The sequence below is a fragment of the Enterococcus italicus DSM 15952 genome, from assembly GCF_000185365.1.
GTDB lineage: Bacteria > Bacillota > Bacilli > Lactobacillales > Enterococcaceae > Enterococcus_G > Enterococcus_G italicus.
Map to the genome: position 1 here is coordinate 1871754 of NZ_GL622241.1, position 57671 is coordinate 1929424.

Consider the following 57671-nt stretch of genomic DNA (forward strand, 5'->3'; position numbering starts at 1 on the left):
ATCTTGTGCTGTGACAACTTTTACATCATACCATCGTTTCAACGTGATGTCAACAACTAATTTTTATTTTTTAAATCTCAGTTGTTATCCTTTGTTAGCGACTTGATCATCTTATCAAATGCAATGTTATTTGTCAACATGTTTTTTTAATTTAAAAACTGTTTTATCAGTATTTAACTATCTTGTAACAAGTCAACTTCGTTATATTACCATCGATATCGGCAGTCGTCAACACTTTTTCATTCTTTTTTAAAAATAAGGCATTCCTTCAATTTCAAACTTTTGGATGACCTTTTGCATTTGTCCGAATGACTGCCACAGATAGCCTTCCGGCAGTTGATTTGGCACGTCTACTTGCTCATCAAGTTCGAAAACAAACAGTGGGACATTTGTTCCTGCAATCACACCATTGGTTAACTCTAATAGTTTTAAGCGTGAAATTTCTATGTTTGCTTCTTCTTTTAATACTTCTAAAATACTGGCTAATCCAGTTTTTTCTGCACTGCCCGGTGTTGATACTAAATGCATTTTGCCCTGTTCTTGCTTAATTAAAAATAATTTTGTGCCATCGAGTTGTGTCAACATAACTATTCCAGCTATCCATTTTTTCTTAATCATTTGCCCACCCCGCTACAATTCTATGATATTGCTACGCTTCTTCCAAAAAAACTAAAGCCTCTTCAATCCATACCGGCAATGCTTCTTCTATTGATTGAAAACCAATCTTTTTATTTTTGTTTGTGAAGTATTTTTTTCGTCGATTAGATATTGGAGTATATGTGTGTGTCAACGTTCGTCGTGATAGACTAATTTTTTTTGAAAATGCATCAATATCAATGACTTGAACTGTTACTTTTTGCCCTACTTTAAGTAGCTCATGAATATTTTTAGTATAACCTGATTGAATTTCGGAAACATGGATCAGTCCTTGTGTATTTGCATCTAATGAAACAAAGGCACCGTATGGCTGTATACCGGTAATTGTGCCCTCAATTACTTGTCCTATCTTATATGTCATATTTCCCCCTTCTTTCATTGGTTTATATTATACTGTATCTAAGCAAAAAAATCTAAGCAAAAAAATAGCGAGGGCATTCCTCATGAGGGTGGTTGGATAAATGGTGAACTTCAATGAAGCAATACAACGGCGTGGAACAAACAGTATCAAATGGGACAGTATCGAAAAAACATATCAGAAAAAAGACTTATTGCCTTTATGGATTGCTGATATGGACTTCAAGGCACCTCTCGCTGTCCAAGAAGCACTGGCAGAATTTGTCTCTCAAGGAATCTATGGGTATTCTTTCGCTCCGGATAGTCTGTATGAATCAATTATTAATTGGCAAAAGAATCGTCATAACTATGAATTAACAAAAGAAGAGACTCTATTTAATAGTGGCGTTGTTCCAAGTATCGCTGCAGCCATCCATGCCTATTCTTCCGTCGGTGATGCAATATTGGTGAACGATCCTGTCTATCCACCTTTTTCTGCCACTGTAAAAGATGCAAAGCGGACACTTGTCCGCAGTCCTTTACTAAAAATGAATGGTCAATTCGAATTTGATTTTGATGATTTAGAAAAGAAGATGCAAACACACACAATAAAGCTGTTCATACTATGTAATCCGCATAATCCCGGGGGAAGAGTCTGGACAAGAGCAGAATTACAAAAAATCGGCCTCTTGTGTAAACAATATGGTGTTCTGATTGTTAGCGATGAAATCCACCAAGACTTAATTTTGCCATCGTACACTTTCCATTCCTTCCAAACGGTGGATCCTTCGTTTGCCGACTTTTCAATTGTCCTTGCAGCGCCGACTAAAACATTCAATCTAGCAAGTATTAAAAATTCGATGATCTTCATAAAAAACAAAGAGCTACGAAAAACGATGCTCGCACTTCAACATGAATGGCGCTTCGATGAAATTAATACATTCGGGTATATCGCGACGGAAGCAGCCTATCGCGAGGGTGCAGAGTGGTTGGATGACTTATTGCCATTTTTAGCGCATCAAGTACAAATCGTGCGCGACCATTTTAAAGAACACCTCCCACAAGTAGAGGTGATGATTCCGCAAGGCACCTATTTAATGTGGCTGGACTTTTCAGCTTTTGAGCTATCGGATTCACAATTGCAAGACATATTAATCGAAAAGGCAGGTGTCGTCTTGAACTACGGCTATACTTTCGGCCCCCATGGTCGTCAGCACATCCGGCTGAACATTGCCTGTCAAGAAGAGATTTTAAAAGAAGGTCTCACTCGTTTGACCAACGCATTTAAAGAGTAGTTTATACGAAGCGACAAATATCATTTTGTCTTATTACAAAGCAAGAAAGCTACGACAATAAAAAGAACCCAAAATCCAAAAGTTTGAGAAACAATTCCGGATTTCGGGCTCTTTTTACTTATGACTGAATAACTCTTTCTCAGCCTCTTTGGCTTACTCGTTTATTTCGATGGCTTCGATTACTACGTCGTGGACTGGACGATCTTGTGGTCCCCTTTGTACTTGGGCGATGGTATCTACAATATCCATACCATTAACAACATGTCCGAAAACAGTATGACGGAAATCAAGCCAAGGTGTTCCGCCTTCGCGATACGCTTCTACTACTTCTTTAGGATAGCCTGCTTCTTCCATTTGCGTCATCATGTTCGCTGGGACATTTTTGTTATTGACGATAAAGAACTGGCTACCATTTGTATTTGGTCCAGCATTGGCCATTGATAATGCGCCACGAACGTTAAATAATTCTGGAGAAAATTCATCTTCGAATTTTTCGCCGTAGATGCTTTCGCCGCCCATACCAGTACCGGTTGGGTCGCCCCCTTGGATCATAAAATCCGGAATAACACGGTGGAAAATCACATTATCATAGTAGCCTTTTTTTGCTAGTTCGATAAAGTTTTTTACGGTTTTTGGTGCGAACTCTGGGAATAATTTTACGGTAATGTCTCCCATGTTTGTCTTGATTGTTGCTGTTGGTGTTGTTTGTTCATTTGCAGTTAATTGTGGAAATTGTGCCAATTGCTTCTCCTCCTTGATTCATCTGTTACTATCATATCAGAAAACATCAAAAATGCCACGCACCAATTTCTCTGCTATAATCGTCTTATTGTCAAACGAGAGGAGTATGTCAAATGGAAGTCTTTGACTTGACTATCATTGGTGCTGGTCCAGTGGGAATGTTTGCTGCATTCTATGCCGGTATGCGCAATGCCAAAACAAAAATGATTGATACCTTACCGCAACTAGGTGGTCAATTAGCTACGTTATATCCTGAAAAATATATTTACGATATCCCTGGTTTTCCAAAAATAAAAGCAGGTGAACTCGTTCAAAACTTAGAAAATCAATTGCGAACATTCCATCAAACGTATTGTTTACAAGAGCAAGTAATCTCCCTCAATAAAGAAGAGGACATCATTGAAATTACGACCAATAAAACAACACATTACTCGAAAGCAGTTATTTTAGCTCTAGGTAATGGCTCGTTTCAGCCTAGAAAACTAGCTGTTGAGAATGCTGAGTCTTATGAAAATGCTGGTATTGATTATTATGTGCCCGACTTAATGAAATATGCTGGCAAAAAAGTTGCAATAGCAGGTGGTGGCGATTCGGCGATTGATTGGGCTTTAATGATTGAACCTATTGCTGAAGAAGTTTATTTGATACACCGTCGACCGGAATTTCGCGCCCATGAACATAGTGTTACTAAACTGCACAATTCATCAATTTCTGTATTGACCCCTTATGTCATTCATCGCTTGCAAGGCGAGGGACAATTAGATACGATTGTCTTGCAAGAAGCTGTGGGAGAAGAACAAGTCGAGTTAGCAGTGGATTCATTGATTGTAAACTATGGCTTTCGTTCTTCGCTCGATTTGAAAAAATGGGGCGTCAATAGTACACGCCAAGGGATCATGGTCCAGTCTGACATGCAAACATCTCTTCCGGGCGTTTATGCATGTGGCGATATCGCACATTATGAGGGCAAAGTAAAACTCATTGCGACTGGCTTTGGTGAAGCTCCTACTGCAGTAAACAATGCCTTGCATTTCATCGATCCCAAAAATCGAACCCAGCCGATGCATAGCACGAGTCTCTTTCAGTAAGAGCAAATGCTTCAAACCAACTTATTTTTTGACGGAAAGGATTGACTTAGTTGACTGTTGAACAAAGCACTTTAGAAAAAAAAGCCCGTGCACTACTTGAAGAACGTGGTGTACCAGTAATTGAAATAGCGAAATTGGTTTATTTTTTACAAGAAAAATACATTCCAGAGCTTACTCTAGAAGAATGTATGGAAAGCGTCGAGGCTGTCTTAAAAAAACGAGAAGTCCAAAATACCATCCTAACTGGTATTCAACTAGACGTTTTAGCAGAACAAAATAAATTGCTTACGCCGTTACAAGATATTGTTGCCAAAGATGAAGGTCTTTATGGCATCGATGAAATTATGGCCTTATCAATTGTGAATGTCTACGGATCGATTGGCTTCACTAACTATGGCTACATCGATAAAGTAAAACCGGGTATTCTAGCGATGCTTAATTCACATGAAGGTCCGCAAGTTCATACATTTTTAGATGATATCGTCGGTGCCATGGCGGCTGCAGCAGCTAGTCGCATCGCCCATCAACATCCAAATGCCGCAATTTAAAAAAGGCCATCTAATCCAGAAGTTTGAAAACGAACTTTTGGATTGGATGGTCTTTTGTTTTTAGCTAATTTTGTCCCAGTCTCTCACTTTACTTAACCCGATGCTTAAACATTCGTTTTGCATAGAAAAGACTGCCAAGAAAGAACATTTCCAATAAAACGAAGAAGAGCACAAAACAATACAAGAAAAACTGCTCTGGCAAGATATTAATAATCGGATCGGTCACTGGATCGAATTGCCAATCAGCATTACTAAAAAATAATTCATGAAATGTCACAAAAAAACGATCAAAGCCCATCGCCATCATAAGCGCGAAAACGATTGGAATGATACTTGCAGTCTGGAACGGACGAATGAGTCGCCACTCTTGCTGACGTTTATGGTTTTGATACAAAAATACCGCAGCTGGAATCACCGTTATAAGCCCCACTGCATAATTTAGTAAAAATAATTTTTTTACATCTACAAAATGGCTGAGTCCCGATGCCGACATTGGGAAGTCAGCTAATTGCAAGGTCTTCACCCAAGGGAAATTCAAATATGCCAAAAGTTGATGATACGAAGTCATCAACTCTGCTTTTGATAAAGTAGTCCAATCTAAAATTGCCAACTGATCGATTGAAAAACGATACAGCCACATGCTATTGATGGTCAATGTAATAGCCAGCGTCAGTAGAAAAAGCATCAAACAAGCTAGTCCGCTCCAAAACCACCAAGTAGATTTATTCATCGGCGACTACCCAATCATCTAATGAGTCAATAACATAAGTCGGTGCAATTGGTAAGGTAGGGACGGCTTCTTTCGGGGTAAACCCTGATAGGACCAATAGCGAATCAATGCCATTTTTTATCCCCGCAGTAATATCTGTCTCATAGTTGTCACCAACCATTACCGCTTCTTCTTTGGAACAGCCGAGATGCGCTAATGCTTTTTCCATAATAATGGCTTCTGGCTTGCCAATGCAGACAGGGTCCACTTGCGTTGCTGTTGCTAAGAATGATAGTAATGCACCGGCGCCTGGTAATAGCCCTCGTTCAGTCGGAATATTTTTATCTGGATTGGTACCAATGAAATGGGCACCTCTTTTTATCGCCAGTGTCGCTAATGCAAATTGTTCATACGTCACATTGGAATCTAAGCCCACGACGACATAAGCTGGATTCACTTCATCCCATATATAGCCTGCTTCTAGAATTGGTTCAATCAGTCCGGCTTCGCCAATGACATAGACCGTTTTGGCTAATTGCTTGTCATTCATGTAATCAATCGTCGCCAACGTCGCCGTGTAGACCGTCTCTGGTGCAACATGAATATCAAACTCCGTGGCTAAACGATTGGCTACAACAGCTGGACGCTTGGTCGTATTATTGGTCACAAATAAAAAAGGAATTTGCGCATGTTGCAAGCGTTCAATGAAGCGTTTGCCAGCTGGAATCGGCTCTTTTCCTAAATAAATGGTGCCATCTAAATCAATCAAATACCCCTTATAATTCATCTATTCGCCTTCATTTCTTTTCCGAATCGTAAATTCTTTTTTCGTCGTACGGGTTGTTTTTTTTTCGTCGGTGTCTCTTTCTTTTGCTCGTTTGTTTGCCGAATTTTCATTTTTTTCTTATCAGGTCGCGTGTTAACTGGCGCTTTTTTCTCTGCTATATGCGCTTGGTCTTTGACCTTTTTGGTAGTCGATGTGCGTCGCTTGTTCTTTTTCATCTGTGTTTTTTCTTTTTTGCCACCAATGCGTTCAATCACAAAGTAGGAACAGCCAAAATTGCAAAACTCATATAAATAATCTTCTAAGGCATCGATCCGTTGGTCAGGCAATACTTTTTTATTATCTGTCCCAAAAAATCCTTTTAATCGTAGCTGCTCATAGCCCCAATCACCTACAATGTAATCATAGCGGGCAAGTACTTCGCTATAGCGGTCGACCAGCCTTTGTGCATCAAAGCCCTCGCGATAATCTCTTACCAACCGATACTGTCTACCATCAATTAAAAATTCAGACTCTGATAATTGCTCGAAAGCCAGTCCTTTATTTTTATTACCTATACTGGTTTCTTCCACGATTTCTTCTAATACCGCTGTCAGTTCAGCTGTTAAATTTTCTTCATTGGCCATTTTTTCACCACCTTGTTCTATTATACCGATTTTCTTTCATTTCGGCAGTATCTTCTTTCGTTCTTTTTACGTTAATGGGAATTTCTTTTGCAAATCATTACCGACGACTGTACGAATAAACTCAGGAAATAAAAACGTCACGTCACCTGCGATTTCAATCGTTGGGAAGAAAGGGATAAACATAAAGTGATCCACTGTTGTAAATGAATAGTTTTGCTGTTCATCGACTGGCTTCCCTTGCCAATACACTTGGTGATTGGTCGCATCATAGCTAATACCCAGATAACGAATTTGGCCAAAAATTTTTCCTCTAAAGCCCATACCCACCATTTGATAATGTGACAAAAACAAGCGATTTTTTTCCATTTCAAGTATCATGCGAATCAGGTCTTTGCCTTGCAACCGTACGCGAATCAAATGCATCGGATGTGGCAAGATACTATGCACCTGATCTTGACTGATTCGCCCAACTGGTAATGATTCTAAAAATAAGCCTGAGTTCAAGATAGCACTATCAGTCGCTCCTCGCTTACGCACGGCATCCAAGGCCTCCTCAATCAAGGAGTGTTCATATAGTTGTGGGTCATTGGTCAATGGATAAGGCAAATAGCCGACCGTCAATTTCGCTAATTGCTCATGTCCTTTTAGTGCCCATTTTGTAATTTGTTGCTCATCTTCTGGATAAGCCAACATCTCTTCGATAGAAAAAGTCCGAGCAGCGCTAGTAATGTGGGTATCGTTACAATGAAGCTCGACTTCACCGACATAGCGGCCAAACTTCCCTGCTGCTGCTAGTTGCACGCTATTTCGTTTTTCGCCATTTGGAAACAGATGGTGCGTGTGCGAACCGATAATCACGTCAAATTGAGGAAACTCATCCGCAATTGTATAGTCAGCTTGAATCCCTAAGTGACTAAGCAAGATCAGGACATCCACTTGCGGCCGTAATTCATTTACAAACTCTGGCAATAATTCCAACGGATCGCGAACGTCCCAGCCATTTGGAGCATAAGTTAGCGGAAATGGTGCGGTCATTCCGATCATCGCTATCGTCAGTCCATTATTCAAAGTCATTATCTTGTAAGGTTGCGCCCACTTTGGTCGCAATAAAGTTGTTTTATCAAATAAATTCGCAAGTACAACATCAAAATTGGCATAATCAAACAAATGATTCAAACACTCTTTCCCATTGCCAATGCCTTCATTGTTGCCGATCGTGATGGCGTCATAGTGCAAGGTATTCAGCTCTTCAATGTTGGCTTGGCCGTTGGTAGCTTCGGTCAAAGGATGCCAACGATCCATGAAATCTCCTAAATCAACTGTCAATACACATTCTTCACCATCTGCTACTTGCCTTTGCTTGACGAATCGCTTGACGCGTGGCCAATTTTCAAAATGAGAGTGCAAGTCATTGGTGTGAATAATCCGTAATTTTTTGCCCACTTGGTCAGATCACCTTCTACTAGTATTAGTCAAAGTTTGGCATAGCTCAGCTTTTTTGTCAAAAAAAAGTCAAAGTAAATGAACACTCATCTACTTTGACTTCCGTTATGTATCAGACACATGAAGACGCCTGCTTAGTGCTGCTTCCTTCCAGACCTGACACCATTCACAAGGTCCTCATTGTCCTAGCCTTTCGGCACTCATTAGTATACCTTATTTTATTCAGGTAAGCTAGTCTTTTTTGAGGCGAACTTTTTCTTTTGTCGCAATTCTTTAAAGAAGGTCCGCAACAAGTCGCTACATTCCGCCTGTAAAATCCCTGCTTCTACGTAACTCCAATGATTAAAGCGTTCATCTGTCGCTAAATTTAGCAAGCTGCCCGTTGCACCACCTTTGGGATCATAAGCACCAAAGTATATTTCTTCTACTCGCGAAAGCATCGCAGCACCTCCACACATTGGGCATGGCTCAAGTGTAACAAATAACTGACTGTCCTCTAAGCGCCAGCTTCCTACCTTCGCGCAGGCTTCTCTAATCGCGATCATCTCAGCATGCATCGTCGCATCTTGCGTTGTTTCCCGTAAATTATGACCGCGGCCGATGATTTCCCCTTCAAGTACGACCACTGCCCCGATTGGTACCTCAGCGATTGCTTGGGCTTTTTTTGCCTCACCAATGGCCGCGCACATAAAATATGCTTTCTCTTCCTTTGTTAATGTACTCGTTTTCTCCACATTTTTCCCCTTTGATTCGTTTCCTTCACAAAAAAAGACTGTCACATTGCTTGCAACAGTCTTTTACTTTTTAAAATACACTCGTTACTAAATCTTGTAATTTTTCTTTGACAGTCTCTGTCGTTTCTTTGACGTTGTTTCCATAAACTGACACTTGTTTTTTGCCTTTTTTAACTTTTTTGACTACATTCATAACGTTGTTAATATCTTTGTCGCTCAAATTATCAACAACCCCTAATAGTGTTTCATTTCCATCAAACTTATCAGAAACGAATTTTTTAATTTTCCAACGATTACTTGCATAGCGTACTTTCGTTAGTACTTTGTCCGAAACGACGGCTGCTGTTACAATTCCTGTTACTGCTATCACACCTACACCAATTGATAATTTTGTTGAAGTTTTCATAGTTATCCACTCCTTCTTCTAACTTTATGATACCACGGGGCAGTAATTTTGTTTACTGAAATGATTGTTTACACGGGTGCCTAATTACGACGATTGTTTGCTATCACGATTAGTCGTAATAGCTGCAACAAGGTCGTAATCGCAGCGGCAACATATGTTAATGCTGCTGCAGTTAGGACTTTTCGCGCCATGGGTAATTCTTCTTCAGTCAATAAGCCGCCTTCTCCTAAAATTGCTAACGCGCGTCGTGACGCATTAAATTCGACTGGTAACGTCACCACTTGGAAAACAAACGCCATTGAAAAAGCAAGAATTCCGAGATTGACTAAAAACGATCCTCTTAAGAATAAACCAATCAAGATTAACGGCATTGATATCGCCGATCCTAGGTTGGCAACGGGGACAATCGCTGCTCGGATTCTAAGCGGTGCATAGCCCACAGCATCTTGCACGGCATGACCACATTCATGCGCTGCGACGCCGATAGCAGCGACGGATGTCGACTGAGCTGTCGATTGTGACAGACTTAAAATTTTCGTCCCTGAATTATAATTGTCTGTCAAATCACCAGCAATCTCTTGTACTCCGACATTATGAATGTCTTGATTTTTCAAAATATACTGTGCCGCTTGGGTACCGGTGACTCGCTTTTTACTTTGAATTTTGTCGTATTTGCTATAGGTACTTTTGACAAACGCTGAGGCAGCAAGAGAAAGTGCCATACCAACGACGACTAATAAAAGGGTGAAACCATTATCTAAGCCAAATATCATTTTTTCGTCCTCCTATCATTTCTTTTATTTTACCATGCTTAACGATAAAGGAACACTTCTGTTTGCTTGTTCAAAAAAATTTAAATAGTTACATCTTCATCGACGATCGATCCTTCAACGACAATATTGGTATCGCCAATCAAGAACAATTGATCTTTTTGAACTTGAACTTGCAATACACCACCAAGAGTCTGAAGTGAGACGGTCGTGGACGGCACAATGCCTTTTTTCACTAACGAGTACGCCGTTGCCCCAGCGCCAGTCCCACAGGCGTAGGTAAAGCCCTCGACGCCTCGCTCAAATGTCCGTAAAACAATCTGTCCTTGATCGTCAACCGCATAGAGATTCACATTGGCGCCTTTTGGTAGATAGTCCCAATAACGCAATTCTCTAGCAAATGACTCAAAGGATGCCAATGGCTCTGTCGCTAACGCATCACACCGGACAACGAGATGAGGCAACCCAGGATTACCTAATTCAATATAATCTACTGAAATATTCTCATAAGGTAAATCAAATTGTTCCACGGTGGGTTCATTTAATTGGACTTTATACGTCCGCTCATCTAGCCGCCATGCCGGCACATCACCTGCCACTGTCTCAATCAACATCTTGTCGCTAGCTAGGTCATTTTCGTATGCATAGCGTGCTAGACAGCGTGCGCCATTGCCACACATTTCGGCTTCTGTTCCGTCAGCATTAAAGAAAATCATGCGTACATCGCCCGTATTTTGTGGTACATCGACGACCATCAATGCATCTGAGCCGACAGACAGACGTCTTTGGCAGATTTTTTTCGTCAATGCCACCAATTGCTCATTAGATAAGTGTAATTTTTGGTTATCAATCACGATAAAATCATTACCGGCACCTTGCATTTTATAAAACGGAATTTTCATAATCGTCGCTCCTAACGTAAATGAGTTGGTATCACTTCATTTTGGATCATTTGTTGGTATGATTGGCGTTTAACGACTTCTTCCGCTCGACCTTCTTTGACAAAAATAACTGCAGGAATGGCAATTTTATTATAGTTACTCGCCATTGAGTAGCCATATGCGCCAGTCGTATAGGTAGCGAGAATATCCCCTGTCGCAACTTTTGGCAAGAGCGCATCTTTGACTAAGATATCCGTGCTTTCACAGATTTTGCCAGAGATTGTAACCGGCTCAAGGTCTTGGTCGGTTTGCTTATTTGCGATGGCCACTTCGTATTGTGCCTGATACAGTCCTGGTCGGATGTTGTCAGTCATACCGCCATCGATTGAAGCATAGGTCCGGATACCTGGCAGTTGCTTGATACTACCAATTGTATGAAGCGTAATGCCTGCTTCAGCGACAATGCTTCGACCTGGCTCAATCACAATGGTCGGCCGATAGAGTTGATGCTCTTCACAAAAAGTAATCGTCGCCTCCATCAATGGGTCTAAGAAATATGCATAGGGTTGACGAACATCTGCTTTTGTATAGCGTACGCCAAAGCCTCCACCATAGTTCAACTCCTTCACCTCATAGTCAAAGCGCTCTTTGATTTGTTTGACTAGGTTTAGTGCCACATTCGCCGCTGCTAGGTGGGTCTGGTTATCTGCTAGTTGACTCCCAATATGAAAATGAATGCCGTAAAAATCAATTTCCGGCGCATCGATTGCTTGCTTGATTAATGGAAACAACACCTTCTCGTCCAAAGGTATCCCAAACTTTGAATCTTTTTGGCCCGTGGAAATGTAACGATGCGTTTGGACCGTAATTTCAGGTGTAATTCGAAAGAGCACCTTTGCCGTTTGTTTTTTTTCACGACAGATGTGTTGAATTAAGTCCAACTCTTGCATGCTATCAATGATAAAGCGACCGACTCCATAATCCAATGCTTCTTCTAGCTCCGCAACTGATTTATTATTGCCATTAAATTCAATTTTTTCAGGTTCAAAGTCAGCGGCAATCGCCGTGTATAATTCGCCACCGCTGACCACATCCAAGCACAGGCCTTCTTTTTCAACTAACTTTAGCATCGCTAGAACATTAAATGCTTTAGAGGCATAGGCGACTCGTACGCGTTCATATTTTTGGATAAAGTCTCTTTGTAATTCTCGGCAAGCTTGCTCAATCATCGACTCTGAAAAAACATAGAGTGGCGTGCCATATGTTTTCGCTAATTCGACTGTGTCGCAGCCATCCCACAAAAGATGATTTTTTACTTCGCTCATACTGATTCCCCTTTATTTAATTCTGCAATTAATTGACGGTAGCATTCAATACCGCCTAATAGATACGTTTCGTCAAAATTCATCTTGCCACTATGCAACGGTGCTACGTATCCTTTGCTCTCATTGCGGATTCCTACAAAGAAAAACAACCCGGGAATTTCCTTTTGGTACATCGAAAAATCCTCTGCCAACATATAAGGCGGCGTTTGGACATAGGATGTCTTAGCAATTTTCTTTAAGGCGTCGACCATACTTGGGTCGTTGTCAACGACGCGATACATATGATTAAATTCAACCACACATTCACAGCCATATCCTTTGGCAATTTCGGTCGCCACACATTGGACACGCTCTGTCATGGTATCGTATACATCATCAGAAAACGCCCGCATGGTGCCCTCAATTTTTACCATACCAGGAATGATATTCATCGCTTCGCCACCCGTTATTTTGCCAAATGTTAAAACTGCAGACTCCATGGGGCTGATGTTTCGTGAGACGATCGCATGCAAGCCTTGAATAATAGCTGAGGCTGCTAGGATCGCATCAGCTCCTTGCTGTGGCTGCGCGCCATGTGAGCTAATACCTTTAACGGTTAGGTAGATTTCGCCATTTCTAGCCATCATGGCATGCGACTTACAGGCAATGATTCCTTCATCAAATTCAGGAAATACATGAAGTCCGATGATTTGATCGATTTGAAATTTTGTCAAAAAGCCATCGTCAATCAATAATTGTGCGCCACCTGGTCCTTCTTCAGCCGGCTGAAAGAGTAAGACGATAGTGCCGATAATTTCTTCAGGATGCAAGGATAGATATTGAGCGAAGCCTAGCATAGTCGCCATGTGCCCATCGTGACCACATGCATGCATCTTGCCAGGGTGTTTAGACGCAAACTCAACACCCGTCTCTTCCATTACAGGTAATGCATCGATGTCAGTGCGAAAAGCAAGTGTCTTGCCCTCTTTTTCTCCGCGGTAGACTGCTACGACTGCTGTATCTAATAAATCATAGACCTCCGTTACCCCGAAGTCTGCTAGTCTTTTTTTTATGTAGGCACTTGTCTCTTTTTCTTGTAGCCCTAATTCAGGTATCTGGTGTAACGCCCGTCGATCTGCGACAACCTCTGTTAACAAATCATTTACGGCTGAACTTATTTCCATCAAATCATTCCTTTTTTTCTTTTTCCTCATGATATTCTCGCCATTTTCTCGGATAATCATTGATATTTTCTAATATTATAGTATATAATTCCAATAATCTATAGTGAATTGGATTTTTTATTTAATTCAGAAAAAAATAGATGTGTACGAGAGGATGTGTAAAAAATGGCAATTTTTGAAGGCGCTGCAGTTGCATTAATTACCCCAATGAAACAAGACGGAACGGTGGACTATGAAAAGCTGGATGAATTAGTAGAATGGCAAATTCAGTCAGGCATCGATGCAATTGTCGCATGTGGGACAACTGGTGAAGCCTCAACCTTAGTTGATGAAGAACATATCGCTGTTATTGAAGCAGTCGTAAAAAAATCGGCAGGTCGCGTGCCTGTCATCGGTGGGACTGGTTCAAACAATACCGAACATGGGATTCATTTATCAAAAGAAGCCCAACGCGTAGGAGCCGATGCCTTATTAGTCGTTACTCCTTATTATAATAAAGCAACGAAGACTAGTTTGATTGCACATTATCGTGCAATTTGCGAAAGTGTCGATTTACCTGTCCTACTGTATTCTGTTTCTTCAAGAACGGGCATGAATTTAACAGCGGAAACTGTTGCCGAATTGAAAAAAATACCAAATATTAAAGGCATCAAAGAAGCTAGCGGTGACATCTCACAAATCGTTGAAATCGCCCGCTTAGTTGATGAAGACTTCGCTCTTTATTCTGGTAATGACGATCAAGTCCTTCCTTTATTATCAGTCGGTGGTCTTGGAGTTATCTCAACAATCGGCAATATTGCTCCTAAGCAAACCTCACAAATGGTGCACGATTATCTTCAAGGTGACTTGAAAAAAGCAAAAGACATGCAACTAACACAAAAACCATTGATTGATGCGATCTTCGCCGAGGTAAATCCTGTGCCAATCAAAGCTGCTGTCTCTTTATTAGGCAAATGCGAGTTGCATTACCGCTTGCCACTAGGAGTACCAGAAGACGCCACAGTCGACCGTCTGAAAAAAGAGATGACCGCATTTGGTTTGTTATAGGAGGAAAACTTTATGACAAAAATCATTTTAAGTGGTGCTCAAGGACGAATGGGTAAAGTCATCACGCAACTGGCAACAGAAAATTCTGCTTATGAGATTGTCGCTGGTATCGATCGCCAAGTAGATACCTCTGCAACTTTTCCAATTTGTCACACATTAGCAGATGTGAAGGAATCAGCAGACGTAGTGATTGATTTTTCTTATTTTGAAAACGTTCCTGCTTTGCTAGATGATGCACAGGCTTCCGCCCTACCGATTGTCGTCGCTACGACCGGCTTACCTGAAGAAACGCTAAAAAAAATGGAGAGCGTCTCGCAGACGATTCCTGTCTTTTTTTCGGCAAATATGTCTTTAGGTATCAATGTATTAATTCAAGCCCTTCAAAAGATTACCCCAAGTCTTGAAGCGGACTTTGATATCGAAATGATTGAAAAGCATCACAATCAAAAGAAAGACGCTCCAAGTGGGACGGCACTTTTATTGGCAGATAGTATCAATGATGTTTGCCAAACAAAAAAAGAATATGTCTTCGGTCGCCAAGGCAATCACAATGAAAACTTACGTAGCCAAATGGGAATCCACGCCGTCCGCGGTGGTACCATTCCCGGTGAGCATACCGTATTGTTTGCCGGCCAAGATGAACTCATTGAATTAAAGCATACCGCACTGTCACGCGATATTTTTGCCAATGGTGCCTTAAAGGCCGCGGCATTTTTGGTTAAGCAAAAACCTGGGCTTTACTCAATGAATGACCTATTAGCCCACTAATTTAAACGAAGAGGTGACTCCATGTCTGACTTACAATTTACAGATCCATATGAACTAGCAAAATTTATTAAAAACGCAACGAAGCAAACCCCAGTCAAAGCTTATATTTCTGGCGACTTGGCTGACGTTAAAGCTACCGACATCCACTTATTTGGAAGCAACTCTTTTTACTTTGCTGTTGGAGATGCTGAACCAATCCAAGCTTTCCTTGAAAAAAACAAAGCTGCAATCAAAGATATCTATGTCGAAAATGACCGTCGTAACTCAGCAGTCCCTTTACTAGATTTAACGACAGTTGATGCCCGAATCGAACCAGGCTCATTTATTCGTGACCAAGCAGTCATCGGCAAGAATGCTGTCGTTATGATGGGTGCTGTGATTAACATTGGTGCTGTGGTCGGCGAAGAAAGCATGATTGATATGGGCGCGATTCTAGGCGCTCGTGCGACAGTCGGTAAAAAGGCTCACATCGGCGCAGGCGCCGTGTTAGCTGGCGTTCTCGAACCACCTTCAGCGACACCAGTGATTATTGAAGATCACGTCTTAATTGGTGCCAACGCTGTGGTATTAGAAGGTGTACGGGTAGGTGAAGGCGCAGTCGTCGCAGCTGGATCTGTGGTGACTCAAGATGTTCCTGCCGGTGCGGTCGTAGCGGGCTCTCCAGCCAAAGTCATTAAAATGAAGGACGAAAAAACCATCTCTAAAACAGAATTTCTAGATGATTTACGCAAGTAGCATACACAGCTGAGCCAAAAATTAGCAAAAGACCAAAAAACCAAAAGTTTGAGAAATAACTTCTGGTTTTTTGGTCTTTTTTAGCTAGTTTGGCTCAGCATCTTGCTATATGACTTTACTTTCCAAATGGTAAGACATTAACAATACCAACTAACCATTGCTTTCTTTGTAGGCGGGCCAATAGCTTTTTGCCCGCCTGTGTTAACTCACTTTCAAGCGAGAACCTCCGTAAAGACTGAATGAGCACGACTAATTCTTGATCTTCAGACTGACTAGTCGCTAATTTTTCAACTGTCTGATTGATTAATAGCTTCTCTGATTTGGATAAATCAGGATAATTTTGGACATACTTCGTTAAATAATTGGCTAACCTATTCATACGCTCGCCTCCATTTTTTGACTATAGCATCTTCCCATTTTCTGCCATATACTGTTGACACAATGCTTGAATTTCTTGATAAATCTCTTGGACCTCAGCTAAATCAGTCGCATTGGCTCCACTTGCTAGTGGATGACCACCACCATAATGTTTTTTTGCCAATTCGTTAATAACTGGTCCTTTTGAACGCAGACGCACGCGATAGGACCCGTCAGGTTGTTGCACAAAGATCGCCCACGCCAAAATTTCTTCGATATTGCCAGGTAAGGAAACCACACTAGCCGTTTCTGAATCACTCACACCATATTGCGCCATCAATTCTTTGCTGAAAATAACTTTGGCTGCTCCGTTTTCATCAGCATCAATTTGTTCATAAACATACCCGGATAGCCGTGCAACTTTTAGTGGCATTTGTGAAATTTGCCGATTTAATTTGGATGCATCAAACTCAAATGTTCTTAATTTAGCTGCTAAGGACAACGTTTCGGTTGAAGTAGATGGGTACAAGAAGCGTCCAGTATCGCCAACGATACCCGCATAGAGTAGCCGAGCTGACTGTTCATTCATCACTAATTGTTCTGGAAATAGTTGCCAGAATGAGGCAATCATTTCACTACAACTACTTGCATTGGTGTTCACCCAGACGATATCGCCATATGGCTCATCATTGGGATGGTGGTCAATTTTGATTAGCTTATCCCCTAACGAAAAGCGCTTGTCACTCACTCGAGGAGCATTGGCCGTATCCGTAACAATGACTAGAGCACCTTGATACAAATCATCGCTCACCTCTTGCATCTCTGCTAGAAAAGCCAATCCTTCGACTGGACCACCCACTTGATAAATTTCTTTCTCTGGATAAGATGATCGCAGTAATTCTGCTAAGCCTACTTGTGACCCTAGCGCATCTGGATCAGGACGCATATGGCGATGGATGATGATTCGTGAATAGGCTTCGATTGCTTGTAATATTTCTGCTTGCTTTTGCATAATTTTTCCTCTTTCTAAGGTCGTTCCATCAATTGACAAACCACCATCGCCTTAGCAACTAATGAATTCTCAATATAGACTTCCATATCGATTTTTGCTGACCGTCTACCTAGCTCTAAAATGCGTGTCTTTAATGTAAATTCACTTTCCAATTGAATTAAGCGGAAATAGTGCAAACTCACTTGTTCAATCCACACATTTTTTCTTTGATTGACTTTCATTGTTTGTTTTGCCGCATGAGCGACCACTTCATTTAGCACACCAAACGAGATGGTCCCCATCTCATTCACCATCTGCGGCGCAACTAAAAAGCGAAATTCTGGCTCACTAAGTTTCCCATCGACAGCTTGTGGAGTGGTCATCTGAATTTGACCCGTAATTTGATCAGAAATGGTATCAGAGACTTGTGGTTGTCTTTGAATCAACTGCATAGCCTTCATAATATCTTGTCTCGTCACAATCCCAATCAGCGTCAAATCATCTGCCACAACCGGCATCACTTCTAACCCATCCCAAATCATTTGGTGACTGACAGAGGCAACGCTCATTTCTTTTTTGACTATTCTTGGCTCTTTTGTCATCAGTCGCTCAATTGATTGTGTCTCGTTTTTACCCAAAATATCTTTGGCGGTAATAATTCCAACGACGCGCATATTCTTATTGACGACTGGGAAACGTGAATGCTTGGTTTCTTCGGCGATGCGATTGTATGCAGCCACCGTATCACTTATCGTCAAATAATGAGTTTTTTCTAACGGCATATAAATATCACTAACGAGCAAGATATCCTTTTTGATTAATTGGTCACTTAGGGCCCGGTTAATCATCGTCGCTACGGTAAAAGTATCATACGTCGTTCTCAAGACTGGTAATGATAATTCATCGGCTAAGGCAGCAATCTCAGGGATCGTATCGAAGCCACCAGTAATTAAGACCGCCGCACCGTCCTCTAGTGCTAATTTTTGTGCATTGGTACGATTACCGACGATCATCAATGATCCCGGCGTCACATAACGCTCCATCGCACTGACTTGCATCGCTCCAATCACAAAACGATTGAGATCTTTATCCAATCCACTTGCGCCACCTAATACGTCCGCTTCAGTAATCTGAACCACTTCACGAAAAGTAAGTTTTTCGATATGTTTTTTTAATTTTCGTTCAATACGAATTGTTCCAACACGCTGAATCGTTGACACAAGACCGATATTCTCGGCATCTTTAATCGCTCGATAAGCCGTTCCTTCACTGACTGATAAATCTTTTGCTATTCCTCGCACTGAAATCCGTTCACCCACCGGTAGGCTTTCAATATGGGTTAAAATCAAATCGTGTTTTGTTGCCATGTTTACACCTCGATCGTTTCACCGACAGTCATTACTTTGCCGACACCTTCTGGCAAGCGAGCAATAAATGCTGTAGGATCTTGTTTGATTTGTGGAAATGTATTGTAATGAATTGGTACTACTTTTTTTGCATGTAGCCGCCCCGCAGCTATAACTGCATCATCTGGACCCATCGTAAAGTTGTCACCAATTGGTAAAAACACAACATCAAGGTCGTACTTTTCACCGATTAATGCCAAATCACTAAAATCAGCTGTATCACCAGCATGGTAAATTGTCTTACCATCCGCTTCAATGACTACACCTGTTGGCTCCCCTAAATAAATCGTCTGACCATTCTCTTGGATACTAGAACTATGTAGCGCTGGCGTCAAACTCACACGCCCAAAAGGAAATAAAAAGCCACCACCAATATTTAGACCATGGGTTTGCGCTATACCTTTATTGCTTACATACCTCGCAATTTCAACAATACTGATGACAGTTGCTTGATTTTGCTTTGCAATTGCCACTGTATCTCCCAAATGATCACTATGGCCATGGGTCACTATAACCCACTTCGCCTTTACATCACTCGGTGCTTTATTCGTCAAGGGATTATTTGTTAAAAATGGATCGATAATCACAGCAGAACCATCCTTCATCATTACCTCGATAACTGAATGTCCTTGGTAGGTAATCTTCATCACTAGCACCCTCCATTTCAGAATTGTTGCAGTTTATTTTATAACAGTCTCATACGAGCATTATAACAGATAATTCGTTTTTGGAAAACACAGGTTACTTAATAAAAAAATCCTAGTGCAACAGAAATCAGATCGTATTGCTAAATCCGAATACAGTAAGACAGTATTAGCTACGACAAAAAAAAGCCATAAAATCCAAAGTTTAGAAACAGCTTCTGGATTTTATGGTCTTTTTACTAGTTGTTGTGCGCCTCTGTCTCAGTCACTTCTGTATTAGCGACGACGATTTCTACCACTAGCTTCCATAATAACAGGTAGAATGACCGGTCTGCGTTTTGTTTGTTCGAAAAGGTATCGACTTAATTGATCGCGAATGTCTTGTTTTAATTTCGCCCATTCGAACTCTTCATCTTGTAGGTGTTTGGCTACAATCTCGCTTACCATCTCGCCACTCTCTCTAATTAAGTCTCGGCTCGCTTTTACATAAACAAAGCCTCTAGATGTAATTTGTGGTTTTGACACAATTCGTTTTTCTCTACGATTAATTGTCACTACAGCAATGAAAATACCATCTTCTGATAATACTTTACGATCACGCAATACGATATTTCCGATATCTCCAACGCCGATACCATCGATCATAATGTTGTCAGCAGGTACAGTACCTGCTAATTGCATCGTTCCGTTGGCATAAACTAAGACATCCCCTTTTGCAAGCAAGAATACATGATCTTCGGCAATTCCGATTTCTTTGGCCAAGTCTGCGTGAGCAACCATTTGGCGGAATTCACCTTGCACTGGTAAAAGATACGTTGGTTTTAATAAATTAAGCATCAGTTGCAAATCACTCGGATTCGCATGGCCAGAGACGCGGAAATTGTCAGAAATATTTTTTACATTTCCACCTGCTCGATACACCATATCTTCCGTTTTAGCAACTACGGTCTCCATGGCAATCGTAGGTGTTGTTGTAATGTAAACTAAATCACCTTCTTGAATCCGCAACGTGCGGTGTGTGCCGTTTGCCATTTTTTGTAGTGACTTGATTGGCTCACCCATCCGCCCGGTTTCTAAAATAAGCAATTGATTGGCATCATAATTTTTCATTTCTTTCTGCGTAATAAACAAGTCTTCATCTGGTAACGTCAAGCTACCTAACTTCATCGCCGTACGGATGATTTTGCCAAAATCTTGTCCTGTTAAAACAACCTTTCGACCTGAAACGACAGACGCATCCAGAATTTGCTGTACCCGCTGGAGGTTACTTGCCACGCAAGCGACAATAATCCTACCCTCCCAGTACTTGATGGTATCTGTGACTTCATCGGCAATTTTTGCTTCTGAAGCGACTTGAGCTGGATTTTCGGCATTGGTAGAAGTGCTCAATAACGCCAATACCCCTTCGCGACCAATTTCAGCCAAACGAGCAAAATCTGTTTGATACATTGGAACAGCTGCTTGGTCAAACTTAAAATCACCTGTATAGACAATATTGCCGGCTTCTGTTTTTAAGCTAATCCCTACTGATTCAGGGATTGAATGTGTTGTCCGGAAAAAGCTGACCGTTGTCGTGCCAAAATCAATCTCAGTGTGCTCATCAATTACATGAAATTCTTTGTATTTCTTGGTAGCTTCATTGCGATGAACAATCATTTTGGCCAATTCCACTGTCAATTTGGTTCCAAAGACCGGCACTGGTACTCTTTCTAGAAAATATGGTAATGCGCCAATCGCATCTGCGTGTCCATGCGTCAAGAAGACACCTGCAACACGTTCGGCATTTTCTTCTAAATAGGAAAAATCAGGAATGACTGTATCAATTCCTAATAATTCATTCTCTGGATAGCGTAAACCGCAATCCAATACAAAAATATCTTCTCCCACTTCAGCCACGTACATGTTCTTTCCGTTTTCTCGTACGCCACCAAGTGGAATCAGTTTGATATCGTCCAAAAAATTCACCTCTTCAATCTTTTTTCTTATCTATCGATTCTTAATAAAATAGATATCCTCAAGCATTCGCTGATCCCTTTCATTATACAACAAAAAAAAGAAAAGCGTGGGATTCCCCAAACTTTTCTTGAAAAATCACTTAAATATGAAGCAAATCCATTTCATGTAATGTCTCTGCAATTTGAACAGAATTCCAAGCAGCACCTTTTAACAGGTTATCAGAGACGACCCATAGATGCAGACCGTTTTCGATATCCAAATCTTTACGAATCCGTCCAACAAACGTTTCTTTTTGATCCACACACTCGATTGCTTGTGGGTAAACTTGTTGGCTTGGATCATCTTCCAAGACCACTCCAGGAGCACTTGCAAGTGTCTCACGCACATCTTGCACACTAATTTTTTCTTTCGTTTCGATGTAAACAGATTCTGAATGGCCACTTGCCACGGGAATACGCACACAGGTCGCCGCTACTTTTATGGCAGCATCTTCCATAATTTTTTTGGTTTTCATTCACCATCTTCCACTCTTCAAACGTGTAATCATCTTCAGCAAATTTATCAATTTGAGGTAAGGCATTAAAGGCAATCGGATAATGCTTTTTGTCTGCTCCAGCTGGTAAGATTTCAGCTTGCCATTCACTTACTGGTACACCATTTAAATAGTCTTGCGCTTCGCTTTTTAGCTCCTCTACTGCCCGTGCACCTGCGCCCGACACTGCCTGATACGTCGAAACGATGATACGATCCAATCCTGCTTTTTGGCGAATTGGTTCTAACGCAACCATCATTTGAATCGTCGAACAATTCGGATTTGCGATGATTCCTTTGTGTTTTTTCAGTGCTTCTTTATTGACTTCAGGTACTACCAATGGCACTTGTGGATCCATGCGGAAATGACTCGTGTTGTCCACAACAACCGCACCACGTTTGACTGCTTCTGGTGCGAACGTAGCAGAAATGCCACCACCCGCACTAAACAAAGCCAAATCAATTCCCTCAAATGACTCTGGTACTAGTTCTTCGACTGTCAAGGTTTCCCCTTTAAATTGCAATGTTTTGCCAGCAGAACGCTTCGATGCCAACAATACCACTTTCTTTAAGGGCAATGTTGTCTGCTCCAACATTTGAATCATTTTCGTTCCTACTGCTCCTGTTGCGCCCACGACCGCAACATTGTACCCGTTACTCATTCACGAACAACTCCTCATTATTAAAACTTTTTCATCATTTTATCACACTTTTCTTTCTATTACACAAGTTAATTTGAGGTATGTATGTAAATAAACATTCTTTTTCATTATGCGATGAAAAACACAGCAAACACAAAACTGGTTTAGCTAAACAAAAAGACCAAACAATCCGAAAGTTATTTCCATCACCTTTGGATTGTTTGATCTTTTTGCTCGGAGCTATACGCTTTTGTCACGACCTCTTTTAAACGGTGTTCAAATGCAGCTCTCTCGGCACTACGTCAAAAAGTTTCAAAAATTTGAGAATTAATTTTCAAAATTTTTGAACGTACTGCTACGAGCTACGCGCTTTTGTCACGACCCCTTTTTTTATTCATCGGTTTTATTAAGGTGCAGAACGGTCTCTCGTTCAATCAATTTATGCTGAATAAATACTTTTTGTTGCGGTGCATCGGCATGCTTTAATTGGCGGATAAACTGTTGCACTGCCACCCGACCCAACTCTTCTGTATAAATATCAATGGACGTAATGTAAGGGTGAATCAAGGTTGAAAAAATTGAATTATTAAAGCTGACAATCGATAAGTCATCTGGGACACGATACCCCAATAAATTACATAATTGAATCACTCGTAGCGCAAACATATCATCTAGTACGATCAAAGCAGTCGGTTTTTCAGCTTCCAGCATGTCACTGAACGCTAGATAATCTTCTGTTTTTTTAATTAATGCTCGCGGAAACACTGGTAAATCCGCATCCATTAATGCCTGTTGGTACCCAAAATAACGCTCATGGAAGACATTTTCTTTTTCAACATGGGTAACAAATAATATTCGCTCATGCCCACACTCCATTAAATGATGGGTAGCCGTTTGTCCCAACAGACGATTGTCATTATCGACGATATTCGTCGTATTGGTATACTTATATGGCTGGCCGATGACCGTATGAGCAATATAATTGTCTTCTAAATAAAGTAAGACAGGGTCTTCTCGTTTGGTGTATAGCAAAATAAACCCATCGACTCGTTTTTGTTTGTACATTAACTGGACCGTATGCAATAGTTCTTCTTGCGTTTCACCAGAAGCAATAGCAATTGTAACATCATATTGGCTTGCTTCTTGATTCATCGCCGTAATCGCTTCCAAGTAAAACGGATTGCTTCGTCGTTCTTTCAACGAGAGTACTGGCATGACCACACCAATCGTATTGGCAAATTTTTTGGCAAGATTTTGAGCGGCTACATTTGGCACATATCCTAGCGTTTCCATCGCCTTTTTCACTTTATCTTTGGTTTCTTTTGAGATACTCGGATGATTTTGCAGCGCTCTAGACACAGTAGATGGCGCTACCCCTACCTTAGTCGCCACATCTTTAATCGTGACTGCCCCTTTTTTTTGTTTCGCATAACAAATCCCTCTTGCTCTTTCCAACATTTTCTTTCATAAGCATAAGGACAAACTACGTATTTGTCAATTTTCCTTTTCTTTCGCAAATCCGATCCAATACGGGTAAATTTTACGCAAACGATTCCACAATGAATTTTCATTTTTAAATATCTAAACTATGCATAATTAGTATCTATCATTATAAAATAATATTCCAATCTTTTCTGATATTCTTATTGACAACGAAACCGTTTGCGTTTATTTTAAAAGTATACTGACAGAAGAAAAAAGGAGGATTTATTATGGAACACTTAAATCGGCTTTTTGATATCCATCCATGGAAACTAAAAACAACACAATTACACAAAGACATGCGTCTCCAAGAATCACTTACCAGTATCGGTAATGGCTACATGGGGATGCGCGGGAATTTCGAGGAAGGTTATAGTGGCGACCATCATCAAGGCACGTATCTAGCTGGCGTCTGGTACCCCGACAAAACAAGAGTAGGTTGGTGGAAGAACGGTTACCCTGACTATTTCGGCAAGGTCATTAATGCTTTGAACTTTTTAGCAATGACGATCACAATCAATGATACAGAAATTGATTTGGCGAAACTAACACCTAAATCCTTTAATCAAGAGTTAGACTTAAAAAACGGCTTACTTTCTCGCTCGTTCACATTAAATCTTCCGGAAGCGACGGTAGCCTTTACTTTCCGCCGATTTCTAAGCATCACTACTCAAGAAGCAGCTTGGATTGATGTGAACTTAGCCGTTCTCGATGGCCGCGCGTCAGTCAAATGGCGTTCCGCACTTACTAGCGATGTGCAAAACGAAGATAGTAATTATAACGAACACTTCTGGGAACCTATTGCCACTAGTTCGAATGGCGAGACGTCCCCCTATTTACAAGTCCGTACGATTCCTAATCAATTTGACATTGAACAATTTACCGTAACGGCCATGATGGATAACGAATTCTCCACACAGTTAACAAGCGACTACACACAGGCACCTTTAGCCGTCTCTGAAGAAGTAGCGACAGAATTAAAACAAGGCGAACAACTCTCTCTAACTAAACGTGTCCTTCTGGTCACTAGTCGAGACGTCGCACCTAGTGAACAAGTCGCGAAAGCAGCCACATTACTAGCTACTGCTAAAAAAGAAACATTCGACGAAGCCTTAACCCAACAAACCGCCGCATGGCAAAAACGCTGGGAATTAGCTGATGTACAAATTGCCGGTGACGATGAAGCCCAACAAGGTATCCGCTTTAACCTTTTTCAATTATTTTCTACTTATTACGGAGAAGACGAACGGCTAAACATCGGACCAAAAGGCTTCACGGGTGAAAAGTACGGCGGTGCGACATATTGGGATACTGAAGCGTACGCTGTCCCACTCTATCTCGCACTTGCTAAGCCTGAAGTGACGAAAAACCTATTGAATTATCGGTACAACCAACTGCCGCAAGCCAAACACAACGCAAGGCAACAAGGATTAGCTGGTGCACTTTATCCGATGGTGACCTTCACTGGTATCGAATGCCATAACGAATGGGAAATCACATTTGAAGAGATCCATCGCAACGGCGCAATCGCATATGCTATTTACAATTACACGAACTATACTGGTGACACAAGTTACCTTGCAACCCACGGACTGGAAGTATTGGCAGAGATTGCCCGCTTTTGGGCTGATCGCGTTCATTTTTCTAAACGGAAGGGTCAATATATGATCCATGGCGTTACCGGCCCAAATGAATACGAAAACAATGTCAATAACAACTGGTATACAAACACCTTAGCTGCCTGGGTCCTGCAATATACGATTGATAGCTACCAAAAATATCGTGACTCTACTCAAGCACGCATATCAGATGAAGAGCTAGTCCATTGGCAAGAAATCATCGATGGCATGTACTATCCAAAAGACGATGAACTAGGTATCTTTGTGCAACACGATACATTTTTAGACAAAGACCTAATGCCTGTTACCGACCTCGACACCGCTGAATTGCCACTAAATCAACACTGGTCTTGGGACAAGATTTTGCGTTCATGCTTCATTAAGCAAGCAGATGTGCTACAAGGCATATATTTCTTTGGCGATGCCTATTCAATCGAGGAAAAGCAACGGAACTTCGACTTCTACGAACCAATGACTGTGCACGAGTCCTCTCTATCACCAAGCATCCATGCAGTATTAGCAGCGGAATTAGGCTTAGAGGAGAAAGCTGTCGAAATGTACCAACGAACAGCTCGACTAGATTTAGATAATTATAACAACGATACGCAAGATGGACTGCATATTACTTCTATGACTGGTAGTTGGTTAGCAATTGTTCAAGGATTTGCACAAATGAAGACCACTGAAAACACCTTGCGTTTCGCACCATTTTTACCGAAAAATTGGCAAGGATATGCCTTCCGTATTAATTATCGCAATCGCTTATTGGCGATTGACGTCAATAAACAAGTAACATTGACACTGATCTCCGGGGATCCTCTTGATGTGTCCTTATACGAAAAACCATACAAACTAGCGACCACATTGACCATACCTATGCCCACAAAGGAGGAAGACTAATGTTCAAAGGTGTTTTATTTGATCTAGATGGTGTCATTACCGATACAGCTGAGTACCATTTCCTAGCGTGGCAAGCACTCGCAAACGAGCTAGGCATCACCATCGATCGTAAATTCAATGAACGATTAAAAGGTGTCAGTCGTGAAGATTCATTGCGATTAATACTAGCTGAAGGAAAGCAAGAAGATCGGTATTCTCCTACCGAATTTGCAGCCTTAGCTAAGAAAAAAAATGACCATTATAAAGAAATGATTCAAAGTGTCACACCCGCCGATATCTATCCAGGCATTCAATCGCTTTTAACTGCCTTAAAAGAAAATCAGATTGGCATCGCGTTAGCATCAGCCAGTAAAAATGGCCCCTTTTTATTAGAACACCTAGGCATTATGGCGCTTTTTGATACGATTGTCGATCCTGCTTCGTTAAAAGCCGGCAAACCGGCGCCAGATATTTATGAAGCCGCTGCAAGTCAATTGTCGCTTGCACCGTCAGAGTGTATCGGTATTGAAGATGCGCTCGCTGGCATTCAAGCAATCCAAGCAAGCGGCGCCTTACCAATAGGGATTGGAAAAGAAGTTGACTTAGGAACAGATATCGCACTCGTCCCCGACACATCACAGCTAACTTACGACTTTCTATGTGATACATGGCAAAATCAGATTCATTCATAAAAAAATAAACCGGCTCTCAACTGATGAGGGCCGGATTTTTTTATTCTTCTATCAATATGGGATAAGCAGCAACTACAAATCCCATTGGTTCAATAACGAGCTCACGATCTACTTGGTTCGTTAACGCATTCAAAAGAATTTCTCCCTTTTTGCTAACCGTTTGAGCTTCTTGACCGCTATTAAACTGTGCAATAAGGCTAGTACCTTCCCATTCTCTTTTTAGCGTCAATAGACCAGTGTCTTCATCTACTAATTGCCACTCCCAAGTCCCTTTCGCCAACAAGGAGGCGTATGTTTTACGTAAAGAAATCAAATCGATCACGAATCCCTTAAGACTACCATCTTGCTCCTCTTCATCCCAGACCATACATTTGCGACAATCCGGATCCATCTCACCTGTCATTCCGACTTCATCGCCATAATACAGACAAGGCACACCAGGTTGGATATAGGTGAATGCCAATACTTGACGCATCAAATCCTTGTCTCCCTGCGTTTCACTTAGCAAACGCGGCGTGTCATGAGTATCTAATACGTTTAATTGCATTTGGTTGGTTTGATTGCGATAAAGCATTAACTGGTTGGCCATATCAGAAACCATTTTCTTCAGACCGATTTGACGCTTCACAAAATAATTCATAATGGCATCGGTATACGCATAATTCATCACCGCGTCAAACTCATCCCCTTGAAGCCAACTTTGGGAAGAGTGCCAAATTTCTCCTAAAATATAAAAATCTGGTTTTATCGCGAAACAAGCTTGGCGAAACTTCTTCCAAAAATGATGATCGACCTCATTGGCAACATCGAGACGCCATGCATCGATATCAAATGTTTCAATCCAATACGTAGCAATCGATAGCAAATAATCTTGTACTTCAGGATTAGCTGTATTCAACTTCGGCATATGTGGTGTAAACGCAAAGACATCATAGGTCAGATCATGCGCTTCCTCAAAGTCATCATCGATTTTATACGTAGCAGGAAATTCATTGACATGAAACCAGTCGGCATATTTTGATTGTTGCCCATTTTCTAAGACATCTTGCCATTGTGGTGAGGTGTCTCCCATATGATTAAAGACAGCATCAAGCATGACTTTCATTCCACGACTGTGACAGGCGTCAATCAATTCGTGTAGCGTCTCATCCGTCCCAAATGCAGGATCTACTTTAAAGTAATCAATGGTATCGTATTTGTGATTCGAATGGGCTTCAAAAATCGGACACAAGTAAATACCATTGATTCCTAGCTCTTCTAGATAATCCAAATGGTCTATCACTCCTTGTAAGTCACCACCAAAAAAATCTTGGCGATCAGGGTTTTTACTCCCCCAAGGCAGCGTATCCACCGGATCATTCGTCGCATCTCCATTGGCAAATCGCTCAGGGAAAATTTGGTACCAAACAGTCTGGCTAACCCACTCTTGCGCTTTCACACGGTCAACTTCATGAAAATACGGCATACGGAAATAATTATTCGGCATCTTTAAATACGTATCAGTCACCTCAAACACGCCATGATCGCCATAAAAAGCTTGAATATCGACTTGACTTTGAATGACAAAAGCATAACTCAACCGTTTGAATTTAGCCTTCTTTTCAATAAACCAGTAATCATATAAATCCGTCGAGACAATTTTTTTCATCGGTTCTTTTTCTTGATACCATTGCTCTTTATCTAATAAATATGGATCTCCTGAAATTAGATAGACTTGCTTGCTATCGGCTCTGGCAGTCCGCAGGCGAATATGCATCGTATCTTTATCGTACAAATAAGCATACTCACTATCTGGACGATGATAAATTGCAGCTGTGTTCATACTCTTCACTCCTTCAATTGATTTCCAACTCATTATGGCACAAGCAACTATACGATTCAACATAAAAAAGACAAACGATTGCATAAAATGCTAAATAATTGGAATTATGTCAATTTTGTACCCTTGATATGCAGTAATGCCGATAAATCTCAAATCACCCTTACAAATAATTTGTCTAAAACAGTGTTTTTTCAAATTTCTCTTGACTATCTTCGCAAACGGTTGCATAATAATCATGTAAACTAAATTTATTTCATGGAGGATATTGAAATGAAAAAAAATTGGAGAAAATATGTTTCAACGGGTGTCGTGTTAAGTGCAACAGCATTACTATTAGCCGCTTGCGGTAGCTCTTCCTCTTCTAGTTCGGATAGCTCAAAAACAGAAGACAGCTCATCTGCTAAAGTCTCTGGAGATATCAAATTATGGGTAGATACAGAGCAAGTCGATATGTTCAAACCAATTGTTGCTGATTTTGAAAAAGAATATCCAGATGTCAAAGTCGAATTGACTGCCGGTTCATCTGCTGATGCAAAAAAAGATGTTTCAAAAGACCCTTCTTCTGCTGCCGATGTTTTTATGATGCCGCATGATCAAGTAGGACAAATGGCCGATGCTGGGTTACTTTATCCATTCACCGAAACAAAATTTGCTGATTCAGTAAAAGACAACAATGTCGATTCAGCAGTCGAAGGTGCCACTTGGAAAGATGAGTTATACGGATTCCCTTATGGTGTCGAATCGCAAGTCCTTTACTACAATAAATCTAAATTATCTGCAGACGATGTGAAGACTTGGAATACATTGACTTCTAAAGGAAAATTAGGTACAAACTTTGGTGACGCAGGTGCAAACTACATCTTCGGTCCATTATTTATGAGTAATGGCGATGTCTTATATGGAGACAATGGCGAAGATTTGACAGGAACAAACTTTAACAATGAAAAAGGAATTGAAGTCCTTAAATGGATTGCTTCCCAAAAGAGCAATAGCGGTGTCGTGCAATCTTCGACTGAAGCACTCGCTAACCTTACTGCAGGTACAACTGATGCTTTCTTATCTGGCCCATGGTCTAAAAATGATGTAAAAAAAGCACTTGGTGATAACATGGCCGTAGCGGCATACCCTACTGTTGACTTTGGCCATGGCGAAACACCAATGAAAGCTTTCTTAGGTGTAAAACTGTTTGCTGTTAACCAACAAACAAAATCACCAGTTGCTGCCTTGACTTTGGCTGAATACCTGTCTAATGAGTCTTCACAATTAAAAGAATTCGAAGAAATTGGCACAGTCCCTTCAAACAAAGATTTACAAAAAAATGAAAAAGTTACTTCTGATGCAGTTGCCAAAGCGGTTATGGAAATGTCTGATACTGACCACTCTGTCGTAATGCCAAAACTTCCAGAAATGAATTCATTCTGGCCAGCAATGGATGCATTAATTAACGATACTTACAAAGGCAACATCAAAGAAAGTCAATACCAAGACAAGCTAGATAAATTAGTATCTGATATTTCTAAAACGACTGAGTAGCACGAGTAGTGATGAATTTTCAGACGGACTTCGCTTCGCGTTGCGTAGTCCGTCTGTGTTTATTCATTCATACATAACTAAGTAGAAAGCGAGTTGATGGGCAATGTTCCATAAAAAGCGATACGAACAACATATGACATTTACGGAATTACTAAAGACTGGTGATTTTGCAACAAAGTTATCTTTTTTGATTATGGGGGCAGCTAATCTTGCCAACCGTCAGTTTTTAAAGGGCATTCTTTTTCTTGGAGCACAACTTGGATTTCTATACTGGCTCATTCGCAACGGTTGGCATGCATTAAGTATGCTAGGTACATTAGGAACGAAGAAACAAGGGCTAGTATTTGATCAATCACTAGGGATTCGCGTGTTGCAAGAAGGCGATAACTCAATGTTGCTTTTATTATTCGGGATTGCTGCAGCACTTTTTTGTATCATGATTTTGCTTTTATATATCATTAATTTAAAAAGTGCACGTCATATATTTGAACTAAAGCAAGCTCGAAAACCAGTCCCTACAACTAAGGAAGATTTAAAATCATTACTCAACGAACGCTTCCATGCAACCTTGATGACGATTCCTTTATTAGGGGTATTGTTCTTTACAGTATTGCCATTGCTGTATATGATTTCGATTGCCTTCACAAATTACGATCACAATCATCTTCCACCAAAAAATCTATTTAGCTGGGTCGGATTAAAAAACTTTGGGAATGTGATCACTGGGGATATGGCAAGTACCTTCTTCCCTATTTTAGCTTGGACATTGACCTGGGCAGTTGTCGCGACGGTAACTTGTTTTTTCTTTGGTATTATTCTTGCATTATTAATCAATACAAAAGGATTAAAATTTAAAAAAGTATGGCGAACTATTTTTATTTTGACAATGGCAGTTCCTCAGTTTGTTTCACTTTTAATTGTCCGTAATTTATTAAATGGAGCAGGACCAATCAATGCACTACTAATGAAATGGGGCTTGATTGATTCAGCAATTCCTTTTCTAACAGATCCAACGATGGCTAAACTGAGCATCATTTTTGTCAACATGTGGATAGGGATTCCAGCGACTATGCTAGTATCGACGAGTATTATTCAAAACTTACCCGAAGATCAAATCGAAGCTGCTCGGATTGATGGTGCCAATAAATGGCAAATTTTCCGCACGATTACTTTCCCACAAATTCTATTTATTATGACGCCTTCGTTGATTCAACAATTCATTGGTAATATTAACAATTTCAACGTGATCTATTTGTTAACTGGTGGCGGTCCTTCAAATTCCAATTATTATGGTGCTGGTTCGACCGATTTACTTGTTACTTGGCTGTATAATTTGACAGTAAATACGATGGACTACAACTTGGCATCTGTCATTGGTATTTTAATTTTCATTCTGTCTGCAGTCTTTAGTTTAGTCGCTTATACGCGTACAAATTCATTTAAGGAGGCCTAGTAACATGACTAAAAAAACCGTCAAGAGTTATCATAAGCAACAAAAAGTTACACTTTCGCTCGTTTACCTGATATTGGTTATTTTGGCTGTTGTCTGGCTATTTCCAATTGTCTGGATTGTGCTCACAAGTTTCCGTTCAGAAGGTGGCGCGTTTGTTCCGTATATCATTCCAAAAGAGTTCACTTTAGAAAATTATCGTATCTTACTTAGCAACACGACAGGTAATTTCCCGTTTGTCCGCTGGTTTTTAAATACCTTATTTGTATCAGTGGTTAGCTGTATCTTGTCGACATTTATTACGATTGCAATGGCGTACGCGTTATCAAGATTACGCTTCCGCTTACGCAAACCATTTTTAAAAGTAGCATTGATATTGAATATGTTCCCAGGATTTATGAGCATGATTGCTATCTACTATATTTTAAAAGCAATCAACTTAACTGGTAGCCTCTTTGCATTGATTTTGGTTTACTCGTCAGGAGCGGCTTTGGGATTTTATATTGCGAAAGGCTTTTTCGATACCATTCCAGTTGCTTTAGATGAATCGGCAATGATCGATGGGGCAAATAAATGGCAAATTTTCACTCGAATTACCCTTCCTCTATCAAAACCTATTATTGTCTTTACGTCATTGGGTGCATTCATGGGTCCTTGGATGGACTTCATTTTTGCAAAAATCATCATGGGTGATAATGTCAAAAATTATACAATTGCGATTGGCCTATTCACCATGATGACCAAATCAACCGCCAATTCCTTATTCATGGCATTTACAGCTGGTTGTGTCATCATTGCCATTCCAATCACCTTATTATTTATCTACTTGCAACGCTTCTATGTCGAAGGAATCACGTCTGGTTCTGTCAAAGGCTAATAAGATTTACTTTTTGCCAGTGAGTCAAACTAGACAGAATTAGCTACAAACAAAAGACCAGAAAATCCAAAAGTTTGAAAAACAACTTTGATTTTTCTGGTCTTTTTGCTTGCAGCTGACGAATTCTGTCTCATCCTTATTTGGATTTTTGCAATACGTAGTGAGGTTCGCTACAATATGTTTATGTTACAACTAAAGGAGACTAACTCATGCTAACTTTAAAGCAATTAAAAAAGTACTACACTGTTGGCACAACTGTAACCAAAGCGCTCGATGGTGTCAGCGTATCGTTTCGTAAGCAAGAATTTGTTGCCATCCTTGGTCCTAGTGGTTCAGGAAAGACGACGCTATTAAATGTCATCGGTGGCCTGGATCAATACGATGAAGGGGATTTAATTATTAATGGCCAATCAACAAAGCACTTTAAAGCGAATGACTGGGATGCCTATCGCAACAATTCGATTGGTTTTGTTTTTCAAAGCTATAACCTGATTGGTCACCAAGGGATTCTTGACAATGTCGAACTGGGTATGACGCTAAGTGGGCTTTCAAAAGACGAGCGTCGGAATCAAGCAATGAATGCCTTGGAACGAGTCGGGTTGAAGGAGCATTTACACAAGCGGCCCAATCAACTGTCCGGTGGCCAAATGCAGCGTGTAGCAATCGCCAGAGCACTGGCTAACAATCCAGAAATACTGCTATGCGATGAACCGACCGGCGCGCTTGACTCTGAGACGAGCGTGCAAATCATGGAACTAATTAAAGAACTATCTCGCGAAAAGCTGGTCATCATGGTTACCCACAACCCCGAGCTTGCTCATCGCTATGCTGATCGCATCATCGAGTTTTCTGACGGCAAGATTATGACGGACTCGCATCCATTTGAAGAAAATCAAGTCGATGATACCTTTCAACTGACGCATACCAAGATGTCCTTTCTCACCGCACTAAGACTGTCCTTTACTAATATTCGCACCAAGAAAGGCCGGACTTTTTTGACCTCATTTGCTTCAAGTATCGGGATTATTGGGATTGCTATCGTCCTATCGCTATCCAACGGGTTCCAAAAGCAAATCGATCAAACGCAGGCCGAAACACTGTCAAAATTTCCGGTGACCATTTCTCAAATCAGTACGGATAATAGTGAATTAGCCAACGATACGAGCACAACGAAAGCAAAAGAACAGACCGTTCTTGCCGAAACAAGTTCTCAAGACCTTGCCACTCATACAAATAACTTAGATGCAGATTATTTAGCCTATGTAAAAAAGATTAATCCTGAGTGGAGCAATAATATCGGCTACAGTCGGATTACAAACCTAAATTTATTACGCGAAGTCAATGGCACAGTCGAGCAAGTTCGCTTATCGAATCAAAAAACAGAGCAAACACCGAGCACATCCTTTGCGAGTTCGACAGGAGTCGGCGTATCTGTCTTTCCTGATCAATTAGACGATTCAAAAAGTAATTTTTTAAAAGAAAACTATCAGCTAGTCGACGGTAGCTACCCGACAAAAGCCACTGATCTTGTTCTTATCGTTGACCAAGACGGCACCACCAATATCAACGCCTTAAACAACTTAGGCTTTGATCTAAAAAGTGGGATAGCTGTTCCATACAGCGACATTGTAGGCACGACTATGAAACTCGTCGCCAACGACAACTATTATCAAACATTACCAACTGGAAATTTCCTTCCCAATCAAGATTTAACAGCCGTCTATAAGAACGACGCCAATCAAACCGTCACTATCGTCGGCATTTTAAAAGCCAAAAGCTCTTCGACGATGGATCTATTGGCAACAGGGATTGCTTATAGTGATAGTCTGACACAGGCTGTCATCACTGAAAACAAGCAGTCTGCTATCGTGACTGCTCAAAACAACCAATCAACCAATGTCTTGACTGGCGAAACACTAACAAGCGACTCCAAAAAAACTTTGTTGACGTATCTCGGTGCAGATGCTACACCAAGCAATATTTATATCTACCCGAATAACTTTAAATCAAAAGAAAAGGTATTGTCCTACTTAGATGCGTATAACAAAGGCAAGAGCAAAGCCAATCAAGTTCTTTATACTGATTTAGCTGGTACGATGACTCAGTTAACAGGTGGATTGATGGATGCCATCACCTATGTGCTCGTAGCATTTGCAGGTATTTCATTAGTAACTAGTATGATTATGATTGGAATTTTGACGTATACTTCCGTGCTAGAACGCACCAAAGAAATCGGTGTTCTAAAAGCGCTTGGTGCACGCAAAAAAGACATCACCCGCGTTTTTGATGCGGAGACAGCAATTTTAGGTGTCAGCTCGGGGGTTTTAGGTGTAGCCATTGCTTATGCTGCGACATTCCCCATCAATCATTTGTTACAAAACTTAACGGATTTAAAAAACGTGGCACAGTTAAATCCTGTCCACGCTGGCATCCTGATAGTAATCAGTACCGTCTTGACAATGCTAGGAGGTCACATTCCTGCCCGCATGGCTGCTAAAAAAGATGCCGCTATTGCCTTACGTGCAGAATAAAGAGATGGTTTATTTATAAACAAAAAGAACCAGACAATCCTAAATGCTCGAACTTTAGGATCGTCTGGTTCTTTGCTTGCGGCTCTCTCGGCAATAAGTCAAAAATTTGAAATACAATTTTTGGAATTTCTGATCTTATTGCTCGGAGCTAAACGCAGTTGTCACAACCTCTTTTTAAACGGTGTTCCAACTGCAGCTCTCTCGGCAATAAGTCAAAAATTCAAAAATTTGAAATACAATTTTTGAATTTCTGATCTTATTGCTCGGAGCTAAACGCAGTTGTCACAACCTCTTTTTTTATTTGGTTTTTAAATCATACACAAAAAGTCCACTTAATAATTTTGGTTCAAACCATGTTGATTTTGGTGGCATAATTTGATTCGCATCAGCTACGTTCAATAGATCGGCCATTTGTGTCGGATACAACTCAACAGCTATTTGCCACTCTCCAGAATCCACTCGCTTTACAAGTTCTCCAGCTCCACGAATACCGCCCACAAAATCAATTCGTTTGTCTGTTCGAACATCGGTGATGCCAAAAATTGGTGCAATGATATGCTCTTGCAAGAGCGAAACGTCTAGCCCTGCGACAGGATCATCGGACTGAATAGCTTCTTTGACCGTCAGACGGTACCAGTGATTGCCAAAATACAGATTAAATTGCCCTTTTTGCTGTGGTTTTTGGTATGTGCTTTTTTCGACAGTGAAAGATGGCGCCAGTTGTGCTAAGAAATCACTTGGTACTGAGACGTTAATGACTCGGTTGTATTCATAGATAGCCAACTCTTCATCAGGAAATAAAATCGATAAAAATTGTTCACTCTCAGGAGTAGCGGTATGAGCTGCCCGTTTTTCCAAGCCGACTTTTACTGCAGACTCGGTTCGATGATGACCATCAGCGATATAGAGCGCCGGTATGTGCTCAAATGCTTCTTGCAACGCCGAAATGACAGCCTCGTCTTTGATTTGCCACACGCGATGGTGAACATCATACATATGACTGAACTCACAAAATACAGGGTGTGTCTCTTTCCACTGATCCACTAGCTTCTTGATTGCTTGCTGCTGCCGGTAGCACAGAAAGATTGGGCTAGTATCTGCGTCACATGTACGAATATGGTTCATTCGGTCTTGTTCTTTTTCTGGGCGGGTAAATTCATGCTTCTTAATTTTCCCATCCAAATATTCTTGAATCGAGGACGTCGCCACGATTCCTGTTTGGCTACGTCCGTTCATCGTCAATTCATATAGGTAATACGTCGGCTCACCGTCTTCGACAAACCACCCTTCAGCTAAAAACTTTTGCAAATTCGCCGCGGCTTTTTCATAGACTTTTGGATCATACGGTGAGGCAAGCTCTGGTAGCTCGATTTCAGAACGATCAATGCGAAAATAACTGTAGGGATTCCCCTCTGCAAAAGCGGCCGCTTCTTTTGAATCAACTACATCATAGGGTAATACGGCAATTTGTTCAGCCAAGTCCGCTCGGGGATGGATGGCCGAAAAAGGATTTACCTTGACCATTAGCTCAGCACCTCCGGATTTTGAATAACACGAACTCTGACAATTGACTCTGTTTCTGTCAATTTGTCTGCTACTTTTTGTAATTTAGCCGCGTCCTCCTCGGCGACGTCAACTAAGGTGTAGGCGAATTGATCACGCCCACGATTGACCATGTTGTCGATATTAATGCCAAATTCAGCAATCGTCGAAGAAATGGTTCCTAGCATGTTCGGCACATTTTGATGAATGACTGTCAGACGATTAGGTGAACGAAATGACATGTCGACTGTCGGGAAATTCACGGAATATTTGATGACACCTGTCTCTAAGTAGCGCTTCAATGTCCGCGCCGCCATTTTTGCACAATTAATTTCTGCTTCCTCTGTCGAAGCCCCCAAATGCGGCAATACCAAAACATCAGGATGGTGTAATAATTGTTCTTGTGCAAAATCCGTCGTAAAGCCTGCAATTTCTTTGGTCTCAACGGCTTGAATGACTGCTTGTGTGTCGACGATTTCACCGCGCGAAAAATTAAATAGGCGTGCCGATGGTTTCATCATCGCTAATTCCTTGGTGCTAATTAAATTTTTCGTTGAATCTAGTAATGGCACATGAATCGTGATAAAGTCACAAGTGGTCAAAACTTCGGCCATTTCTTGTGCACGCTTGACACGACGCGAGATACTCCAAGCCGTATCGACGGAGACATACGGATCATACCCAATGACTTCCATACCGAGACGATAGGCATCGTTTGCAATCATCGCACCAATTGATCCTAAACCAATCACACCTAATTTTTTCCCGACTAATTCATGTCCGGCAAATTGTTTTTTATTAGCTTCGACTTGTTCTTCAAGATTTGGTCCTGTTTGTTGTTCTAGCCACTGCACACTTTGTAAAATAGGCCTAACGTTTAACAGCAAGCTGGCTAAGACTAGTTCTTTGACCGCATTGGCATTTGCTCCCGGCGTATTAAAAACGACGATTCCTTTTTCAGTGCATTCAGCGACAGGGATATTATTCGTTCCCGCCCCCGCACGCGCAACTGCTAAGACACTCTTTGGAAAGTCGTAATCATGCAGCTTTTGGCTTCTTAAAATAATTCCATCCGGCGTATCACTTTCATTGATAGCATATCGTTCTTTTTCAAAGCGCTCCATTCCTTCTGGTGCGATGGCGTTAAATGTTTTTACTTGAAACATTTAGTTTTCCCCCTGTTCTTGTTCGAATGCTTGCATAAAAGCTACCAGTGCGTTAACGCCTTCTAACGGGAATGCATTGTAAATACTTGCGCGCATCCCACCCACTGAGCGATGTCCTTTAATGTTTTCAAATCCAGCAGCAGTTGCTTGTTGAATAAATAATTTATCTAGTTCTGCTTGACCAGTCACAAAGGGAATATTTGTCAATGAACGAGCTTCTTTTGCGACCGGACTTGAAAAAAGCTGTGATTGGTCAATCGCGTCGTATAACAACGCCGCTTTTTCTTCGTTTCGCTTCACAACTTCAGCTACTCCGCCTACCTCTTTGACCCATTCAAGAACTAACTTTGCCACATAAATTGCAAAAGTCGGTGGTGTATTGTACATGGATTGATTGTCTGCTTGCACTCGATAATCAAGCATCGGCGCAAAGACTTCTTCCGTATTTAAGAAATCTTCACGTATAATTACGACCGTCAAGCCAGCCGGTCCTAAGTTTTTTTGCGCTCCTGCGTAAATCATTGCAAAATCTTCTACCTGGTAGTCATTGCTTAAAAAATTAGACGACATATCTGCCACAAGCGGTACATTGCCTGTATCTGGAATCTGATGGTAAGAAACGCCGCCGATTGTTTCGTTGGTCGTGATATGGACATAAGCTGCCTCTGGATCCAATTCTGCGATAGTCGGAACCGATGTAAATGAGTCATCTTCGCTTGATGCTACGACTTCTACTGTCACATTAGGTACTTTTTTGGCAGCCGCAATGGCCTTTTTAGCCCAAGCACCTGTGTTCACGTATAGTGCTTTTTTCCCTCGGGCAACGTTTAGAGGCAACATCGAAAATTGCAGACTTGCCCCTCCTTGCATGAAAAGCACACGGTAATTTTCAGGTATTTTCATTAATTCACGTAATAATTGCTCGCACTCGTCAATAATCGCTAAGAATAAGGAGGATCGATGACTCAGCTCCAAAATGGACATGCCACTTCCTTGGTAATCCACTAAGGAAGATTGTGCTTGCTCCAATACTTTTGTTGGCAAAACGGCTGGACCAGCTGAAAAATTATAAACAGTCATATCATTGTTCGCTCCTTTTCTTATATGTGAAAACAATTATAGCAAATTAAGAAAGCATTAGAAAGCTTTCATCAAACAAAAAAAGAAGTTTTCCGAAGAAAACTTCTTTTTCTTATTCATTATGCTGAAAGAGCGACTTTTCTTGCCAGAGCTAAGCAACCCATCGTACCCGCGTTGTCTTCCAAAGCCGGAGTAACAATGTACTCATCCAATGATGGTGTTTTTACATAGCCTTTCATCAAATTTGTAAAGGCTTCGTGTACTTTTTTGACCATGTGTTGTTGTTTCATTACACCACCACCTAGGATAATTACATCAGGTGAAAGCATCAAGGTTGTATTGTACACGCATTGAGCGATGTAATCTGCTTCAATTGTCCAAAAAGGATCTGATTCTGGGACATCGGCTCCTTTTTTGCCTAGACGTTTTTCGATTGCTGGACCAGCAGCCATCCCTTCTAAACAATTGCCATGGAAAGGACAATTGCCTTTATATGAATCATCTTCATGAGGAACGATAAGCATATGGCCCATCTCCGGGTGACTAAAGCCTTCTACAAATTGGCCTTTTTGGATTGCTCCGCCACCAACTCCTGTACCGATTGTATAATACACAACGCTATCTAAGCCTTTGCCATGGCCAAAAACATATTCACCGTATGCAGCAGCATTTACGTCAGTCGTCCAAGCAACTGGTACAGAAAATTCCTTCTTCATTGCGCCCACAAAATCATAATTTTGCCAAGCGAGTTTAGGCGTAGAGGTAATGTATCCGTAAGTTGGTGATTCTTCATGAATATCAATTGGTCCAAATGATCCAATCCCAATTCCGACAAGCTCTGTTTCAAATTTTTTGAAGAAAGCTATCACCTTTGCCATTGTTTCTGCAGGAACTGTTGTTGGAAAACTTTCGCGATGCAAAATCTCCAAGTCTTCATTCCCTACTGCACAAACAAATTTTGTTCCTCCTGCTTCGATAGATCCATATAACACGTAACTGTCCTTCTTTCTTTTAAACTTAGTTGCCTTTTTCAGTTGCTTTCGTCAATGCTAAAACTGCATCCTTATGAGATACGTGGCCATCAGTTACGACAGCAACCTCAGAGTAATTCGGTGTATTCGTAACAATTTGCATCACTGTCGTATCGTAGCCAGCTTCAGCAATTTTTTGACGATCAAATGTTCCTAATACATCACCTTGCTTCACAACTTCTCCTTGTTTACGATCAGAAGAAAAATGTGCACCTTCAAGATTAACTGTATCAATACCGATGTGCAACAATACTTCAGCTCCATCGTTTGATTGAATACCAAAAGCATGTTTTGTTTCATAGACAACCGATAGTACCCCACTAACAGGTGCGTAAAGTGTGTTATCAGTCGGGATAATGCCAATTCCTTTGCCCATTAATTCAGAAGAGAAAACGGGATCGTTTACTTCTTTTAAATCAACAATGTCCCCTTCGACTGCTGCAGCGATTACTTCGTCTGATGCTTCATTTGTTGGTGCTGAATTGATTGAGACAGCTACATCATCTGTCGCTTCGACAAGTGGTTCATTCATTTTCTTGCGACCGTAAACATAAGTCAGCACAAATGCCACGATAAAACTGATACATGCAGAAATAGCAAAGCCTTTGTATCCACCACTAGCTATTGAAATAAATCCAATCACACCAGCTGAACCTAGTGCTGCTGCTAATACATGGAAAATACCGATAAAGGCACTAGCAATACCAGATGCAATCATCGCACAGATAAACGGAAATTTCAATTTTAAATTGATCCCAAAAATTGCAGGCTCAGTGATCCCTAATAAAGCAGATACGCTGGCAGTAGAAGCCAATGCTTTTTGTTTTTCATTTTTTGTTAATAAAAATACTGCGAACGCTGCCGCACCTTGTGCAATATTGGCCATTGATGCGACTGGAAAGATAAATGTACCCCCTGTTTTAGCAATATCAGCGATTAACGTCGTTTCAATTGCTGGGAAGCTTTGGTGTAGTCCAGTAATCACGATTGGAGAATAAAATAATCCTAGTACCGCTAAACCAACTGGGCCAGCTGTATCATACAACCAGACTAAGCTCGTTGTCAGACCATCGCCGACACCGCGCATCACAGGACCTACGACTGTAAATGTTAAAAAGCCAGTAATAATAATTGCTAACATTGGTGTGAATGTAAAGTCTAAGACAGTCGGAATTTTTTTATGCAAGAATTTTTCAAGTGTAGCTAAAATGTAAGCAACGGCTAACACAGGTAAAACAGATCCTTGGTAACCAGCTTGGGCTACGTTTAAACCAAAGACATTCCAATAAGGCATGGTGCCTTCTGCAATCGTATTGGCAACATTGTAGCCATTAACTAAGGATGGCATTACCATCGCCATCGCCATAGCAGCACCTAGGTATGGATTTCCGCCAAAACGTTTTGTTGCTGAGAAACCAACCAAAATTGGTAAGAACGCGAATGGTGCCGATGCTAATAAATTAATAATAGAAGCGACATCGGTAATTGCTGGGTACATTTGCACCAAAGATTGTGCGCCAAATAATTTTTCAGCTGTTAAGACATTGTTGATTGCCATCAATAACCCACCTGCTACTAAAGCTGGCATTAATGGAACAAAGATATCTGATAGCACTTTCACAAAATTCATCATTGGATTTTGTTTTTTTCCTTCTTGTGCAACTGCTTTTAAGTCTTCAGTCGAAGCCTCTTTCACTCCTACGATCGTGACAAGTTCTTCATAGACCTTATTCACATCTCCAGGTCCGATAATAATTTGATACTGGCCATTTGTTTCAAATGTGCCTTTGACATCTGCATTGTCATCTAATGCTTTTTGGTCTACCTTGCTTGAGTCTTTCAAGACAAGACGTAACCGTGTAGCACAATGCGCTGCTGCAACGAAATTCTCTTTACCCACTGCATCGGCCACTTGCCGTGCAACTTCTTTGTGATTCATTTGAACTCCTCCTTTGAAAACGTTTTTCATCATTATGATACCTGATTTTAAAAAAATGTCAAACGTTTATCAAATTATTTTTTTATTGAATTTAGAAAAACACTCAAAACACTTTTAAATAAACTTTATTATCTAATGATACATTTGATTATCGTTTGACATTTAGCACAATTAAAGCTATCCTTATGGAAAAAGAATGCGGTTTCTATATAGGAGGAAAGAATGAACAACATTACTGAATGGACAGATGCTTTACGATATCAAGATTACGAAGATTGGTCGGATGAATACCTGTCTAACTTAAAAACACAACAGCGCGATTCTCCCTGGCGCTTTGCTTACCATATTCAGCCAGAGACTGGCTTATTAAACGATCCAAACGGCTTTTCCTATTTCGATGGGCAATGGCATCTCTTTTATCAAGCCTATCCATTTGGCCCAGTGCACGGCTTAAAATCATGGTATCATTTAACTTCAAAAAATTTAGTCGACTGGCAACGTGATCAATTACGCTTATTGCCTGATACCTCTTTTGATAGCCACGGTGTCTATTCAGGATCGGCGCTACCTGTCGATGATAAGCTTTTCTTGGCATTCACTGGTAATGCTCGTGACAAAAACTGGGAGCGCCACGCCACGCAACTAGGTGCTTGGATGACTCCTGATTATCATGTAGAAAAGCTTGCAACGCCATTGATTCCCGCTCCACCAACAGGCTATACTCAACATTTTCGTGACCCACAAGTATTTGTTTATGAAGAAAACTATTACTTATTGATGGGGACCCAAAATGACGCAAAAGAAGGAAAAGTCCTACTATACAAAGGAACTTCATTGACCGAATGGGAACTCGTCAATGAATTACACTTTTCAAGCGAACAAATGGGCTATATGATAGAATGTCCGAATTTAGTTTTTGTGGATGACAAGCCAGTGCTTATTTTTTGTCCCCAAGGATTAGACAAACAGACTTTTGATTATCAAAATATTTATCCGAATCTATATGTCATAGCGGATGACTTTGATCCTGAATCAGCAACGTTGATTACCCCTTCTGATTTTCATAATCTAGACGAAGGGTTTGATGTCTACGCTACTCAGGCTTTTCAAGCACCAAATGGCCGAGCGCTAAGTGTCGGCTGGGTCGGTCTACCTGATGTGACGTATCCATCTGACCAAGAAGGCTGGGCTCATTGTCTCTCGTTAGTACGTGAACTACGGATTATAAAGGGCCAATTGTACCAACAACCAGTTGCTGAGTTAGAAACTTTGCGCCAAGCAGTCCTTCCTATGAGTGACCTACAAGGTGTTTTCTATCAGCCAGAAAGTAATTGCTATGAATTAACACTAACGATTCCTGCCGATGAAGAAAGCACCCTGACCTTATTCGCTTCAGCTGAACATGATTACGGATTTGATATTCATTGTGATGCAAAAAATGGTATGATTACGGTAGATCGAGGACGAATGGCCTTACAAGTAAATCCAGACTTTGGGACAAGTCGCACAATGAACGTGGCACCCAACGCTGCCATCGAGCTACGCCTATTTGTGGATGGTTCGATTTGCGAATTATTTGTCAATGAAGGCGAAAGAGTCTGCACTAGTCGCGTCTTTCCTAAGAAAGAGGACACGACGATTTTACTAGACGGTGTTGCTGATAATAGCACACTATGGTCCCTTCGTTCGATTCATTTAGACGACTAAAGGAGCAAAGGTATGAAACTAACGGATGTTGCCAAGCGAGCAGGTGTCTCACCAACGACTGTGTCGCGCGTCATTAATAATTACGGATCACTAAGCCAAAAAACGATTGATAAAGTCCATGCGGCGATGAAAGAGCTCAATTATCAGCCCAACGCTGCCGCTCGTTCGCTCCAAGGAAAAAATACACAACTGATTGGTTTGTTGTTCCCATCAGTCGCGCATCCTTTTTTTGGTGAGTTGGTCGATTTATTGGAGACGAAATTATTTGCGCGCGGCTACAAAACGCTTTTATGTGACTGTGCTAGTAATAGTGAAAAAGAACGAAGCTATCTCCAAATGCTCGCCGCAAATAAGGTCGATGGCATTATCGCTGGTGCTCATAATTTAGGCATTCAAGAATATGAACAGATTCATTTACCGATTATCTCTTTTGACCGTCAGCTGGCCACATCAATCCCAATTGTCGGCAGCGATAACTTCCAAGGTGGTTATTTAGCCACTCAAGCGTTGCATCAAAAAGGGGCACGAAAAATCGCCATTATTACTGGTAGTTTGGCCTCAAGCTCCCCGACAAACAATCGTTTACAAGGCTATCGCTCGTTCTTAAGTGAACATCAGTTAGATGAACAATTATTTTCCTTTGCTTCATTCGAACATTCTTATGTTCTAAAAAAAAGAAAAGTCAAACAAATTCTATCCGAACAATCTTTCGACGGCTTATTTTGCACAGATGATTTGACCGCTATTTTAGTCTGGAATTGTTGCCAAGAGCTAGGGATTTCTTTACCAGATGACTTGAAGCTGATTGGCTATGATGGCACAACATTCATCCAAAACTTCTTCCCACAGCTTGCGACGATAAAGCAGCCATTGGAAGAAATCAGTACGTTACTAATCGACTTATTATTGTGCCGAATCGCATCGCCTACTAAAGAACTTGAAGCACTCTATGAACTTCCATGTACGGTGATCAATGGCCAATCTCTATAATGTAAGGGAGTGTGACAGAATTTTGTCACACTCCCTTTTTTCTCTTTATTCGTCACTGTCTTGTTTTTCTGAAGCTTTGACGTAATCAATCGCTACAACGAGAGCAACAATCGTATCTTCGTACCTAGTATCTCTGATTTGGATGGCATAAGAATCTCCCCAGCTAATCCATTTTTTGTTTATTTTTGCGACTTGCTTTTTGCCATTCGTGACAGTAAACGACATATCCCACCAGTCCCCATTCACTTGTAAGTCACCAATGGAAATGCTGTATTTGGGACGGAGGAAGGAAAATTGCTTTTTGATCACAATCGTTTCGCCATTAGCCATATCTACATAAAAGGTCGGAAAAAAAGCCACGATTTTCTTTTTCATCTTGGCAACCAGTTTTCCATCGACTGACTGTAAACGAAATTCTTTTGGAATTTTTAAGACGCTGCCTTTTACTTTGTAACGCACGTCTCCTTGTTCATCTGTCACCGTAAATTTCTCACCAACTGAAAAAACTTTTTGCTTCATGTAAAGTGTACTCATTCGTTTGACCTCCGATCGTTTTGGACATCGCCAGTATTGATGACTGGCTGTGTACCTTTATCTGTAATAATGGATACCAATAAATTATTGATTAGCTGAACTTTGCGGTCATCAGTAAAGGCAATGTCTTGATTGGCTTGGATTTGTTGCAATGCCATCTGTGTCATCGTGACCGCACCTTCTACGATGGTTTGGCGAGCAGATAAAATGGCTCGCGCTTGCTGCCGTTGCAACATGGCACTAGCAATTTCTGTAGCGTACGCTAAATGATTGAGACGCGTTTCAATCACTTCGACGCCCGCAACTTGTAGCCGCTCTTGAAGTTCTTGGGCTAATTTTTCTGATACTTCATTTGTATTGCCTCGTAATGTAAGATCATCATCATTAAACGTGTCATAAGGATATTGAGAAGCAATGTGTCGAATCGCCGTTTCACTCTGAATTTCCACAAACTCTTGGTAATAATCGACATCAAACAATGCTTTGGCGGTATCTACGACCCGAAAAACAACGACCGCTGAGATTTCAATTGGATTGCCATCTAAGTCATTGACTTTCAAGGTGGCACTATTAAAATTACGCACCTTCAGCGAAAGATTGATTTTTTGTGTCAATGGTGTCGTAATAAATAGGCCATTGGATTTTATCGTTCCTAAATACTGACCAAAAAAGAGAATCGCTTTGGCTTGATTGGGACTCACAATTGTTAGTGAGCTAATAAAAAGCAAGGCAACCAACGTCACGACCACACTCAATACAATTTTCCAGACACTTTCTTGAACCACACCCAAGTAAAACAAGTACGCATCCGCAAATAAGACCAATACTAGAATCGTTAAACCTAGGTAACCATTCACATGAAACGTATTCTTTTCTTTCATTCTCTAATCCCTCCTCTCCTCTATTATCGCACATATCGCCAAAAAGAACACTTCACAAGAAAAAACTCGACTTCCAAAAGGCGAACCTCTTGAAAATCGAGTCATGATTATTACGCAGTAACACTTGGGGCAATCGCTGCTAAACGAGCTGAGCGCTCTTCAGCAGATAAGTTGTGTTTAATAACATATCGGTTATTGCCACTCGCTGCACAGTCATATGAGCAAGCGCCTAAATGTTTGTGTTCATTTTCTTCAGAACACAAAATTTGGCGATTACATTCTGGATTGGCACAGTTGATGTAGCGTTCGCAAGGCGTACCATCGAACCAGTCTTTACCGATGACTTGTTTGTCGACGTGGTTGATTTCTACACTAATACGATCATCAAAGACATACATTTTACCATCCCAAAGCTCGCCACGAACTTCTGGATCTTTTCCGTACATAGCAATCCCGCCATGTAGTTGAGCAACATCTTTGAATCCTTCTTTTACTAACCAACCTGAGAATTTTTCACAACGAATCCCACCGGTACAATACGTTACGACACGTTTGTCCATAAATTGTTCTTTGTTGTCTTGAATCCATTGCGGTAACTCGCGAAAGTTACGAATGTCTGGGCGTACAGCGCCACGAAAATGACCTAAGTCAAATTCATAATCATTGCGCGCATCAATTACGACAGTATTTTCATCCAGTAGTGCTTCTTTAAATTCTTTCGGTTCTAGATATTTCCCAGTAATTTGATGGGGATCAATATCATCTTCTAAATGCAAGGCAACCAATTCTTCACGCGGTCTGACAAACATTTTGCGGAAAGCATGCCCTTCTGATTCATCAATTTTAAACATCGTATCAGCAAAGCGTTCGTCAGCAAGCATATGCTCCATATAAGCATCTGTCGCCTCGATTGTTCCTGATACTGTGCCGTTAATTCCTTCGTTTGCTACTAAGATACGTCCTTTCAGACCTAGAGATTTACAAAATGCTAAATGCGTTTTAGCAAATGTCTCCGGATCTTCAATGTGCGTATAATTGTAGTATAGTAAAACACGATAGTCCATATATTGTGTCTCCTCCTTAAATTCATACGAAAGAATTATAAAAAAAACAAGCAAAAAAAACGAGTTTTTTGCTTGTTCATTTCTTTACAATGTATTCTTTATTCTTTAAGCTAAGTTTTCCTTAAAGAAACTAGCAACTAATTCCATCGTCGCCCCTTTGACAAGATGCTTCTCACGCTCTTTTACAAATGTGATCTGTTCGGATGGATTTTGTAAAACAAATCGTTCGACATGACTAATAGGAATTTTTTCATCCGCTGTTCCGTGCCAAAATAACAAGGGACGATTGCCTCTTTTTTGAGGCTGCTGCGCCAGGTCATAGGCATCCGTCCAGCCTAACAAATCTTGGTAATCTTTGGGTAAAAATAGTTGAAATATCCGCGCATGACCTTGCAAGCGATCCTTGTAGGCTTGTAAGTCTGGTGACCCCATAATACATGCAGCTGCCTGTATTTCGGGATGATGGGTCAGTAATGCGCATGTCGTCATGCCACCCATCGAAACACCACCAACCCCTATTTTGCCATTTGTTACATTCAGTCGCTGAAAATACGCCACAATACTTTCAAATTCAAAGAGATTGGTATGAATACTTTGCCAAAAGGTCAAGGACGGAATCGTTGATTTGTCTGTTTTGCGCTCACCGTGATTCATCGCATCTGGCAGAACTACACGAACGCCTTCATTGGCTATTTTGCGTGCTTGGGTCAAAACAAGTTCTTTGGATGTCTGCCAGCCATGGTAATAAATTACTAGCGGCAATGCTTGATACACTTGCTCTTGAGAAACGACTTCTAAGACTGGAATCGTGCCGATGATTCGTTTTCGAATGGCTAATTTTTTATGACTCATACCTATCCCCTTTTAAAGATTGCTTAATGGCTTGCTGAACAGCTACACCGACTTTTTCGACTGGTTGTGGTTTGATTGGCGTTAATGCTTGCTGAATGATGGGTAGTTTCTTACTAAATAAAATCATTCGCGCCATCGCACGCGAATACTTGCGCCCCTCTCCATACAAGAGACTTGGTTTAATAAAGGCCACTGGAAACGACTGCTTTTCTAAGAAAGCCTCAGCTTGTTTTTTCCAGTAGAGATACCCTTGATGAAATGGCAAGCCGTGAGCAGCTGATACGTAGATAAACAAATCAGGCTGACTCGAACCAAGACTAGCAACCATTAATTTAACTAATTCATAATGGTAGCGCTGGTAAGTGAGTTGTTTGGCTTTGTTTTCAACTAATAGACCAATTGCATCGATCAGCACATCCCCTGACTTCACGTGCTCTTGCCAGTCAGTTGGCGTAAAGACATCCGCACGTACCCACGTTACTTGCTCCATCCATGGCTCAACTTGTTTAGGCTTTCCACTTCTAGAAATACTAATTACCTGATACTCAGCAGTTGCCAGTTGCTTAGCAATACTTTGACCGACAAATCCACTACCACCAAAAATAACGACTCGTTTATTCATTGATACACTCCCTTTCTTGGTAGGATACACCAATACCGGTCATAGCACTTACCATCGAGAATAACGGCGAAAGCAAACTAAAAAAAGCAAACGGGGCATACGTCAGAACCGGAACGCCAAAAGTGGTTGCCACAAAACTTCCTGCAATCCCCCATGGAACTAGATAATTGATCACTGTGCCACCATCTTCCAATGTCCGACTTAAAACGACGGGGGCTAATTTTTTCTTTGCATAGACTTCTTTCAAGGCATTTCCTGGTAAAATGACCGATAAAAATTGTTCACCAATAAATATATTTACCCCTATACTCGCGATTAATGTGAAAAAAATCAATGAAACAGTCTTTTGAAAGAGCGGACTCAGGCGATTTAAGACCGTCGCAATCAAGTTCGTTTCAATTAACACTCCTCCTAAAGAGAGCGCTAAAATAATTAAGGCGATGGTCGGTAACATACTCTCAATGCCACCTCTTGTTAGCAATGTGTCAACTTCAACATTGCCAGTATGTGATTGGTAGCCTTCATTCATTAACGTAGCCAATTGTTTGAATAGTACGGCTTTGACTTGGATGAAGTACATAGCTGACCCGACGACAATATTTAATAAAATTGTCGCAATTGCAGGTATTTTTTTCCAAGCACACAAAAACATCACAAGGATTGGTAACAATGACCATGGAGAAATGAAAAAATTCTCTTTAAGCAGCTGTACCGTTTGATCGATAGTCGTTAAACTAGCTGATGCATTCGTATGACCTAAGAACAGAAATAAGATCAACGAGATGAAAAAAGCTGGAACGGTCGACCAGAGAAGATGCTTAATGTGAAGAAATAAATCTACCTCGACAACGGCAGCAGCAAGGTTCGTCGACTCAGACAATGGCGACATTTTATCACCAAAAACAGCCCCAGACACAATCGCTCCCACCACTAATGCTGGCGAAAGGCCTAGCGTCACGCCCACACCGAATAGAGCAATACCAATCGTTGACATGACGGTAAAAGCACTACCGACTGCACTGCCGATCACAGCACAAACAATAAAAATTGATGGCACGAACCATTCAATACGCAAAGTCTGAAAGCCATAAACCATTAAGGTTGGAATAATTCCCGCTTGAATCCAGACGGCAATCAAGGCTCCCACCAAAATAAAAATCACAATTGGAATAATTCCTGGTCGGATTCCTTCGACCATTCCTTTATGAATTGCATCAAACGAGCGATCTTTCCAATAGACATATCCCGTTAATACCATCAATACAATCAAAACTGCGATCAAGGCACTCATCTGCACAAAAATGACAAAATACGCCAAAGTAGCAAAAATAACAAGCAAAACAAGACTTGCTTCAACAAATGATGAATTTTTTTTTAACTATATATAATTCCTCTTTTTATCTCTAGATAGCTTCAGTTTAGCATATTTTTTTGCGACTCACCTTAGCATTCGCAAACTGACGAGTATCCATTCAAGAAATCATGCAAACGACCATAATCCTGAGACACAAAAAAATCTGTCTTTTAAAATCGTCACGGGGACCACCAGTTCCAAGCAAAAAGTCCCGAAAATCCAAAAGTTTGAACAACAACTTTCGAATTTTCAGGACCTTTTACTTGGAGCTTTTCAGCTTCAATCTTTTTGGTAGGGTGGCCACACAATCGCCATTGTGCGGCCTAATTTTTAATTAGCGACCTTTTTGAATGTCTACTAAGATTTTCGATTGTGATTTGTCTCTAGTCAAAAGACCGAAGCCTTCTTCCACAATTTCTTCTAATTCAATTTTTCTTGTAATCACTGGATCAACAGCTAATTGACCACTTGCAATCGCTTGAATTGTTTGGGCAAATGTCGTACGGGTATAGGCAATGGTCGAAGTGATTTTCACACCAGAGTTAATCAATTGCATTGGGTGCCAAGATATTTCATGAGCAAAAATAGACACAATGACCATCATGCCGCGTGCTTTCGTAACATCTATCGCTTGTTTGACTGTTACTTCAACGCCCGCAACTTCAAAAGCAACATCGACCCCGCCGTTTGTCATCGCACGGATTTCCTCAACAACATTTACTTTTCCTGAATTCAACGTGACTGTCGCACCTAATTCTTTGGCTTTTTCTAAACGTTCTTCTGACAAATCACAAACGATAATATCCACCGCACCAGCAGCCTTGGCAGCAGCAGCCACTAAACATCCGATTGGGCCGGCTCCAAAAATAGCAACTTTGTCACCAAATTTTACGCCGCCTTCTTTACACGCTTGTACAGCAACCGCTGTTGGTTCAACTAAAGCTCCTTCTTCAAAAGACATTTCATCTGGCAATTTGTACACGTAATGTTCTGGAATGGTACAATATTCAGCGAAGCCGCCATCTCTTGCCAAGCCAATAAAGTTATAGCCATCATACAAATCAACTTCTTCAGCTTTTGCTTCATTTGACATCGTAGGAAAAATAGCTACACGATCGCCAACTTTTACATCCTTCACTTGTGAACCAACTTCTTCGATCGTTCCAGAAAATTCATGCCCCATCGTTAAAGGCGCTTGACCTTTTGCAAATGGATCTGGTTGATCAACGGGAATAAAAATTGGTCCTTCTAAAAATTCATGTAAGTCTGAACCACAAATCCCAGTAAATGCTACTTTTACTCGAACTTCATCTGGTTCACACGCCTTTACTTCGACATCTTCTACACGGACATCTTTTTGTCCATGCCATACTGCTGCTTTCATTTGACATTCCTCCATGCATTGTTCATTCGTCACGTTTCCTTCAAAACATGTGAAGCACTTAGATAATAAGCAAACAGTGTGCCAAAATTAAAACAGTTGATACAATCGTACTTTCTTAAAAATACTGTAACAAATCGGAAAGTTTTATGAAACATCATGTTACAAAACGTATCACGATGTATCGTATGCTTCGAATGGAAAAGACAGAAAAACCAGAAGTTGCCTTTCCAACTTTTGATTTTTCTGTCTTTTTACTTATAGTAGAACTTCTGACACACGACCTTAAATACGAATAAACCTTTTAGAATACTAAACTATACGGATTTTCCAAGTAGAAAATAATACGACCTAAAAATTCTGCTGCAGGTGAACCATCAATGATTTGATGATCAAATGTTAAGCTTAATGGTAATTTCTTCAACTCAACAACTTCATGGTTGTCATCAAATGCAAGTTGACTTTGCATTGAACCAACCCCTAGGATACCAATTTCTGGCGAGTTAATAATCGGTGTAAAGTATTCTGCTCCACTCTTACCTAGGTTGCTAATTGTAAATGTCGACCCAGTATAATGTTGACCAGCTAGTGAACCATTACGAGCTTCTGCAATTCGACTGTTTAAAGTTTTACCTAATTCAGTTAACGTCATACGATCAGCGTTTTCTACCACAGGTACAACCAAACCATCTGCTACTGCAACTGCCATACCTAGATGAACGGCTTCTTGTTTTTCGTAAGCTCCATCATGATACCAAGCATTCATTTCTGGTGTTTCTTTCAAAGCTAGAATAACAGCTTTTGAAAGCAATGTTGTGATACTCAATTGACCGTCTTTCAAAGCAACACTTGATTTTGCTTCAATTTCTTTCTTGAACTCTAGTAAATTGGTAATATCCGCTTTTTGCTGAATGGTTACTTGTGCGGTTGTTTGTAGACTGTGCATCATGCGTTCAGCAATTGTCTTACGCATACCCTTCAATCCTGCACCAACAGTAGATGGTGCCACAGCTGCTGCAACTGGTGCTGCTGTTGGTTGATGGCGTTCTACATCTCGACGCGTAATACGTCCATTTCCACCTGAACCATTAATTTGTGCAATATCATACCCTTTTTCCGCCGCCAATTTACGAGCTAAAGGCGTAATGAAGATGCGTTCGCCTGCTTTTCGTTCTGGAGCTGGTGCTGCTTGAGGGGCTGGTGTTGCTACTTCAGTTTCTGGTGCTTCCCATTCAGCTGTTAAGCTGGCTGACGAAGTTGCATCAGTGGTTGTTTCGCCCACTTGTTCGCCTGCATCCCCAATCAAACCGATTGGTGCAGTACATTCAGCGTCGTCACCTTCTGCAACCAAAATTTTGATTAGTGTTCCATCAATTGGAGATTCTACATCATAGCTCAATTTTTCTGAACTAATCGTACAAACGACTTCACCTTTAGCGACTGCATCGCCTTCTTTTTTCGCCCAATTATCGACGGTTCCTTCTGTCATTGTAAGCCCTAATTTAGGCATTGTAATTTCTGTTGCCATTCACTATCCACCTCCTCTTATTTCTTTAAGTCCGCGATTAATTCATTTGCAGTTTCTAATACACGGTCTGCATTTGGTAAGTATAATTGTTCTAAGTTTGTAGCAAATGGTACGGGCGTATTTGGTGCACAGACACATTTAATTGGTCCATCTAGATAATCAAATGCTTTGTCTCCGACGATAGATGCGATATCTGTCGCAGTATTATTATGTGGATTGGCTTCATCAATCACGATTAAACGACCTGTCTTCTTCACTGACTGAATAATCGTTTCTTGATCCCACGGTGCTACAGTAACCAAGTCGATTACTTCTACAGAGATGCCATCTTTCGATAATTTGTCTGCCACTTCAAGAGCAACATATAACATTTTTCCGATAGTCACAATGGTCAAATCCGTTCCTTCTTGTTTTACTTTTGCTTTTCCGATTTCAACAGTATAGTACTCTTCTGGCACTTCACCTTTTAAGCCATAAAGAGTCTTATCTTCAGAGAAAATAACAATGTTGTCATCTTCGATAGCAGCCGTTAGTAATCCTTTAGCATCATAAGGGTTAGAAGGGACAACTACTTTGACCGCTGGAATAGAGCCAAAAATGCCATAATATGATCCTGAGTGTTGAGCAGCGGCACTTGCGCCTGCACCATGGCACGTACGGACAGTCATCGGAATTTTCGCTTTTCCTCCAAACATATAGCGCATTTTAGAGCCCTGAGCTAAGATTGTGTCAAAACAAAAACCAATAAAATCATTAAACATCAATTCAGGGACTGGACGTAACCCTGTAGCAGCAGCACCAACTGCCGCTCCCATGTAGCCCATTTCTGAGATTGGTGTATCAATCACACGTTCGCGACCGAATTTAGGCATCAGACCTTTTGTGACACCAAACACGCCACCCCAAGCATCTTCATTTGACTCTTCTAAGTGAGGAACCTTTGCTCCTCCGGCAATATCTTCACCAAGTAAGATTACTCGATCGTCACGCTCCATTGATTGTTCTAATGCTTCGTTAATAGCTTTCATAAAAGTAATTTTTCTAGTCATGTTTCTTCTCTCCTTTTTCTCTGCTTAGTCTGCGAATACATCTTCATACAATGCTTCTGGGCGTGGAACGGGACTTTCTTCAGCAAATTTAATGGCATGCGCAATATCAGTAGTTGATTTCTCAGCAATTTCTTCTGCTTCTTTTTTCGTTAATAATTTTTTCGCAATTGCTTTTTCGATAAATTCTGGAATACAATCGCGGTCTTGGCGATTTTTTTCTTCACCATCTATATTTTTGTATTTTTGTTCATCACCTTCAAAGTGACCGTAATTACGATACGTTACACATTCAACCAGTGTTGGCCCTTCGCCTTTTCGTGCACGCTCGATTGCTTCCCCAGTAGCTTCATAGACTGCAAACAAGTCATCGCCATCCACTCTTACACCGGGAATGCCATATGCTGCTGCACGTTCGGCGATTGTTTTAGAACCGGATGAATACCATTGCGGTGTTGCTTCCGCAAATGAGTTATTTTCGTTAACAAAAATGACCGGTAATTTCCAAATCGACGCCATATTAATTCCTTCATGGAACGTCCCTTCATTCGCAGCGCCATCACCAAAGAAACACACCGCAACATCTTTTGTTTTTAGATATTTATTGCGTAAGCCCGCTCCGACAGCGATTGGGAAGCCGCCACCGACCATACCGTTAGCCCCAAGCATTCCTTTACCAACATCGGCGATATGCATCGAGCCACCTTTTCCTTTATTTAAGCCCGTTTCTTTCCCATAAATTTCAGCCATCATGCCATCTAAGTCGCAACCTTTTGCGATACAGTGTCCATGACCACGGTGCGTACTTGTAATATAATCATCATCTGTCAAATTCGCACAGACGCCTGTTGCAATTGCTTCTTCGCCAGCATATAAGTGAACGAATCCTGGAATTTCACCTGTCGTAAAAATATCATGCACTTGGTTTTCAAAATTACGGATATCGTACATTGTTTTTAGGATCCATTTTGCTTGATCTTTTGTCATTTTTGTCATTTTCTTTTCCTCCTTATTAACCATGAATTGCTCGTCCAAATAATGAATTGCTCGTCTCACCAATCACTTCAGAAAGCGTCGGATGGGCAAAAATCATTTCATCAAGCTCATCAATTGTTCCTTCTGCTTCTTTTACAGCTAAAATCGTATGAATCATCTCTGTTGCATGGCTTCCGACAATTACTGCTCCTAGAATTTGATGGTAGTGTTTTTCACTAATTATTTTGACAAATCCATCTGTTTCCATCGCTGCAATGGCTTTCCCATTTCCTGAAAAAGGCATCATCTTCACAACTACATCTTGATATTGGGCTTTCGCTTCTTCTTCAGATAGTCCAAAACTTGCTACTTCAGGACTAGTATAAAGACAACGTGGGACAGATGTTTTATCCACTGGGAATTTCTCAGTACCAAACATCGCCTCGACAGCGCGTATCCCTTCTTGACTGGCAACATGTGCCAATTGATAACCTCCGACGACATCGCCTATTGCATAGATACTTGGAATACTGGTCTGATACGTATTGTTTACGCGAACGAAACGGCTTGCTTCATCCAATTCAATCTCCAGTTGACTCGCTAAAGTCAAATCTGGTTTTCGACCAGCAGCTACGAGTAAGCGATCATATGCCACAGCTTTCCCAGCTACGATGACTTCCTTATCGGTTACTTGGTCAATTTTTGCAGAAGTCGTAATGGCAATGCCCATTTTTGACAATTTCTTTTTGATGATTTTGCGCGCTTCTGGATCTTCCGTTAGTAAAATATCTTTGGCTACCTCTAATAATGTTACGTCTACGCCCAATGGTTTCATTGCAAATGCCAACTCGACTGCAATAATCCCACCGCCGATAACGACAAGTTTTTTCGGTAACTCAGTCATCGAAAAGAACGTATCGGTCGTATCATAATGTGCGTGTTCAATCCCATTAATCGGTGGCACAAAAGGTTTTCCCCCTGTCGCCAATAAAATTCTTTCAGCATGCAATGCTTTCTCAGCTACCTCGACGCACGTCTTAGAAACTAACGCAGCCTCACCTTCGATATAATCAATTTTATTACTCGAAAACAAATGCTGAATGCCCGATTGCAGTGTTTGAACGACGCCATTTTTTCGCTCGACCATTTTTGAAAAGTCTATGGCATTGAGCGTAGTATCTACACCATGTTTTTTTCCTTCTTCTAATGATAAGAGCCAATGCGCATGTTGCAGATAGCTTTTCGAAGGTATACAGCCTACATTTAGACAGGTACCTCCTATTTTATTCTTTTCGACCACAGCTACTTTTTTGCCAAGTTGTGCAGCTTTAATCGCCGCAACATAGCCGCCCGGTCCAGCGCCAATGACAATTAAATCATAGTTTGTCATGAATTGTCCCTCCTTATTGATTACGCTTTCATTTTAGTAATAAGCAAGTTGCATGCCAACTTTTTTGTGAAACCAGAGAGAACATCTCTCCTTTCACAAATCCTTGCTATATGACTGATTTACGGTGTTATGTAACAAATAACTCCGACCATATTATTAAGCTTGAAACACACATTTTGGAACCGCTTACCATCTTGAGACATATTTGCTACAAAGATCTGATACAGTTTGTCTCATTAACGAGTTTCTGAGACACAAAAAAAGAGAAGTCTCCTTCTCTTTTTTGGCTTCAAACTATTTTTTGCTTAAAAAACAAATTTCTTCTCAATTTACTTTTTTTCACAAAAATTTACCAAGACAACTCATATTTTTTTAGTTTGCGATACAGTGTTGCTCGTGAGATATTTAATGTTTCTGCTGTTTTTGTCATATTGAAATGGCTCGCTTCTAACGCTTCTTCAATCCGATGTTTTTCTGATTTTATTTTTCTAGTAAAGATAGGTTCGTAGGAATTGGTTGAACCCTGATTTAGGTAAATGCTACCTGTTTGAATTAAGGCGTTCAATTCATCCTCTGACGGTTCTGAATCAGAGTAAAATATCGCCACTCGCGATAGAAAATTATTGAACTCGCGGATGTTACCGTACCAAGGATATCCTATGGCGACTTTTTCAATTTTCCACTTCCAATCAATTTCCCAATGATTGCTCACCATAAATCGGTCAACCAGTGGAGCAATATCCTCTAAGCGCTCTCTAAGAGGTGGAATGCGGACCGTACATACAAACAAACGATAAAATAGATCTTCTCGGAACTTGCCTTCTAGGGTTAACTTCCGTAAATCCTTGTTACTTGCCGTAATTAAGCGAAAATCAGTCATGACCGGTTTTCCACTAATAGGGGTCACCATCTTGTCTTCTAATACACGAAGCAAAGATTGTTGCATCTTTTCCGGCATACTATCAATCTCATCTAAAAATAAGGTGCCACCATTGGCTTGTGATAATTTTCCTTCAAACCCTTTCGCATTGGCGCCAGTAAACGCGCCTGGTGCATAGCCAAAAAGCTCACTTTCCAATAAATTCTCACTAATAGCCCCACAATTAATAGCAATCAAAGGGC

At 40.9% G+C, this 57671-nt stretch carries 50 protein-coding genes, 1 other RNA gene and 2 pseudogenes (1 of these 53 only partly in view); 14 read left to right on the forward strand and 39 right to left on the reverse strand.

Going from position 1 to position 57671, the window contains the following annotated elements:
- Window positions 1-249 precede the first annotated feature (249 nt).
- Together HMPREF9088_RS08720 and HMPREF9088_RS08725 are read right to left on the reverse strand one after the other, a co-directional pair.
- On the reverse strand, window positions 250-618 hold the full coding sequence (locus tag HMPREF9088_RS08720) for a hypothetical protein (RefSeq protein WP_007208849.1): 369 nt from the start codon (window positions 616-618) through the stop codon (window positions 250-252).
- A gap of 31 nt (window positions 619-649) precedes the next feature.
- Complete coding sequence (locus tag HMPREF9088_RS08725; RefSeq protein ID WP_040366902.1) at window positions 650-1018, reverse strand: CvfD/Ygs/GSP13 family RNA-binding post-transcriptional regulator; 369 nt, start codon at window positions 1016-1018, stop codon at window positions 650-652.
- A gap of 100 nt (window positions 1019-1118) precedes the next feature.
- Here HMPREF9088_RS08725 and HMPREF9088_RS08730 point away from each other — a divergent pair, with 100 nt between their 5' ends.
- A complete protein-coding gene (locus HMPREF9088_RS08730; protein ID WP_007208851.1) occupies window positions 1119-2288 on the forward strand; it encodes a MalY/PatB family protein in 1170 nt (389 codons plus the stop codon).
- Window positions 2289-2441: 153 nt separating this feature from the next.
- Here HMPREF9088_RS08730 and HMPREF9088_RS08735 read toward each other — a convergent pair whose 3' ends face one another.
- Window positions 2442-3029 (reverse strand): peptidylprolyl isomerase, encoded by a 588-nt coding sequence (locus tag HMPREF9088_RS08735; RefSeq protein WP_007208852.1) that lies wholly within the window; start codon window positions 3027-3029, stop codon window positions 2442-2444.
- A 113-nt stretch (window positions 3030-3142) separates the two neighbouring features.
- On the opposite strand from HMPREF9088_RS08735, the gene HMPREF9088_RS08740 reads away from it, so the two are divergent.
- A complete protein-coding gene (locus tag HMPREF9088_RS08740; protein ID WP_007208853.1) occupies window positions 3143-4117 on the forward strand; it encodes an NAD(P)/FAD-dependent oxidoreductase in 975 nt (324 codons plus the stop codon).
- A gap of 50 nt (window positions 4118-4167) precedes the next feature.
- A complete protein-coding gene (locus tag HMPREF9088_RS08745) occupies window positions 4168-4665 on the forward strand; it encodes a phosphatidylglycerophosphatase A family protein (RefSeq protein WP_007208854.1) in 498 nt (165 codons plus the stop codon).
- Between the two features lie 88 nt (window positions 4666-4753).
- Here the strand turns inward: HMPREF9088_RS08745 and HMPREF9088_RS08750 are convergent, their stop codons facing one another.
- The 11 genes and pseudogenes from HMPREF9088_RS08750 to HMPREF9088_RS08795 form a co-directional block, all read right to left on the reverse strand.
- On the reverse strand, window positions 4754-5395 hold the full coding sequence (locus tag HMPREF9088_RS08750; protein WP_007208855.1) for a TIGR01906 family membrane protein: 642 nt from the start codon (window positions 5393-5395) through the stop codon (window positions 4754-4756).
- A complete protein-coding gene (locus HMPREF9088_RS08755; protein ID WP_007208856.1) occupies window positions 5388-6161 on the reverse strand; it encodes a TIGR01457 family HAD-type hydrolase in 774 nt (257 codons plus the stop codon). Before HMPREF9088_RS08755 ends, HMPREF9088_RS08750 begins: the two co-directional genes overlap by 8 nt.
- A pseudogene (locus tag HMPREF9088_RS08760) lies at window positions 6162-6784 on the reverse strand (YutD family protein).
- 66 nt (window positions 6785-6850) lie between these two features.
- Window positions 6851-8227, reverse strand: coding sequence for a bifunctional metallophosphatase/5'-nucleotidase (locus tag HMPREF9088_RS08765; protein ID WP_007208858.1), 1377 nt, complete (start codon window positions 8225-8227; stop codon window positions 6851-6853).
- A 105-nt stretch (window positions 8228-8332) separates the two neighbouring features.
- Window positions 8333-8419: signal recognition particle sRNA small type (gene ffs / locus HMPREF9088_RS11490), an RNA gene on the reverse strand.
- Between the two features lie 26 nt (window positions 8420-8445).
- Entirely contained in the window at window positions 8446-8961 is a 516-nt protein-coding gene (tadA, locus tag HMPREF9088_RS08770; protein WP_040366904.1) for a tRNA adenosine(34) deaminase TadA, read from the reverse strand.
- Window positions 8962-9031: 70 nt separating this feature from the next.
- Entirely contained in the window at window positions 9032-9367 is a 336-nt protein-coding gene (locus HMPREF9088_RS08775) for a hypothetical protein (protein ID WP_007208860.1), read from the reverse strand.
- A gap of 80 nt (window positions 9368-9447) precedes the next feature.
- Window positions 9448-10140, reverse strand: a complete 693-nt coding sequence (locus HMPREF9088_RS08780; protein WP_007208861.1) for a zinc metallopeptidase — start codon at window positions 10138-10140, stop codon at window positions 9448-9450.
- 80 nt (window positions 10141-10220) lie between these two features.
- Entirely contained in the window at window positions 10221-11039 is an 819-nt protein-coding gene (dapF, locus tag HMPREF9088_RS08785; RefSeq protein ID WP_007208862.1) for a diaminopimelate epimerase, read from the reverse strand.
- Window positions 11040-11050: 11 nt separating this feature from the next.
- Window positions 11051-12343 carry a diaminopimelate decarboxylase gene (gene lysA, locus HMPREF9088_RS08790; protein ID WP_007208863.1) on the reverse strand — a complete coding sequence of 431 codons (1293 nt, stop codon included), beginning with the start codon at window positions 12341-12343 and terminating at the stop codon, window positions 11051-11053.
- Window positions 12340-13506 (reverse strand): M20 metallopeptidase family protein, encoded by a 1167-nt coding sequence (locus HMPREF9088_RS08795; RefSeq protein ID WP_040366907.1) that lies wholly within the window; start codon window positions 13504-13506, stop codon window positions 12340-12342. The genes lysA and HMPREF9088_RS08795 overlap by 4 nt, the downstream gene beginning before the upstream one ends.
- Window positions 13507-13671: 165 nt before the next feature.
- Here HMPREF9088_RS08795 and dapA point away from each other — a divergent pair, with 165 nt between their 5' ends.
- From dapA to dapD, 3 genes are read left to right on the forward strand one after another with little or no spacing between them, the layout of a single operon-like run.
- Window positions 13672-14553, forward strand: coding sequence for a 4-hydroxy-tetrahydrodipicolinate synthase (gene dapA, locus HMPREF9088_RS08800; RefSeq protein ID WP_007208865.1), 882 nt, complete (start codon window positions 13672-13674; stop codon window positions 14551-14553).
- 12 nt (window positions 14554-14565) lie between these two features.
- Window positions 14566-15321 carry a 4-hydroxy-tetrahydrodipicolinate reductase gene (gene dapB / locus HMPREF9088_RS08805; RefSeq protein WP_007208866.1) on the forward strand — a complete coding sequence of 252 codons (756 nt, stop codon included), beginning with the start codon at window positions 14566-14568 and terminating at the stop codon, window positions 15319-15321.
- Window positions 15322-15342: 21 nt separating this feature from the next.
- Window positions 15343-16056 carry a 2,3,4,5-tetrahydropyridine-2,6-dicarboxylate N-acetyltransferase gene (gene dapD, locus HMPREF9088_RS08810; protein WP_007208867.1) on the forward strand — a complete coding sequence of 238 codons (714 nt, stop codon included), beginning with the start codon at window positions 15343-15345 and terminating at the stop codon, window positions 16054-16056.
- Window positions 16057-16171: 115 nt separating this feature from the next.
- On the opposite strand, the gene HMPREF9088_RS08815 is transcribed toward dapD, so the two are convergent.
- The 7 genes and pseudogenes from HMPREF9088_RS08815 to HMPREF9088_RS08845 form a co-directional block, all read right to left on the reverse strand.
- Window positions 16172-16435 (reverse strand): hypothetical protein, encoded by a 264-nt coding sequence (locus HMPREF9088_RS08815; protein WP_007208868.1) that lies wholly within the window; start codon window positions 16433-16435, stop codon window positions 16172-16174.
- A gap of 21 nt (window positions 16436-16456) precedes the next feature.
- Window positions 16457-17425, reverse strand: a complete 969-nt coding sequence (locus tag HMPREF9088_RS08820; protein WP_040366910.1) for a DHH family phosphoesterase — start codon at window positions 17423-17425, stop codon at window positions 16457-16459.
- 14 nt (window positions 17426-17439) lie between these two features.
- On the reverse strand, window positions 17440-18771 hold the full coding sequence (locus HMPREF9088_RS08825) for a DRTGG domain-containing protein (RefSeq protein WP_007208870.1): 1332 nt from the start codon (window positions 18769-18771) through the stop codon (window positions 17440-17442).
- Window positions 18772-18773: 2 nt separating this feature from the next.
- Window positions 18774-19457: a metal-dependent hydrolase gene (locus HMPREF9088_RS08830; protein WP_007208871.1), complete on the reverse strand. Its 684-nt coding sequence runs from the start codon at window positions 19455-19457 to the stop codon at window positions 18774-18776.
- A gap of 273 nt (window positions 19458-19730) precedes the next feature.
- On the reverse strand, window positions 19731-21410 hold the full coding sequence (locus tag HMPREF9088_RS08835) for a ribonuclease J (protein WP_040366911.1): 1680 nt from the start codon (window positions 21408-21410) through the stop codon (window positions 19731-19733).
- Window positions 21411-21549: 139 nt separating this feature from the next.
- Window positions 21550-22603 (reverse strand): annotated as a pseudogene (locus tag HMPREF9088_RS08840) (aspartate-semialdehyde dehydrogenase).
- A 369-nt stretch (window positions 22604-22972) separates the two neighbouring features.
- Window positions 22973-24040, reverse strand: coding sequence for a LacI family DNA-binding transcriptional regulator (locus tag HMPREF9088_RS08845; protein WP_007208875.1), 1068 nt, complete (start codon window positions 24038-24040; stop codon window positions 22973-22975).
- Window positions 24041-24294: 254 nt separating this feature from the next.
- Here HMPREF9088_RS08845 and HMPREF9088_RS08850 point away from each other — a divergent pair, with 254 nt between their 5' ends.
- Together HMPREF9088_RS08850 and pgmB are read left to right on the forward strand one after the other, a co-directional pair.
- On the forward strand, window positions 24295-26583 hold the full coding sequence (locus HMPREF9088_RS08850) for a glycoside hydrolase family 65 protein (RefSeq protein ID WP_007208876.1): 2289 nt from the start codon (window positions 24295-24297) through the stop codon (window positions 26581-26583).
- Complete coding sequence (pgmB, locus tag HMPREF9088_RS08855; RefSeq protein ID WP_007208877.1) at window positions 26583-27254, forward strand: beta-phosphoglucomutase; 672 nt, start codon at window positions 26583-26585, stop codon at window positions 27252-27254. Before HMPREF9088_RS08850 ends, pgmB begins: the two co-directional genes overlap by 1 nt.
- Window positions 27255-27294: 40 nt before the next feature.
- Here pgmB and HMPREF9088_RS08860 read toward each other — a convergent pair whose 3' ends face one another.
- Window positions 27295-29076 carry a glycoside hydrolase family 13 protein gene (locus HMPREF9088_RS08860; protein ID WP_040366915.1) on the reverse strand — a complete coding sequence of 594 codons (1782 nt, stop codon included), beginning with the start codon at window positions 29074-29076 and terminating at the stop codon, window positions 27295-27297.
- 270 nt (window positions 29077-29346) lie between these two features.
- On the opposite strand from HMPREF9088_RS08860, the gene HMPREF9088_RS08865 reads away from it, so the two are divergent.
- The 4 genes from HMPREF9088_RS08865 to HMPREF9088_RS08880 all read left to right on the forward strand — a co-directional run bounded on the left by HMPREF9088_RS08865 (window position 29347) and on the right by HMPREF9088_RS08880 (window position 35467).
- A complete protein-coding gene (locus tag HMPREF9088_RS08865) occupies window positions 29347-30609 on the forward strand; it encodes an extracellular solute-binding protein (protein WP_040366916.1) in 1263 nt (420 codons plus the stop codon).
- 103 nt (window positions 30610-30712) lie between these two features.
- Window positions 30713-32062, forward strand: a complete 1350-nt coding sequence (locus HMPREF9088_RS08870; protein WP_007208881.1) for a carbohydrate ABC transporter permease — start codon at window positions 30713-30715, stop codon at window positions 32060-32062.
- Between the two features lie 4 nt (window positions 32063-32066).
- Window positions 32067-32936 (forward strand): sugar ABC transporter permease, encoded by an 870-nt coding sequence (locus tag HMPREF9088_RS08875; RefSeq protein ID WP_007208882.1) that lies wholly within the window; start codon window positions 32067-32069, stop codon window positions 32934-32936.
- 209 nt (window positions 32937-33145) lie between these two features.
- A complete protein-coding gene (locus tag HMPREF9088_RS08880; RefSeq protein ID WP_007208883.1) occupies window positions 33146-35467 on the forward strand; it encodes an ABC transporter ATP-binding protein/permease in 2322 nt (773 codons plus the stop codon).
- 297 nt (window positions 35468-35764) lie between these two features.
- Here the strand turns inward: HMPREF9088_RS08880 and HMPREF9088_RS08885 are convergent, their stop codons facing one another.
- The 5 genes from HMPREF9088_RS08885 to HMPREF9088_RS08905 all read right to left on the reverse strand — a co-directional run bounded on the left by HMPREF9088_RS08885 (window position 35765) and on the right by HMPREF9088_RS08905 (window position 42225).
- Complete coding sequence (locus HMPREF9088_RS08885; RefSeq protein ID WP_007208884.1) at window positions 35765-36991, reverse strand: DUF1015 domain-containing protein; 1227 nt, start codon at window positions 36989-36991, stop codon at window positions 35765-35767.
- A complete protein-coding gene (locus HMPREF9088_RS08890; protein ID WP_007208885.1) occupies window positions 36991-38175 on the reverse strand; it encodes a phosphoglycerate dehydrogenase in 1185 nt (394 codons plus the stop codon). Before HMPREF9088_RS08890 ends, HMPREF9088_RS08885 begins: the two co-directional genes overlap by 1 nt.
- Window positions 38176-39255: a 3-phosphoserine/phosphohydroxythreonine transaminase gene (serC, locus tag HMPREF9088_RS08895; protein WP_007208886.1), complete on the reverse strand. Its 1080-nt coding sequence runs from the start codon at window positions 39253-39255 to the stop codon at window positions 38176-38178.
- A gap of 119 nt (window positions 39256-39374) precedes the next feature.
- Window positions 39375-40247, reverse strand: coding sequence for a fructokinase ScrK (gene scrK / locus HMPREF9088_RS08900; RefSeq protein ID WP_007208887.1), 873 nt, complete (start codon window positions 40245-40247; stop codon window positions 39375-39377).
- A 25-nt stretch (window positions 40248-40272) separates the two neighbouring features.
- Window positions 40273-42225: a sucrose-specific PTS transporter subunit IIBC gene (locus HMPREF9088_RS08905; protein ID WP_040366919.1), complete on the reverse strand. Its 1953-nt coding sequence runs from the start codon at window positions 42223-42225 to the stop codon at window positions 40273-40275.
- Between the two features lie 222 nt (window positions 42226-42447).
- Here HMPREF9088_RS08905 and HMPREF9088_RS08910 point away from each other — a divergent pair, with 222 nt between their 5' ends.
- Window positions 42448-43932: a sucrose-6-phosphate hydrolase gene (locus HMPREF9088_RS08910; protein ID WP_007208889.1), complete on the forward strand. Its 1485-nt coding sequence runs from the start codon at window positions 42448-42450 to the stop codon at window positions 43930-43932.
- Window positions 43933-43944: 12 nt separating this feature from the next.
- Window positions 43945-44922, forward strand: a complete 978-nt coding sequence (locus HMPREF9088_RS08915) for a LacI family DNA-binding transcriptional regulator (protein ID WP_007208890.1) — start codon at window positions 43945-43947, stop codon at window positions 44920-44922.
- A gap of 45 nt (window positions 44923-44967) precedes the next feature.
- Here the strand turns inward: HMPREF9088_RS08915 and HMPREF9088_RS08920 are convergent, their stop codons facing one another.
- The 12 genes from HMPREF9088_RS08920 to HMPREF9088_RS08975 all read right to left on the reverse strand — a co-directional run.
- The gene (locus HMPREF9088_RS08920; RefSeq protein ID WP_007208891.1) at window positions 44968-45456 is read right to left on the reverse strand and encodes an LURP-one-related/scramblase family protein; all 489 of its coding nucleotides are present in this window, start codon (window positions 45454-45456) and stop codon (window positions 44968-44970) included.
- Window positions 45453-46337 (reverse strand): SPFH domain-containing protein, encoded by an 885-nt coding sequence (locus HMPREF9088_RS08925; protein WP_007208892.1) that lies wholly within the window; start codon window positions 46335-46337, stop codon window positions 45453-45455. The genes HMPREF9088_RS08920 and HMPREF9088_RS08925 overlap by 4 nt, the downstream gene beginning before the upstream one ends.
- A gap of 110 nt (window positions 46338-46447) precedes the next feature.
- The gene (gene trhO, locus HMPREF9088_RS08930) at window positions 46448-47401 is read right to left on the reverse strand and encodes an oxygen-dependent tRNA uridine(34) hydroxylase TrhO (protein WP_040366921.1); all 954 of its coding nucleotides are present in this window, start codon (window positions 47399-47401) and stop codon (window positions 46448-46450) included.
- Between the two features lie 105 nt (window positions 47402-47506).
- Complete coding sequence (locus HMPREF9088_RS08935; protein ID WP_007208894.1) at window positions 47507-48253, reverse strand: alpha/beta fold hydrolase; 747 nt, start codon at window positions 48251-48253, stop codon at window positions 47507-47509.
- Entirely contained in the window at window positions 48243-48875 is a 633-nt protein-coding gene (locus HMPREF9088_RS08940) for an SDR family oxidoreductase (RefSeq protein ID WP_007208895.1), read from the reverse strand. The genes HMPREF9088_RS08935 and HMPREF9088_RS08940 overlap by 11 nt, the downstream gene beginning before the upstream one ends.
- Window positions 48868-50214: a Na+/H+ antiporter NhaC family protein gene (locus tag HMPREF9088_RS08945; RefSeq protein ID WP_007208896.1), complete on the reverse strand. Its 1347-nt coding sequence runs from the start codon at window positions 50212-50214 to the stop codon at window positions 48868-48870. Before HMPREF9088_RS08945 ends, HMPREF9088_RS08940 begins: the two co-directional genes overlap by 8 nt.
- A gap of 349 nt (window positions 50215-50563) precedes the next feature.
- The gene (locus tag HMPREF9088_RS08950; RefSeq protein WP_040366922.1) at window positions 50564-51613 is read right to left on the reverse strand and encodes a 2,3-butanediol dehydrogenase; all 1050 of its coding nucleotides are present in this window, start codon (window positions 51611-51613) and stop codon (window positions 50564-50566) included.
- Between the two features lie 301 nt (window positions 51614-51914).
- Complete coding sequence (locus HMPREF9088_RS08955) at window positions 51915-53138, reverse strand: dihydrolipoamide acetyltransferase family protein (RefSeq protein WP_007208899.1); 1224 nt, start codon at window positions 53136-53138, stop codon at window positions 51915-51917.
- Window positions 53139-53155: 17 nt separating this feature from the next.
- Window positions 53156-54187 (reverse strand): alpha-ketoacid dehydrogenase subunit beta, encoded by a 1032-nt coding sequence (locus HMPREF9088_RS08960; protein ID WP_007208900.1) that lies wholly within the window; start codon window positions 54185-54187, stop codon window positions 53156-53158.
- Window positions 54188-54211: 24 nt separating this feature from the next.
- Complete coding sequence (locus HMPREF9088_RS08965) at window positions 54212-55180, reverse strand: thiamine pyrophosphate-dependent dehydrogenase E1 component subunit alpha (protein ID WP_010731441.1); 969 nt, start codon at window positions 55178-55180, stop codon at window positions 54212-54214.
- Between the two features lie 16 nt (window positions 55181-55196).
- Window positions 55197-56549, reverse strand: coding sequence for a dihydrolipoyl dehydrogenase (gene lpdA / locus HMPREF9088_RS08970; RefSeq protein WP_007208901.1), 1353 nt, complete (start codon window positions 56547-56549; stop codon window positions 55197-55199).
- A gap of 349 nt (window positions 56550-56898) precedes the next feature.
- Window positions 56899-57671, reverse strand: partial view of a sigma-54-dependent Fis family transcriptional regulator gene (locus HMPREF9088_RS08975; RefSeq protein ID WP_007208902.1) — the end only. It continues 1018 nt past the right edge of the window; only the last 773 of its 1791 coding nucleotides appear in the window; the start codon falls outside the window, past its right edge; it ends in the stop codon at window positions 56899-56901.

Bases quoted from the DNA above. Each gene is read 5' to 3' on its own strand.
- HMPREF9088_RS08730 (WP_007208851.1), top strand. From the start codon at position 1,119: ATGGTGAACTTCAATGAAGCAATACAACGGCGTGGAACAAACAGTATC.
- HMPREF9088_RS08960 (WP_007208900.1), bottom strand. From the start codon at position 54,187: ATGACTAGAAAAATTACTTTTATGAAAGCTATTAACGAAGCATTAGAA.
- HMPREF9088_RS08875 (WP_007208882.1), top strand. From the start codon at position 32,067: ATGACTAAAAAAACCGTCAAGAGTTATCATAAGCAACAAAAAGTTACA.
- HMPREF9088_RS08905 (WP_040366919.1), bottom strand. From the start codon at position 42,225: ATGAATCACAAAGAAGTTGCACGGCAAGTGGCCGATGCAGTGGGTAAA.
- HMPREF9088_RS08885 (WP_007208884.1), bottom strand. From the start codon at position 36,991: ATGGTCAAGGTAAATCCTTTTTCGGCCATCCATCCCCGAGCGGACTTG.
- HMPREF9088_RS08795 (WP_040366907.1), bottom strand. From the start codon at position 13,506: ATGGAAATAAGTTCAGCCGTAAATGATTTGTTAACAGAGGTTGTCGCA.
- lysA (WP_007208863.1), bottom strand. From the start codon at position 12,343: ATGAGCGAAGTAAAAAATCATCTTTTGTGGGATGGCTGCGACACAGTC.
- dapF (WP_007208862.1), bottom strand. From the start codon at position 11,039: ATGAAAATTCCGTTTTATAAAATGCAAGGTGCCGGTAATGATTTTATC.
- serC (WP_007208886.1), bottom strand. From the start codon at position 39,255: ATGACTGTTTATAATTTTTCAGCTGGTCCAGCCGTTTTGCCAACAAAA.
- HMPREF9088_RS08950 (WP_040366922.1), bottom strand. From the start codon at position 51,613: ATGAAAGCAGCAGTATGGCATGGACAAAAAGATGTCCGTGTAGAAGAT.
- HMPREF9088_RS08755 (WP_007208856.1), bottom strand. From the start codon at position 6,161: ATGAATTATAAGGGGTATTTGATTGATTTAGATGGCACCATTTATTTA.
- HMPREF9088_RS08740 (WP_007208853.1), top strand. From the start codon at position 3,143: ATGGAAGTCTTTGACTTGACTATCATTGGTGCTGGTCCAGTGGGAATG.
- trhO (WP_040366921.1), bottom strand. From the start codon at position 47,401: ATGGACTATCGTGTTTTACTATACTACAATTATACGCACATTGAAGAT.
- HMPREF9088_RS08725 (WP_040366902.1), bottom strand. From the start codon at position 1,018: ATGACATATAAGATAGGACAAGTAATTGAGGGCACAATTACCGGTATA.
- HMPREF9088_RS08825 (WP_007208870.1), bottom strand. From the start codon at position 18,771: ATGGCAACAAAACACGATTTGATTTTAACCCATATTGAAAGCCTACCG.
- dapB (WP_007208866.1), top strand. From the start codon at position 14,566: ATGACAAAAATCATTTTAAGTGGTGCTCAAGGACGAATGGGTAAAGTC.
- HMPREF9088_RS08850 (WP_007208876.1), top strand. From the start codon at position 24,295: ATGGAACACTTAAATCGGCTTTTTGATATCCATCCATGGAAACTAAAA.
- HMPREF9088_RS08780 (WP_007208861.1), bottom strand. From the start codon at position 10,140: ATGATATTTGGCTTAGATAATGGTTTCACCCTTTTATTAGTCGTCGTT.
- HMPREF9088_RS08965 (WP_010731441.1), bottom strand. From the start codon at position 55,180: ATGACAAAAATGACAAAAGATCAAGCAAAATGGATCCTAAAAACAATG.
- HMPREF9088_RS08935 (WP_007208894.1), bottom strand. From the start codon at position 48,253: ATGAGTCATAAAAAATTAGCCATTCGAAAACGAATCATCGGCACGATT.
- dapD (WP_007208867.1), top strand. From the start codon at position 15,343: ATGTCTGACTTACAATTTACAGATCCATATGAACTAGCAAAATTTATT.
- HMPREF9088_RS08820 (WP_040366910.1), bottom strand. From the start codon at position 17,425: ATGCAAAAGCAAGCAGAAATATTACAAGCAATCGAAGCCTATTCACGA.
- HMPREF9088_RS08845 (WP_007208875.1), bottom strand. From the start codon at position 24,040: ATGTTGGAAAGAGCAAGAGGGATTTGTTATGCGAAACAAAAAAAAGGG.
- HMPREF9088_RS08890 (WP_007208885.1), bottom strand. From the start codon at position 38,175: ATGTTTCAAGTAAAAACATTTAACGCCATCGCACCAGAAGGAATGGAG.
- HMPREF9088_RS08940 (WP_007208895.1), bottom strand. From the start codon at position 48,875: ATGAATAAACGAGTCGTTATTTTTGGTGGTAGTGGATTTGTCGGTCAA.
- pgmB (WP_007208877.1), top strand. From the start codon at position 26,583: ATGTTCAAAGGTGTTTTATTTGATCTAGATGGTGTCATTACCGATACA.
- HMPREF9088_RS08915 (WP_007208890.1), top strand. From the start codon at position 43,945: ATGAAACTAACGGATGTTGCCAAGCGAGCAGGTGTCTCACCAACGACT.
- lpdA (WP_007208901.1), bottom strand. From the start codon at position 56,549: ATGACAAACTATGATTTAATTGTCATTGGCGCTGGACCGGGCGGCTAT.
- HMPREF9088_RS08955 (WP_007208899.1), bottom strand. From the start codon at position 53,138: ATGGCAACAGAAATTACAATGCCTAAATTAGGGCTTACAATGACAGAA.
- dapA (WP_007208865.1), top strand. From the start codon at position 13,672: ATGGCAATTTTTGAAGGCGCTGCAGTTGCATTAATTACCCCAATGAAA.
- HMPREF9088_RS08860 (WP_040366915.1), bottom strand. From the start codon at position 29,076: ATGAACACAGCTGCAATTTATCATCGTCCAGATAGTGAGTATGCTTAT.
- HMPREF9088_RS08865 (WP_040366916.1), top strand. From the start codon at position 29,347: ATGAAAAAAAATTGGAGAAAATATGTTTCAACGGGTGTCGTGTTAAGT.
- HMPREF9088_RS08870 (WP_007208881.1), top strand. From the start codon at position 30,713: ATGTTCCATAAAAAGCGATACGAACAACATATGACATTTACGGAATTA.
- HMPREF9088_RS08720 (WP_007208849.1), bottom strand. From the start codon at position 618: ATGATTAAGAAAAAATGGATAGCTGGAATAGTTATGTTGACACAACTC.
- HMPREF9088_RS08925 (WP_007208892.1), bottom strand. From the start codon at position 46,337: ATGAAAGAAAAGAATACGTTTCATGTGAATGGTTACCTAGGTTTAACG.
- HMPREF9088_RS08880 (WP_007208883.1), top strand. From the start codon at position 33,146: ATGCTAACTTTAAAGCAATTAAAAAAGTACTACACTGTTGGCACAACT.
- HMPREF9088_RS08775 (WP_007208860.1), bottom strand. From the start codon at position 9,367: ATGAAAACTTCAACAAAATTATCAATTGGTGTAGGTGTGATAGCAGTA.
- HMPREF9088_RS08910 (WP_007208889.1), top strand. From the start codon at position 42,448: ATGAACAACATTACTGAATGGACAGATGCTTTACGATATCAAGATTAC.
- HMPREF9088_RS08750 (WP_007208855.1), bottom strand. From the start codon at position 5,395: ATGAATAAATCTACTTGGTGGTTTTGGAGCGGACTAGCTTGTTTGATG.
- HMPREF9088_RS08830 (WP_007208871.1), bottom strand. From the start codon at position 19,457: ATGAAGATTACCTACCAAGGACATTCAGTTATCGAGGTAATGATGAAG.
- HMPREF9088_RS08920 (WP_007208891.1), bottom strand. From the start codon at position 45,456: ATGAGTACACTTTACATGAAGCAAAAAGTTTTTTCAGTTGGTGAGAAA.
- HMPREF9088_RS08815 (WP_007208868.1), bottom strand. From the start codon at position 16,435: ATGAATAGGTTAGCCAATTATTTAACGAAGTATGTCCAAAATTATCCT.